General features: G+C 66.8%; 32 protein-coding genes and 2 pseudogenes (2 of these 34 cut by a window edge). 15 read left to right on the top strand and 19 right to left on the bottom strand.

Going from position 1 to position 57,671, the window contains the following annotated elements; all coding sequences use genetic code 11:
• From rsmD to coaD, 3 genes and pseudogenes are all read left to right on the top strand, one after another.
• Window positions 1-443: the 3' portion of a 16S rRNA (guanine(966)-N(2))-methyltransferase RsmD gene (gene rsmD / locus G6N24_RS14165; RefSeq protein WP_085157773.1), read on the top strand. The gene continues 124 nt to the left of window position 1, outside the view; the window shows 443 of its 567 coding nt (coding positions 125-567); its start codon lies off the left edge, out of view; the stop codon is at window positions 441-443.
• A gap of 17 nt (window positions 444-460) precedes the next feature.
• Window positions 461-532 (top strand): annotated as a pseudogene (locus G6N24_RS14160) (16S rRNA (guanine(966)-N(2))-methyltransferase RsmD); the annotation flags it as partial.
• A complete protein-coding gene (gene coaD, locus G6N24_RS14155) occupies window positions 529-1,011 on the top strand; it encodes a pantetheine-phosphate adenylyltransferase (protein WP_085157715.1) in 483 nt (160 codons plus the stop codon). The pseudogene G6N24_RS14160 and the gene coaD, both read left to right, overlap by 4 nt.
• Before the next feature lie 52 nt (window positions 1,012-1,063).
• Here coaD and G6N24_RS14150 read toward each other — a convergent pair whose 3' ends face one another.
• Both G6N24_RS14150 and purU read right to left on the bottom strand, forming a co-directional pair.
• The gene (locus tag G6N24_RS14150) at window positions 1,064-1,249 is read right to left on the bottom strand and encodes a hypothetical protein (RefSeq protein ID WP_085157775.1); all 186 of its coding nucleotides are present in this window, start codon (window positions 1,247-1,249) and stop codon (window positions 1,064-1,066) included.
• Window positions 1,250-2,019: 770 nt separating this feature from the next.
• Window positions 2,020-2,916 (bottom strand): formyltetrahydrofolate deformylase, encoded by an 897-nt coding sequence (gene purU / locus G6N24_RS14145; protein ID WP_085157777.1) that lies wholly within the window; start codon window positions 2,914-2,916, stop codon window positions 2,020-2,022.
• 380 nt (window positions 2,917-3,296) lie between these two features.
• On the opposite strand from purU, the gene G6N24_RS14140 reads away from it, so the two are divergent.
• Together G6N24_RS14140 and G6N24_RS14135 are read left to right on the top strand one after the other, a co-directional pair.
• On the top strand, window positions 3,297-4,562 hold the full coding sequence (locus G6N24_RS14140; protein WP_085157717.1) for a glycosyltransferase: 1,266 nt from the start codon (window positions 3,297-3,299) through the stop codon (window positions 4,560-4,562).
• A gap of 32 nt (window positions 4,563-4,594) precedes the next feature.
• Window positions 4,595-5,395 (top strand): class I SAM-dependent methyltransferase, encoded by an 801-nt coding sequence (locus G6N24_RS14135; RefSeq protein WP_085157719.1) that lies wholly within the window; start codon window positions 4,595-4,597, stop codon window positions 5,393-5,395.
• Between the two features lie 27 nt (window positions 5,396-5,422).
• On the opposite strand, the pseudogene G6N24_RS14130 reads toward G6N24_RS14135, so the two are convergent.
• From G6N24_RS14130 to G6N24_RS14115, 4 genes and pseudogenes are all read right to left on the bottom strand, one after another.
• Window positions 5,423-5,809 (bottom strand): annotated as a pseudogene (locus G6N24_RS14130) (permease); the annotation flags it as partial.
• Window positions 5,761-5,931, bottom strand: a complete 171-nt coding sequence (locus G6N24_RS14125) for a hypothetical protein (protein WP_179963431.1) — start codon at window positions 5,929-5,931, stop codon at window positions 5,761-5,763. The pseudogene G6N24_RS14130 and the gene G6N24_RS14125, both read right to left, overlap by 49 nt.
• Before the next feature lie 150 nt (window positions 5,932-6,081).
• On the bottom strand, window positions 6,082-7,338 hold the full coding sequence (locus G6N24_RS14120; protein WP_085157721.1) for a saccharopine dehydrogenase family protein: 1,257 nt from the start codon (window positions 7,336-7,338) through the stop codon (window positions 6,082-6,084).
• Between the two features lie 12 nt (window positions 7,339-7,350).
• A complete protein-coding gene (locus G6N24_RS14115; RefSeq protein WP_085157723.1) occupies window positions 7,351-8,163 on the bottom strand; it encodes a phthiotriol/phenolphthiotriol dimycocerosates methyltransferase in 813 nt (270 codons plus the stop codon).
• Window positions 8,164-8,298: 135 nt separating this feature from the next.
• Here G6N24_RS14115 and G6N24_RS14110 point away from each other — a divergent pair, with 135 nt between their 5' ends.
• The 5 genes from G6N24_RS14110 (at window position 8,299) to G6N24_RS14090 (ending at window position 20,937) form a co-directional block, all read left to right on the top strand.
• The gene (locus G6N24_RS14110) at window positions 8,299-9,447 is read left to right on the top strand and encodes an LLM class flavin-dependent oxidoreductase (protein ID WP_085157725.1); all 1,149 of its coding nucleotides are present in this window, start codon (window positions 8,299-8,301) and stop codon (window positions 9,445-9,447) included.
• Window positions 9,448-9,869: 422 nt separating this feature from the next.
• Window positions 9,870-11,621 (top strand): AMP-binding protein, encoded by a 1,752-nt coding sequence (locus G6N24_RS14105; RefSeq protein WP_232070567.1) that lies wholly within the window; start codon window positions 9,870-9,872, stop codon window positions 11,619-11,621.
• Between the two features lie 142 nt (window positions 11,622-11,763).
• Window positions 11,764-12,399, top strand: coding sequence for a chorismate--pyruvate lyase family protein (locus G6N24_RS14100; RefSeq protein WP_085157729.1), 636 nt, complete (start codon window positions 11,764-11,766; stop codon window positions 12,397-12,399).
• A 58-nt stretch (window positions 12,400-12,457) separates the two neighbouring features.
• On the top strand, window positions 12,458-14,575 hold the full coding sequence (locus tag G6N24_RS14095) for a p-hydroxybenzoic acid--AMP ligase FadD22 (RefSeq protein WP_085157731.1): 2,118 nt from the start codon (window positions 12,458-12,460) through the stop codon (window positions 14,573-14,575).
• A 29-nt stretch (window positions 14,576-14,604) separates the two neighbouring features.
• Complete coding sequence (locus G6N24_RS14090) at window positions 14,605-20,937, top strand: type I polyketide synthase (protein ID WP_085157733.1); 6,333 nt, start codon at window positions 14,605-14,607, stop codon at window positions 20,935-20,937.
• A gap of 55 nt (window positions 20,938-20,992) precedes the next feature.
• Here G6N24_RS14090 and G6N24_RS24705 read toward each other — a convergent pair whose 3' ends face one another.
• Genes G6N24_RS24705 through tnpA form a run of 3 tightly spaced genes read right to left on the bottom strand, consistent with a single transcriptional unit; the run spans window position 20,993 to window position 22,581 of the window.
• The gene (locus G6N24_RS24705) at window positions 20,993-21,685 is read right to left on the bottom strand and encodes an RNA-guided endonuclease InsQ/TnpB family protein (RefSeq protein WP_232070566.1); all 693 of its coding nucleotides are present in this window, start codon (window positions 21,683-21,685) and stop codon (window positions 20,993-20,995) included.
• Between the two features lie 18 nt (window positions 21,686-21,703).
• Window positions 21,704-22,174 (bottom strand): RNA-guided endonuclease InsQ/TnpB family protein, encoded by a 471-nt coding sequence (locus tag G6N24_RS24700; protein WP_232070565.1) that lies wholly within the window; start codon window positions 22,172-22,174, stop codon window positions 21,704-21,706.
• Window positions 22,171-22,581 carry an IS200/IS605 family transposase gene (gene tnpA, locus G6N24_RS14080; protein ID WP_085157735.1) on the bottom strand — a complete coding sequence of 137 codons (411 nt, stop codon included), beginning with the start codon at window positions 22,579-22,581 and terminating at the stop codon, window positions 22,171-22,173. Before tnpA ends, G6N24_RS24700 begins: the two co-directional genes overlap by 4 nt.
• A 197-nt stretch (window positions 22,582-22,778) precedes the next feature.
• On the opposite strand from tnpA, the gene G6N24_RS14075 reads away from it, so the two are divergent.
• Together G6N24_RS14075 and G6N24_RS14070 are read left to right on the top strand one after the other, a co-directional pair.
• Window positions 22,779-22,970 carry a hypothetical protein gene (locus tag G6N24_RS14075; RefSeq protein WP_139822229.1) on the top strand — a complete coding sequence of 64 codons (192 nt, stop codon included), beginning with the start codon at window positions 22,779-22,781 and terminating at the stop codon, window positions 22,968-22,970.
• Window positions 22,971-22,973: 3 nt separating this feature from the next.
• Window positions 22,974-23,669 carry an LppX_LprAFG lipoprotein gene (locus G6N24_RS14070; RefSeq protein ID WP_085157739.1) on the top strand — a complete coding sequence of 232 codons (696 nt, stop codon included), beginning with the start codon at window positions 22,974-22,976 and terminating at the stop codon, window positions 23,667-23,669.
• Here G6N24_RS14070 and G6N24_RS14065 read toward each other — a convergent pair.
• Both G6N24_RS14065 and fadD28 read right to left on the bottom strand, forming a co-directional pair.
• Window positions 23,629-26,397 carry an MMPL family transporter gene (locus tag G6N24_RS14065; protein WP_269151257.1) on the bottom strand — a complete coding sequence of 923 codons (2,769 nt, stop codon included), beginning with the start codon at window positions 26,395-26,397 and terminating at the stop codon, window positions 23,629-23,631. The two genes, G6N24_RS14070 and G6N24_RS14065, sit on opposite strands and share 41 nt — an antisense overlap.
• Entirely contained in the window at window positions 26,354-28,108 is a 1,755-nt protein-coding gene (fadD28, locus tag G6N24_RS14060; protein ID WP_085157779.1) for a fatty-acid--AMP ligase FAAL28/FadD28, read from the bottom strand. Before fadD28 ends, G6N24_RS14065 begins: the two co-directional genes overlap by 44 nt.
• Window positions 28,109-28,588: 480 nt before the next feature.
• Between fadD28 and pks2 the strand changes: the two genes are divergently transcribed.
• The 3 genes from pks2 (at window position 28,589) to G6N24_RS14045 (ending at window position 37,155) form a co-directional block, all read left to right on the top strand.
• Window positions 28,589-34,903, top strand: coding sequence for a sulfolipid-1 biosynthesis phthioceranic/hydroxyphthioceranic acid synthase (gene pks2, locus G6N24_RS14055; protein WP_085157743.1), 6,315 nt, complete (start codon window positions 28,589-28,591; stop codon window positions 34,901-34,903).
• A gap of 64 nt (window positions 34,904-34,967) precedes the next feature.
• Window positions 34,968-35,690, top strand: a complete 723-nt coding sequence (locus G6N24_RS14050) for a rhamnosyl O-methyltransferase (RefSeq protein WP_085157781.1) — start codon at window positions 34,968-34,970, stop codon at window positions 35,688-35,690.
• Between the two features lie 25 nt (window positions 35,691-35,715).
• Entirely contained in the window at window positions 35,716-37,155 is a 1,440-nt protein-coding gene (locus G6N24_RS14045; protein WP_085157745.1) for a WS/DGAT/MGAT family O-acyltransferase, read from the top strand.
• Here G6N24_RS14045 and G6N24_RS14040 read toward each other — a convergent pair.
• The 8 genes in view from G6N24_RS14040 to G6N24_RS14005 are tightly spaced (at most 33 nt apart) and all read right to left on the bottom strand, a layout consistent with a single transcriptional unit that may run on beyond the window.
• On the bottom strand, window positions 37,145-38,404 hold the full coding sequence (locus tag G6N24_RS14040) for a phthiocerol/phthiodiolone dimycocerosyl transferase (RefSeq protein WP_085157747.1): 1,260 nt from the start codon (window positions 38,402-38,404) through the stop codon (window positions 37,145-37,147). The genes G6N24_RS14045 and G6N24_RS14040 overlap by 11 nt on opposite strands.
• Window positions 38,405-38,437: 33 nt before the next feature.
• A complete protein-coding gene (locus tag G6N24_RS14035) occupies window positions 38,438-39,268 on the bottom strand; it encodes an ABC transporter permease (RefSeq protein WP_085157749.1) in 831 nt (276 codons plus the stop codon).
• The gene (locus G6N24_RS14030) at window positions 39,265-40,107 is read right to left on the bottom strand and encodes an ABC transporter permease (RefSeq protein WP_085157751.1); all 843 of its coding nucleotides are present in this window, start codon (window positions 40,105-40,107) and stop codon (window positions 39,265-39,267) included. Before G6N24_RS14030 ends, G6N24_RS14035 begins: the two co-directional genes overlap by 4 nt.
• On the bottom strand, window positions 40,104-41,099 hold the full coding sequence (locus G6N24_RS14025; protein WP_085157753.1) for an ATP-binding cassette domain-containing protein: 996 nt from the start codon (window positions 41,097-41,099) through the stop codon (window positions 40,104-40,106). Before G6N24_RS14025 ends, G6N24_RS14030 begins: the two co-directional genes overlap by 4 nt.
• 10 nt (window positions 41,100-41,109) lie before the next feature.
• A complete protein-coding gene (locus tag G6N24_RS14020) occupies window positions 41,110-45,549 on the bottom strand; it encodes a type I polyketide synthase (RefSeq protein ID WP_085157756.1) in 4,440 nt (1,479 codons plus the stop codon).
• Window positions 45,546-50,981: a type I polyketide synthase gene (locus tag G6N24_RS14015; protein ID WP_085157758.1), complete on the bottom strand. Its 5,436-nt coding sequence runs from the start codon at window positions 50,979-50,981 to the stop codon at window positions 45,546-45,548. Before G6N24_RS14015 ends, G6N24_RS14020 begins: the two co-directional genes overlap by 4 nt.
• On the bottom strand, window positions 50,978-57,556 hold the full coding sequence (locus tag G6N24_RS14010; protein ID WP_163745516.1) for a type I polyketide synthase: 6,579 nt from the start codon (window positions 57,554-57,556) through the stop codon (window positions 50,978-50,980). Before G6N24_RS14010 ends, G6N24_RS14015 begins: the two co-directional genes overlap by 4 nt.
• Window positions 57,553-57,671 carry the 3' portion of a type I polyketide synthase gene (locus G6N24_RS14005; RefSeq protein WP_163745515.1) on the bottom strand. 4,498 nt of this gene lie beyond the right edge of the window, so the window shows 119 of its 4,617 coding nt (coding positions 4,499-4,617); its start codon lies off the right edge, out of view; the stop codon is at window positions 57,553-57,555. Before G6N24_RS14005 ends, G6N24_RS14010 begins: the two co-directional genes overlap by 4 nt.

Genomic DNA, 57,671 nt, shown 5'->3' with positions numbered 1-57,671 from the left:
TGACCGGCCTGGCGGTGCTGGATCTCTATGCCGGTTCTGGCGCGCTCGGGCTCGAGGCGCTGTCCCGCGGGGCCGCGTCGGTGCTGTTCGTGGAGTCCGATCGGCGCAGCGCGGCCGTCGTTGCGCGGAATATCGCGGCGCTGGGCCTGCGGGGTGCGACGCTGCGGCGCGGCGCGGTGGCAGCCGTCCTGGCGGCCGGGACGGCGTCACCGGTGGACCTGGTGCTGGCCGACCCGCCCTACGACATCGACACCAGCGAGGTTGACGCCGTCCTGGCGGCGCTCACCACGCACGGATGGGTGCGCGAGGAAACGATTGCGGTAGTCGAGCGTGCGGCCGCGGGGCCGGAGCTGACCTGGCCGGCCGCCTGGGAACCGTGGCCGGCTCGCGTGTACGGCGACACCCGTTTGGAGCTGGCCGAACGCCGCGCAGCCACCGTGTAGCGTCATCGCACATGACCGCCGGCGACGATGCGGTGGGGGTACCACCCGCTTGCGGGGGACGGAGCGATGAGGAGGAGCGGCGCATATGACGGGCGCGGTATGTCCGGGGTCGTTTGACCCAGTGACGCTGGGCCACATCGACGTCTTTGAACGCGCAGCGGCTCAGTTCGACGAGGTGGTGGTCGCGATCCTGGTCAACCCCGGGAAAAAGGGCATGTTCGACCTCGATGAGCGGATCGCGATGATCAAGGAGTCGACGACGCACCTGCCCAATTTGCGGGTGGAGGCCGGCGAAGGGCTGGTGGTCGACTTCGTGAGGGCCCGCGGGATGACGGCCATCATCAAGGGTTTGCGCACCGGCACCGACTTCGAATACGAGCTGCAGATGGCGCAGATGAATAAGCACATCGCCGGCGTGGACACCTTTTTCGTCGCGACCGCACCGAGGTATTCCTTCGTGTCGTCGTCGCTGGCTAAAGAGGTCGCGATGCTCGGCGGTGATGTGTCGGACCTGCTGCCCGAGCCGGTGAACCGGCGGCTGCGGGTAAGGCTTTCTCGCGGGACATGAACGGACCTGGCCCCGGGACGGGACCAGGTCCGTTCGCTTGGTCCTGCGGCGATCAGCTCGGGTCGAAGCACTCGTAGAATGTCTGCGTTGCGTAGTCGTAGCAGGTGTAGGCGCCGTATGCGTTCTGGTGGGGCGGTGTCGCGATGGTGTGGCCGACGTTGGATCCGAAGACCGCCGCGCCGATCGCCGCGGCCAGCAGGGACAGGCCCGCGAGGGCGCGGATACTGGCAGTGAACATTGATACTCCCTTCGCGTCGTTGACGTTTCGGTTTGGCGGCCGTTGCCGCTGAACAAACATTGACGGCGGGCACTTGGCGAATCCTTGGAGCGTTCTGGAACGGCGCTGAGGGCCCTCGGCGGGGCGGGTTGCCGATGTGGTTGGCGTGCCGGAAGCGGCGTGCGGTCGACGGCAATATTGCTCGAGGTGTCGGTACTGGCTGACGGTCGGGTCCGGGTCAGGCGATGGCCCAGCCGGTGGGTCGGCGAGATGCTTATCGCGGAACAGCGCAGCGCCGTGCTCGATAGATGCTGCCATCGGGCCGCTGATCACGTCATCGAATTCACCCGGCCGATTCTCACGTCCCAGAGCCCGCACACCGATCCTCGCGGGCACATCGCTCGGCCACGCCGAAACCGGGCTACTGAGCTTGATCGGCGCTGTCGGTCACATCAGTCATGTGAGTCTGCGCGGGTTGGGATGTTCGTCGCGCCCATCTCCGAGCGACAAATCCCTTGCGTGCCTTAGGTTGTCGCTGCGAGGCGGGCAAACGGTGTGCCGGGCCGACCCAGGGATTCGTGGGGCAGATGTGACTACCGCGGCCCCGGGCACCACCGATCTCGTGTGAAGTGTTGGATGGCTCAGCGATGCATCAAGATTCGTCGCCTACGAACCGGGCGGCGTGCCACACAGCGGCGAATGTCGGTTCGCCACGGACTGATTGTGGAGCTGGACGTGTGCGACAAGACCCATCGGCGGTCGCGGCGCTGTCGGCGGGTAGGTGCAACTCTTTAGAAGACGATGGTCTGGTTGTCGTGCACGATGACTCGGTCCTGACAGTGCCAGAGCACGGCGCGGGACAGCACGGCGCGTTCGACGTCGGCGCCCATGCGCACTAGATCGTCGACGGTGTGATTGTGGTCGACACGAACGACGTCTTGTTCGATGATGGGCCCCTCGTCGAGAACTTCGGTCACGTAGTGAGCGGTCGCACCGATCAGCTTGACCCCGCGTTCTCGTGCGCGCTTGTACGGGGCCGCGCCGGTGAACGCGGGAAGGAACGAATGATGGATGTTGATCAGCGGACAGCCGATTGCGTCGAGGAACGCCGGCGTGAGTATCTGCATGTAGCGTGCGAGAATCACCAGATCCACGTTGCCGCTCAGCAACTGAAGCTGCCGTTGTTCGGCTTCGGCGCGAGTGTCGCGGGTGGCGGGGATGTGGATGAACGGCACACCGAAGGGCCGTACGTGCTCGGCCAGCTCGGGATGGTTGGCAATCACCATGACAACCGACATCTCAAGCTCGCCACGACGGTTGCGCCACAACAAATCTAACAAGCAGTGGTCCTCTTTGGATGCCATGATGGCGACCCGTTTGGGCTTGGCGGCCTCGGTAAACCGGTAATCGATGCCGAACTTGTCGGCCACGGTGCTGCCGAAGTCGCGTCGCAGCTCGTCGACGGCGGCGGTCAGGCCGGGCAGGTGAAAGATCGCGCGCTGCAGGAATGTCCCGCCCTCCGGCGCGGTGGAGTGCTGGTCCAGGGAAATGATGTTGGCACCGGCCCGGGCCAGGAAGGTGCTCACCGCGGCGATGATTCCGGGGCGGTCGTGGCAACGAAGCAATAGCCGACCGATATCGGCCGGCGGCGGTGGACCGCTCGGCGGCGGCGGATAGCTGTCAGACATCGCCGCAGGCCAGGATACCGCCGGCCGTCCGCCGCCAGTGAAGAATCGGGTCACCGGCGGCGCGGCAACACCGGGAAGGACGATGTGGAGCCGGGGTGGTGTCGTTCCCTGACGCGTCGGCGTGCGTGACCGGCCGTTGCATTGGCTCGGAATGAGATTTGTTGCGCCAAAGCGTAGTTCGATGTCGACGTGTTGGTCGAGCGGGGTCAGTCGACCAATATCGCCGACAAGTTCCAGCGTGGCCCGGCGGTGGTCGATGACGTCAAGCGCGCCCGCATTTGGCCAGATCTTCCCGAGCGCGCGCGCCGCGCGTGTACGCTACGGCCTCGGGAAGGGGCGTAACGATCAACGGTCGCCCGCAACTGAGAAGGGACGCGGGCATGAGTGCCGTACCGAACCCACTCGGGCTTCCCCCTCGCAGGCTGCGGATTCTGTTTGTCGCGGAAGCGGTGACCCTGGCCCACGTGGTCCGGCCGTTCGTCGTGGCGCGGTCGCTCGACCCGAGCCATTATGAGGTCCACTTCGCCTGCGACCCGCGGTTCAACGAGCTCCTGGGCCCGCTGCCGTTCCCTCACCACCCGATCCGCACCATCCCCAGCGAGCGGTTTCTCGGCAACCTGGTCCAGGGCCGTTTCTACACCACGCGGACGTTGCGGGCGTACGTCGAGGAGGACAGGAAAATGCTGGCCGCGATCGCACCGGACCTGGTCGTCGGTGACCTTCGCATTTCGCTGTCGGTCAGCGCCCGGCTGGCCGGCATCCCCTACATCGCCATCGCGAACGCCTACTGGAGTCCCTATGCCCGCCGCCGCTTTCCGCTGCCGGACGTGCTGTGGACCCGCTTGCTCGGCGTCGGGCTGGTCAAGTTCCTGTACCGCCTGGAACGCCCTTTGTACTTCGCTATCCAGTGCATGCCGCTCAACTGGGTCCGCCGCAGACATGGGTTGCCGAGCCTGGGCTGGAACCTTTGCCGCATTTTCACCGACGCCGACTACACGCTCTATGCCGACGCGCCGGAGCTGATCCCGACGTACGAGCTGCCGGCCAACCACCAGTACCTCGGCCCGATCCTCTGGTCGCCCGCCGGGAAGCCGCCGCCGTGGTGGGACTCGCTGCCGACGGACCGGCCGATCGTCTACGCGACCCTCGGCACTTCCGGCGGGAGGAATCTGTTGCAGGTGGTGTTGGACGCCCTGGCTGACTTGCCGGTGACGGTGATCGCGGCCACCGCGGGTCGCAGCGACCTGAAGAACGTGCCCGCCAACGCCTTCGTGGCGGACTACCTGCCGGGCGAGGCGGCGGCGGCCCGCTCGGCGGTGGTGGTCTGCAACGGCGGGAGCCTGACGACGCAACAGGCCCTGGTGGCCGGGGTGCCGGTCGTCGGGATCGCCAGCAACCTGGACCAGCACCTGAACATGGAGGCCATCGAGAGGGCCGGTGCGGGCATGCTGCTGCGCACCGAGCGGCTCAACGGTCGGCGGGTGGCCGCAGCCGTCGAGCAGGCGCTTGGTCGGTCCGCCTATCGGCAAGCCGCCCGGCGACTGGCCCAAGCCTTTGGACGAGACTTTCCTCGATTCGCCCAGCACGTAGAGAGGGGGCTGCGCCTCGTGTCCGACAACGTGCCCGCGACATCGCCGATCGGCTAGCCGGCCCCGACCCCCTGCGAAAGGAACCCGTCATGCGAGCAACCGAAGCTTCGAAGGCGCTCGTGTGGCGCGTCACCGAAGAGGCATGGAACACCGGCAGTTTCCACCTCGGGAAAGATCGTCATACCAACCGGATCAGGGCCGTGCGGCAGGCGCTCGATGGGCGGGTGGCGCCCGTCTACCTCGAGATCGGCGTTTCGCACGGGTTCGCATTCCGGCATATCACCGCCGACCGCAAGATCGCCGTCGATCCGGATTTCAAGCTCACGGCGCGCTCGCGCAGGCTCGCCGCCGCAACGGCGCGCGCTACCCACTACTTCGAGACGACCAGCGACGGCTTCTTCGCGAACGAGACGGCCTTCCTCGAGCAGCACGGCATCGACGTCGCCCTGATCGACGGGCTGCACACCTACAAACAGGTCGTGCGTGATGTCGAAAACACCGTGCGCTACCTGCGGGACGACGGCGTCATCGTCCTGCACGACTGCAACCCCGCGCGCGCCTCGATCGCCCGACCCGCGGCGTCCTACGCCGACTTTCGTGCGCAGAACCCATGGTGGAATTTGTTCTGGAGCGGCGATGTTTGGAAGGCGATCGTCCACCTGCGCAGCACCCGGCACGACCTGCGAATCGCGGTGCTGGACTGTGATTTTGGCGTCGGGATCGTACGAAAGGGATTAGCAGAATCGCGATTGCCCTATTCGGTGGCGCAGATCGAGGCGCTCGATTATGCGGACCTCGCCGCCGACCGGGGGCGCTTGCTCAACCTCAAGCCACCCGCGTACCTAGACGAATTTCTCGCGTCAGAGTGCCGAATCCCCCCGAAGCTCTGACAAATTCCCCGCAGCATCCCGCGGCCGCTAGTGGCCGTGATGGCTGTGATCGTGGTGGTCGTGCGCCTCTGGGTCGGGAGAGCCACCCATCATGCGCAGCATCGGGAGTCCCCCCGACCTAGGGAACCGGACGACCAGCATTGCCGCAACGACCAGAAAGACGATGTTGAGCCAGGTGGTGTAGTTCCACGAGATTTCCGCTTGCATGATCATCGCGCCGCGCTGAGTTGGGATGAGATCCGCTGTGCCGAAGATCAATTCGGTAAGGATTCCGGCGGCGACCATCGCGGCGTAGAAGGTGCCGAGCAGGGTCAGCATCATCTTCGTACCGCAGTACTTCCGGTAGATATTCAAGATCGGCAGGATCAACAGGTCCGCATAGAGCACGATGACGATGCCGCTCCTAGTCCGGCCGTGATCGCCGGGGTGCGCGGCCGGTCGTCGCCCATCAGCGCCACGATCGTCGAGTGGTGCACCACGGCCTGCACCACCGCCGACAGCGCGAAGCCCAGGTCATCGACGCCCGCCAATGCCACGTGTGCTCGATCGCCCCTAGCGCCGTGCCTGCCACACTCGGTCCTCCGCTTCGGTTGCATGTCTTGGCGATCATTGCTCAGCGGTCCCCGGCGTGCAGACTAAGAACATATACCTAAGGGGGTATATGGTCTAACCCTGGAAGGCCGGTGTCAGTTCAGCCGAGCCGTCCCCATGGACACCCCGGCGCCCGGCAGACGCGCCAGCAGCGCATCGCCCATCGCCGCGGCGGGAGTGAGCACACCGCGCAGGCCGGAGAGCCGATCGCGATCGAGCGCCAGCGCCAGGCCACTCTCGGCGAGCAGCGCGGCCGTCGAACTGTAGGCGTCGACGTGGTGTGCGAACGTCGCCAGGTAGCGAGCACCGGTCGTCGTCGTGGTGTACGTCTCGAACGTGTAGTGGCCGCGTTCCCGGGTCTTGCGGCTTGGACCGGTGCCCGGCTTCGGCGTCATGCGCTCCACCAACCGGCGGGGTAGTCGACTGAAGTATCGATTCCCCAAGCCAATGGCACCCGCGACAGCGCCGGTGACGGCCGCGGAGGCGACCGGCGCCGCCACTGACTTTCCCAGACTCATCGTCTCCGAGTAACGGAATCGCCGGCCATAGGCCCAGTCCTGTAATGCGTTGCTACGCCGGACAATTCGAGTGTTGAACGGGCCCTGCACAAATCCGCCGGTCCAGAAGCCCGCGAGCTCGGGTGCCAGGTCGAGTCCTCGGCGCCGGGGAAAATCCGGCTGCGGGCCGAGTTCTGGCTCGGCGCCTCGGTCGGTGGTCAGCGTGTACGGGTCGTTGATGAGCCGACGGGCCTCGGGGTCGCTGGATGCGGTGCGCATCGCTTCGGAATACGTGGCAACCGAGCCGCCGGAGACCCAGCGCTGGGAGAACGAGCGGAGCACGAGGTTGGTGTCGCAGAGTTCACCGGTGCCGTCGTCGATCGCCCGGCGGTAGAGCTGATAGACGTTGAGATCCGAAGGAATCGAATCGAATCCGCACGCGAGCACTATCCGGGCGCCGGTGTCGGTGGCTTGTTTGTGGTACAGGTCGATGCTGTTTCGGCAGAACATCAACTCGCCGGTCAGGTCGGCATAGTCCGTCCCGGCCTTCGCGCAGGCCGCCACCAGCGGCAGGCCGTAGCGCGTGTAGGGGCCAACGGTCGTCAGCACGACCTGGGCCCGGGTGGCCATCGCCTCGAGCGTCGACGGTTGCGACGCATCGGCGACGATCAGCGGCCAGTTCCGGGCGGTCGGGCCCATCGCGTCCCGCACGGTGCGCAGCCGCCCGCTCGACCGACCCGCCAGCGCGATCCGTGCCGTTGACCCCCTGCGTGCGAGGTGGTCGGCGGTCAACCTGCCGGAGTAGCCGGTGGCGCCGTACAAGACGATGTCGAATTCGCGATCAGCTGGGCTCATCCGGAAATCGTCTCAGTCTTTGGTGAAGCAGTACATTCGGTACGAGATATCCCCGCTTTCCAGGTAGCGGGACAACTGCGTGCCCTCTACGCCGATGTACTCGCGGCCCGCGAAGCGCAGGAAGGCCGGCATGTGGCGGTCCACCAGGTCGCGTGACTGCCGCGACTTTTTCTCGATGCCGCGCAGGACCTCGGCATTGATTTCCCGCTGTGAAAGTTGCCGCAGCCCTGCGCTGGCCAGGTCGGCCTCCCAGTCGGCGATCTCGTTGCTGGGGCGCAGATCGGCGTAGGGGAAATACCCTCCCGGGCGCAGCACCCGCACCACCTCGGCGAGGAAACGAGCGAAATGGGGGTAGCAGTGCGAGGCTTCGACATTGAGCACGACGTCGAAGGATTCGTCGTCGAAGGGCATGTTCTCGGCGTTGCCTCGCACGAAAGACAGGCCGGGCACATGGTGTCGTCTTTGGCACAACCTGATGCCGGCTTGGTTCAAGTCCAACCCCGTGTAGGAGGCCGGGTGCAAGGTGCGTGTGAGGTACGAGGCTCCGCCGCCGTGGCCGCAGCTGACCTCCAGCACTCGTTTGCCGCTCAGATCCGCCTGGGTCGCCGCGCGGTGGTACAGGTTGATGTGGACCCGGTCTGGCTCGTCGGACGCCTCCAGTGGCAGGTCCATCGGCGGATCCTCTTCGTAGGCCCAGTTGATGAACACAATTTCGTCGGCGCCGAGCCCGCGGGTCATCAGCGGGTACCAGTACCGCCAAACCCTCTTGTAGGTCGAGGTGCTTCCGACGCGGGCGAGGAGGCGGTGGGTGGGACTGAAGGCCATGGGCACGGAGTATGGCAGACACCAAACGTGCGCGATCCCGATTTGCGGCAAAGAATGGTCGCCCGACCGCGGGAGCGCGTGAGGTAACGTGCCCGCCATGACGGTCACCAACGGCGCGGCACGCGGGCACTGAGCATGGGTGGATTTCGGTACGGCTTTGTCGATGCGCTGGTGCACACCCGCCTTCCGCCGACCATGGTGCCGCGGTCGAGCATGGTGGCCGCGACGGTGATGGGGGCCGATTCGTATTGGGTCGGCGACCATCTGAACGCGCTGGTGCCGCGCTCGGTCGCGACGCGCGAATATCTCGGAGTAGCGGCGAGGCTGGTGCCCAAGATCGACGCCAACTACGAGCCGTGGACGATGCTGGGAAACCTCGCCTCCGGGAACCGGGTCAACCGCCTGCGCCTCGGCGTGTGCGTGACCGACGCGGGTCGCCGCAATCCGGCGGTCACGGCGCAGGCCGCCGCGACCCTGCATCTGCTTACCCGGGGACGAGCCATCCTCGGGATCGGTGTCGGGGAACGCGAGGGGAACGAGCCCTACGGGGTGGAGTGGAGCAAACCGGTCGCGCGCTTCGAGGAAGCCCTGGCCACAATCCGCGCGTTGTGGGATTCGAACGGCGAGCTTGTCTCGCGTGAATCGCCCTTCTTTCCGCTGCGTAACGCCCTGTTCGACCTACCGCCGTACCGCGGGAAGTGGCCCGAAATCTGGGTCGCGGCCCACGGGCCGCGGATGCTGCGGGCCACCGGACGCTACGCCGACGCCTGGATTCCCATTGTCCTGGTTCGTCCCACCGACTACGCTCGCGCGCTCGAAGCCGTGCGCGCCGCGGCCTCGGACGCCGGTCGCGACCCAATGTCGATTACCCCTTCGGCGGTGCGCGGCGTAATCACCGGCCGCAATCGCGACGACGTGGAGGAGGCGCTGGACTCGGTCATCGTGAAAATGACCGCGCTCGGAGTGCCTGGCGAGGCCTGGGCACGCCATGGCGTCGAGCATCCGATGGGGGCCGACTTCTCCGGCGTGCAAGATATTATTCCGCAAACCATGGACAAGCAGACGGTCTTGTCATATGCGGCGAAAGTTCCGGCCGCACTCATGAGAGAAGTCGTTTTCAGCGGAACGCCCGACGAAGTCATCGATCAAGTAGCGGAATGGCGCGATCACGGCCTGAAGTACCTGCTGGTGATCAACGGCAGCCTGGTTAACGCGAAACTGCGCAAGACTGTTGCGGCGAGCCTGCCGCATGCCAAGGTCCTGCGTGGACTCAGGAAGCTGTGACCACCGAGGATCGCGCCGCCGGCATTGCGAGACTCATTTAAAGCGATTGGATACCAACGGGTTTAGAGTTCGAGCCTGATCTCCTCCGGCCCGTGTCCATCAAATGGGGGTGAAGGCCACATCATCGAGACCGAGCCAGGTGTCGCGAGCCGATGGGCAGCGCTGACATCGGGAATGACGATCAGGTCAATTTCGCCCACGGGCGGCTGCGCTGGGAATCTGCTGTGGCGGTGGGCACTTATCGACCGATACGTGTGACAGGGCAGCGAAACGCCCGTACTCTACTTGCGTCAAGGGGCAAAAGGGTGGAAATGAACACGAACGCTGTGTCGTCTCGAGCTGGCGACGAGGTAGCGACGCGGCCGGCACCAGGGACGGATGGGCAAGCGGCACAACCGCAGAACACGACCACAACGCGATTCGTGACGCGCGAGTCGTCGCTTACCGATCTGCTGAGGCGGGCAGCCAGCCAGTATCCCAACCGCGCTGCGTACAAGTTCATCGACTATGAGGGCGATCCGGCGGGATTTACCGAAACCCTGACCTGGTGGCAGGTCTACCGGCGTGCGGTGATCGTCGCGGAGGAACTCGGGATCTGCGCGTCGAGCGGCGATCGGGTCGCGATCGTGGCCCCTCAAGGGCTTGAGTACATCGTTGCCTTTCTGGGTGCATTACAGGCCGGTCTCATCGCGGTGCCTCTTCCAGTGCCTCAGTTCGGCATTCACGACGAACGAATTTCGGCGGCGTTGCGGGATTCCCTGCCGACCGTCATCCTTACGACCTCGTCGGTCGTTGACGAGGTCGCAACATATGCGCCCCATGCGTGCGCCGCGCAGGGCCGTGCACCGCTCGTCATGGCGGTGGACTCGCTGGACCTGGACTCCCCGCGAGAGCTCGATGCGATCTCACATGTGCATCCGAGCACGGCATATCTGCAGTACACATCGGGGTCGACCCGTTCGCCCGCCGGTGTTGTCATCTCGCACAAGAACGTCATCACCAACTGCGCACAGCTAATGTCCGATTACTTCGGGGATTCCGAAAAGCTGCCGTCGACTGCGGTGTCGTGGTTGCCGTTCTATCACGACATGGGGTTGGTCCTGGGCATATTCCTCCCGATGATCAATCAGGACACCGCCGTGTTGCTCGACCCAATGGCATTTTTGCAACGGCCAGCCCGCTGGATGCAATTGTTGGGCAAATATCGTGGACAGGTTTCCAGCGCGCCGAATTTCGGCTTCGAATTGGCGGTGCGCAGAACATCGGATGACGATATGGCCGGACTTGATCTCGGCCACGTGCGCGCGATCGTCACGGGTGCCGAACGCGTAAACCCCGCGACGGTCGAGCGTTTCATCAACCGGTTCGCCAAGTTCAACCTCAGCGAGAGGGCAATCCGACCGTCATACGGCCTCGCCGAGGCGACGGTGTACGTGGCTACCGCCGGACCGGGACGCCCTCCGAAAGCGGTCTGCTTTGACTACCAGCACCTGTCGGCCGGTCGGGCGAAGCGCAGCGAGGGCGGCGCGAGCGACGGCGCCAAGCTGGTCAGTTACGGCGCGCCGCGGGCCTCGACAGTGCGGATCGTCGACCCCGAGACCCGGGTGGAGAGCCCGGAGGGGACGGTCGGTGAAATCTGGGTGCAGGGCGATAACGTCGCCATGGGCTATTGGCGGAACCCCCAGCTCACCGAGCGGACGTTCGGTGCGCAGCTGGTCAGTCCCGCGCCCGGGACGTTGGCGGGTCCGTGGCTGCGGACCGGAGACCTCGGCGTCATTTTCGAAGGCGAACTGTTCATCACAGGCCGCATCAAAGATCTGTTGGTCGTGGATGGGTCCAATCACTATCCGGACGACATCGAGGCGACGATCCAGGAAATCACCGACGGCCGGGTCGTCGCGATAGCCGTGCCGGACGATAGCGGCGAGCAGCTTGTCGTCATCATCGAGCTCACCCAGCGGGGCTACACGGATGCCGAGGCAACGGATGGGCTCCGCGCCGTCAAACGCGAAGTCACCTCCGCGATATCCAGGTCACACCGGGTGCGGGTCGCCGATGTCGTGATGGTGGCCCCGGGCTCGATCCCGGTCACCACCAGCGGCAAGGTTCGACGTTCGGCATGTGTGGAGCGCTACCGAAACCATGAGTTCACCCGCTTGGACGTTCCGGCATGACGACCGACGGCCGCCACGAAGCGATCGTGCACCCTCGGGCCAGGCAACGAAGCGCGTCTTGCGAACACGGCTTGCGGCGACCAGAATTGCGGAACCTCGCCTGCGTCCAACGGGGTCGCTGCTCTTACCCAAGAAATAAAATATGACCGAGCGCATCCTGTCTGATGAAAACATCCGAGGCCTCAATCGCGACCTTCGGATACTAATAGCAACCAATGGCACTCTTACCCGGATTCTCAACGTGGTCGCCAACGATGAGATCGTCGTACAAATTATCAACCAGCAGATTCACGATGTCGCGCCGAAAACACTCGAATTGGAGCAGTTACCGAGCGGCCGGGTTCTGCAGCGCGATATCTTGCTCAAGGGACGGGCCTCAGGAGACGCGCTCGTAGCCGCGGAGTCGTTGGTTGCCATTGACCTGTTACCCCCCGCAATCACGGAAAGCTTGACGCAGACGGATCGTCCTATCGGCGAGGTCATGGCGGCCAGTTGCATTGAGACCTTTAAGGAAGAGGCCACAGTCTGGGTAGGAGAATCGCCGGGTTGGCTCAAGCTCGAAGGCTATCGGAATTCGCGCGCGAAAACCGTTGCCCGGAGGTATCGCATCATTGCCGGCGGACAACCGGTCATTATTATTACCGAGTATTTTCTTCGAAGTGTATTCCAGGATGCTCTGCGTGAAGAACTGGATTATTGCCAACATTCACACATCGAAACAAGGAGTGGCGATCGATTTGTATTTAATGATCGGATCCCCAGAGGTTCCTGGCGCTGACAATGTCGGGTGGCGGACCTCGTACGTCACGGCGGAGTGCTAGGGCGGTCATCCGACAATGCGGAATGGGAATCTCGCGGGCCTGCTCGCTCAGCGGGCATCGGAAGCGGCATGGTACGACAGCCCGGCCTACTATGCGCCGGGCGTCGTCACCCATCGCCAAATCCATGACGGCGGAGCGCGTCTCGGGCAAGTGCTGAGAAACCGCGGCCTTTGCAGAGGAGATCGCGTCCTGTTGTGTCTCCCGGATTCGCCGGACCTCGTGCAGCTGTTGCTGGCGTGCCTGGCTCGTGGAGTCATAGCGTTTCTGGCGAATCCGGAGCTCCATCGCGAAGACCACGCGTTTGCCGAGCGCGACACGGAGCCGGCGCTTGTCGTCACGTCTGGCCCGCTGCGCGGTCGTTTTCAGCCGTCGGCCGTGGTGGAAGCCGCAGAGCTGCTGTCCGAGGCGACCCGAGTCGAGCCGGGAGATTACGAGCCGGTCGGTGGTGACGCCCATGCCTACGCGACTTACACCTCTGGCACTACGGGGCCGCCGAAGGCGGCGATCCATCGACACGCCGACGCGCTCATGTTTGTCGAAGCGATGTGCCGTAAAGCGTTGCGCCTCACCGCCCACGATATCGGGCTAAGCAGCGCACGCATGTATTTTGCCTACGGTCTGGGTAATTCCGTCTGGTTTCCACTTGCGACAGGTGGTTCCGCCGTCATCAATCCCTCGCCGTTAGGTGCGGAAGCGGCGGCCAAGTTGAGCGCGCGGTTTGGGCCATCGGTGCTGTACGGTGTCCCAACTTTCTTCGCGAGAGTTGTCGACGAGTGCTCTCCTGACTCTTTCCGAACGCTGCGTTGTGTGGTATCAGCGGGAGAGCCCCTTGAGGTCGCCCTCGCCGAGCGAATCACGGAATTCTTCGGCGGTATCCCCATTCTTGACGGGATCGGATCCACTGAGGTGGGGCAGACATTCGTATCGAATACTGTCGACGAATGGCGCCTGGGGACTCTGGGAAAGGTCCTTCCGCCCTATGAGATTCGCGTTGTGGCGCCGGATGGCACCACCGTCGAACCCGGGGTTGAGGGCGACCTATGGGTCCGAGGGGCATCGATCGCGCCGGGCTATTGGAATTGGCCCGATTTGCCGCTGCGAGAGGGTTGGCTCAACACGCGGGATAGGGTGCGTGTCGACGACGACGGATGGGTTACGTTCCGTTGCCGCGCGGACGATACAGAAATCGTCGGAGGGGTTAACGTCAATCCGCGAGAGGTCGAGCGACTCATTATTGAAGACGACGCGGTGGCCGAGGCCGCGGTTGTCGCAGTAAAGGAATCCACGGGAGCGTCGGTGCTGCAGGCGTTTCTGGTCCCGGCGAGCGGTGCAATCGTCGACGAGTCGATTACGCGAGGCATCCACCGGCGATTGCTCACCCGACTGTCCGCATTCAAGGTTCCGCATAGGTTTGCCACCCTCGATCGACTTCCGCGGACCCCGAACGGGAAATTGATGCGCGGCGCGCTTCGCGCGGAGGCTCCAACGAAACCGATCTGGGAAGTCCCGTTGATTGAGCCTGAGGCCGACGCGCACGCGGTGGTTGAGAACCGACCGGTGCCGAACGTGCCGATTGTTGGAGGAGACATCGGCGGGGTGACCCTCAATGAGCGGTTGGCCGTGTTGCAGCAGGAACGTCACCGGCTGGTGGTGGAGGCGGTATCCGAAGAGGCCGCGAAGATGTTGGGCGAGCCCGATCATCGGTCGGTCAATCGCGATCTCGCGTTCGCGGAGCTGGGCTTCGACTCGCAGATGACGGTCCAACTGTGCAAACGATTGGCCGCCGTTACCGGCCTGCGGTTGCCTGACGCGGTCGGGTGGGATTGCGGCTCGATATCGGGATTGGCTCGCTATGTGGACGCCGCCCTGTCCGGGTGGGACCGGGGGCTGGGCCCGGCCCCGACAACGCATACGCGCGCGAACGGCCACTCACCCATCGAAGAGGAGCTGACCAAGCTCGAAGCGATGGTGGTGTCCATCGGGGACAGCGAGAAGCAACGTGTCGCCGATCGTTTGCGTGCCCTCCTCGGCGCCATCACCGGCGGTGAGGGCGACCTGGGCAAGCGGATCCATGCGGCCTCGACCGCCGACGAGGTTTTCCAGCTGATCGATTCCGAGTTCGGCGAGTCATAAAACGAGTCATAAAAGAGGAGCAACTGATTGTGACTGTCAGCGTTGAGGGGGCCGACCCGCAGAGCGACAAGCTCCTGCGTTATCTGAAAAAGGTTGCTGTCGAGCTCGACGAGGCGCGCGCGCGGCTGCGGGAATATGAACAACGCGCGACGGAGCCGATCGCGGTGGTGGGGATGGGGTGCCGCTTCCCGGGTGGCGCGGACGGTCCGGAGCGGTTGTGGGAGGTGGTCTCGGAAGGCCGCGATGTGGTGTCGGAGTTTCCGACGGATCGCGGTTGGGACGTAGAGGGGTTGTATGACCCGGACCCCGACGCGGAGGGCAAGACCTACACGCGGTGGGGTGCGTTTTTGGAGGACGCGACGGGTTTTGATGCCGGGTTTTTCGGGATCGCCCCCGGCGAGGTGTTGGCGATGGATCCTCAGCAGCGATTGATGCTCGAGGTTTCCTGGGAGGCGCTCGAGCACGCGGGGATCGATCCGTTGTCGTTGCGGGGGTCGGCGACCGGGGTGTTCACCGGGATCTTCGCCGCAAGTTATGGCAACAGAGACACCGGGGGTTTGCAGGGGTACGGGTTGACCGGCACGTCGATCAGCGTGGCCTCGGGGCGGGTGGCGTATGTGCTGGGGCTGCAGGGCCCGGCGGTGTCGGTGGACACGGCGTGTTCGTCGTCGTTGGTGGCGATCCATTGGGCGATGGCGTCGTTGCGCACGGGGGAGTGCGACTTGGCGCTGGCCGGTGGCGTGACGGTGATGGGGTTGCCATCGATTTTCGTGGGGTTCAGTCGGCAGCGGGGGCTGGCCGCCGATGGGCGTTGCAAGGCGTTTGCGGCAGCGGCCGATGGGACGGGGTGGGGAGAGGGCGCCGGGGTGGTGGTGCTCGAGCGGCTGTCGGATGCGCGGCGGTTGGGGCATTCGGTCTTGGCGGTGGTGCGTGGGAGCGCCGTCAACCAGGACGGCGCATCCAACGGCTTGACCGCGCCCAACGGGCTTGCCCAGCAACGGGTGATCCGGGCGGCGTTGGCCAACGCACGGTTGACCGCGGCCGAGGTGGATGTGGTGGAGGCACACGGGACCGCCACCACGTTGGGCGATCCCATCGAAGCGCAGGCATTGTTGGCCACCTATGGGCAGGGCCGGTCGTCGGAGCGGCCGTTGTGGGTGGGTTCGATCAAATCGAACATGGGTCATACCCAGGCCGCGGCGGGCGTGGCGGGTGTGATCAAGGTGATTCAGGCGATGCGGCATGGCGTGATGCCGGCGACGTTGCATGTCGATGCGCCCACCCCGCGGGTGGATTGGTCGAGCGGCGCGGTATCGGTGTTAACCGAGGCTCGAGAATGGCCGGTGGTTGACGGGCGCCCGCGCCGGGCGGGGGTGTCCTCGTTTGGGATCAGCGGCACCAACGCGCACGTGATCTTGGAACAGGCTCCGGTTGAGGTGAGCGAAACCACCGGGGGCGGGTCAGGGTTGACGGTGCTGCCGTGGGTGGTTTCGGCGAGATCTCCCGAGGCGTTGACGGCGCAGGCGGGTCGATTGTTGGCCCATGTGCAGGCCGACCCGGGGCTGGATCCGGTCGATGTGGGGAGCTCGTTGGCGGGCCGGTCGGTGTTCGAGCACCGGGCAGTGGTGGTCGGCGCCGATCGGCAGGCGTTGATGAGGGGACTGGCGGGGGTGGCCGCCGGTGACCCGGGCGCGGGCGCGGTGATCGGTCAGGCGGGGCCGGTGGGGAAGACGGTGGTGGTGTTTCCCGGACAGGGCTCGCAGCGCATCGGGATGGGCCGCGAGTTGCACCACTGCCTGCCGGTGTTTGCTGAGGCGTTCGATGCGGTGGCCGATGAGTTGGATCGGCATCTGCGGTTGCCGCTGCGCGAGGTCGTTTGGGGTGCCGATGCGGCTCTGCTGGATAGCACCGAGTTTGCTCAGCCGGCGTTGTTCGCGGTCGAGGTGGCGTTGTTCGCGGTGTTGCGGCGCTGGGGTGTGCAGCCCGACTTTGTGATGGGCCACTCGGTGGGGGAGTTGTCGGCGGCGTGCGTGGCCGGGGTGTTGACGTTGGCGGACGCCGCGATGCTGGTGGTCGCGCGGGGCCGGTTGATGCAGGCCCTACCCGCGGGTGGGGCGATGGTGGCGGTCGCCGCATCTGAAGAAGAGGTGCTGCCGTCGCTGGTTGAGGGGGTAGGGATCGCTGCGATCAATGCGCCCCAATCGGTGGTGATCTCCGGCGCCCAGGCCGCGGTGACCGCGATCGCGGACCGGTTTGCGCAGCAAGGTCGGCGGGTGCACCGGTTGGCGGTCTCGCATGCGTTTCATTCGCCCTTGATGGAGCCGATGCTCGAGGAGTTCGCGCGGGTCGCGGCCCGGGTTGAGGCACGCGAGCCGCAGATCGGGCTGGTGTCCAACGTGACGGGCGAATTGGCCGGCGCCGGTGGTGGTCTCGGGTCGTCCCAATACGGCTCGTCCCACTATTGGGTGGAGCATGTACGTCGGCCGGTGCGGTTTGCCGACAGCGTGCGTCATTTGCAGACGCTTGGGGCGACGCATCTCATCGAGGTCGGTCCCGGCAGTGGTTTGACCGGCTCCATCGAGCAGTCCTTGGCCCCGGCTGAGGCGATAGTGGTGTCGATGCTGGGCAAAGACCGCCCGGAGGTCGCCTCGGTGCTGGGTGCGTCGGGTCAGTTGTTCACCACCGGTGTCCCGGTGGATTGGGCGGCGGTGTTCGCCGGATCGGGTGGGCGGCGGGTGGGGTTGCCCACCTATGCGTTCCAGCGGCGGCGGTTTTGGGAGACGCCGGGCGGGGATGGGCCCGCCGATGCGGCCGGGTTGGGTCTGGGCGGGACCGAGCATCCGCTGTTGGGCGCGGTGGTCGAGCGGCCGGATTCTGGCGGGGTGGTGTTGACCGGCCGGTTGTCGCTGGCGGATCAGCCGTGGCTGGCCGATCACGTGGTTGGCGGGGTCGTGCTGTTCCCCGGGGCGGGTTTCGTGGAGTTGGTCATCCGCGCCGGTGACGAGGCCGGGTGCGCGGTCATCGAGGAGTTGGTCCTGGCGGCACCGCTGGTGCTGCACCCGGGTGTGGCGGTGCAGGTGCAGGTGGTGGTGGGGGCCGCCGTGGACTCGGGGCTCCGGGCCGTATCGGTGTATTCCCGGGCCGGTCAGTCCCAGGATTGGCTGCTGAACGCCGAGGGCACGCTTGGCGTGGAGGCCCCCGAGGCCCGGGCGGCCGCGGCGGACCTATCCGTGTGGCCGCCGGAGGGTGCGGTGAGTGTCGACATCTCCGATGGCTATGCGCAGCTGGCCGAGCGCGGTTATGCCTACGGTCCGGCGTTTCAGGGGTTGGTGGCGATCTGGCGGCGCGAGTCCGAGCTTTTCGCCGAGGTGGCCGCTCCCGCCGGGGCCGGCGTGGCGGTCGACGGGATGGGGATGCACCCGGCCGTGTTGGACGCGGTGCTGCATGCCCTGGGGCTGGCAATCGAGACCACCGAGACGAGGCTGCCGTTTTGCTGGCGGGGGGTGTCGCTGCATGCCGGGGGTGCCGCGCGGGTGCGGGCCCGCTTCGTGTCCGCGGGGGCGGATGCGATCTCGGTTGAGCTGGCCGATGCCACGGGATTGCCGGTGCTGACGGTGGGCTCGCTGGTCACCCGACCGATGAGCGCCGAGCAGCTACGCGCCGCGGTGGCAGCGGCCGGCGGTGCACCCGATCAGGGACCGCTGGAAGTGATGTGGTCACCAATACCGTTGGGCCACAACAGTGTTGACCGGGACGGTGAGCCCACGGTGCTGTCCTGGGCGGACTTTGCCGCCGCCGGTGATGGTGATGTCGGCGTGGTGGTGTGGGAATGCGGGTCTACCGGTGCCCAAGAACCCTCGGCGGTGGGCTCCGTTTATGCCGGCACCCATGCAGCCCTGGAGGTGCTGCAGTCCTGGCTCGGCACGGACCGGGCGGGCACGTTGGTGGTGTTGACCCATGGTGGGGTGGGGTTGCCGCGTGAAGATGTCAGCGATCTGGCCGCCGCTGCGGTGTGGGGCCTGGTGCGTTCGGCGCAGGCCGAAAACCCGGGCCGGATCGTGTTGATCGACACCGACACGGCGGTTGATGCGGCGGTGCTGGCCGAACTGGCCACAGTTGGGGAGCCTCAACTGCTGGTGCGTGGCGGCGATGTGCATGCCGCGCGGCTGGCCCCGGCCCCGCCGTTGCTGGCGCCGCCGGCCGGGGAGCCGGCGTGGCGGTTGGCCGCCGGCGGCGGTGGGACGTTGGAAGACCTGGTGATCCAGCCCTGCCCGGAGGCGCAAGCACCCCTGCAGGCGGGACAGGTGCGGGTGGCCGTGGCGGCGGTCGGGGTCAATTTCCGCGACGTGGTGGCCGCGTTGGGGATGTATCCGGGCCAGGCTCCGCCGCTGGGTGCGGAGGGCGCCGGGGTGGCGACCGAGATCGGCCCCGGGGTGACCACGGTGGCCGTCGGCGACGCGGTGATGGGCTTCCTCGGCGGGGCGGGTCCGCTGGCGGTGGTGGACCAGCAACTGATCGTCGAGATGCCGCGGGGCTGGTCGTTCCCCCAGGCCGCCGCCGTGCCGGTGGTGTTCTTGACGGCCTTGTACGGGTTGGCGGACCTGGCCGGAATCCGTGCGGGGGAATCGGTGCTGATCCATGCCGGCACCGGCGGGGTGGGCATGGCGGCGGTGCAGCTGGCCCGCCACTGGGGGGTCGAAATTTTCGTCACCGCCAGCCGCGGTAAGTGGGACACGTTGCGCGCCATGGGATTTGACGACGACCACATCGGTGATTCCCGCACATGTGAGTTCGAGGAGAAGTTCCTGGCGGTCACCGAGGGCCGCGGGGTCGACGTGGTGCTCGACTCGCTGGCCGGTGAGTTCGTGGATGCGTCGCTGCGCTTGCTGGTACGTGGCGGGCGTTTCCTCGAGATGGGCAAGACCGATATCCGCGACGCCCAAAAGATCGCCGCCAACTATCCCGGCGTGCAGTACCGTGCGTTCGACCTGTCGGAGGCCGGTCCGGTGCGCATGCACGAGATGCTGGGCGAGGTGAGGGAGCTCTTCGACGCCGGGGTGCTGCATCGGCTGCCGGTCACCACCTGGGATGTGCGCTGCGCTCCGGCGGCCTTCCGGTTCATGAGTCAGGCCCGCCACATCGGCAAGGTGGTGCTGACCATGCCCTCGGCCCTGGCCGATGGGCTTGCCGATGGCACGGTGTTGATCACCGGTGCCACCGGGGCGGTCGGTGCCGTGCTGGCGCGCCACATGGTCGATGCCTTTGGCGTGCGTCATCTGGTGCTGGCCAGCCGGCGGGGCGATCGCGCCGAGGGAGCCGCCGAGCTGGCCGCGGAGTTGACCGAGGCCGGCGCCCGGGTGCAGGTGGTGGCCTGTGACGTGGCCGATCGCGACGCGGTGGACGGGTTGTTTGCCCGGCTGGCGCGGGAGTTTCCGCCGGTGCGTGGGGTGATTCACGCCGCCGGGGTGCTCGATGACACGGTGATCACCTCGTTGACGCCGGATCGGATGGATGCGGTGTTGCGGGCCAAGGTGGACGCGGCCTGGAACCTGCACGAGGCCACCCGCGATCTGGATCTGTCGATGTTCGCGCTGTGTTCCTCGATCGCGGCCACGGTCGGCTCACCGGGGCAGGGTAACTACGCGGCGGCGAACGCATTTCTGGACGGGCTGGCCGCTCACCGGCAGGCGGCCGGGTTGGCCGGGATATCACTGGCGTGGGGGATGTGGGAACAACCCGGCGGCATGACCGCTCATTTGAGCGCCCGCGATCTGGCCCGGATGAGCCGTAGCGGGCTGGCCCCGATGAATCCCGGGCAGGCGCTGGAGCTGCTTGACGCCGCGCTGGCGATCGATTCACCCGTCATGGTCGCCACCCGCCTGGACCGCGGCGCACTCGATGCCCTGGTCCGCAGCGGCGGGTTACCGCCGTTGTTCAGCGGGCTCGCACGCCGCCCACGGCGACGCCAAATCGAGGACACCGGTGATGCCGCCCAATCGAAATCGGCACTGGCCCAACGCCTGCACGGGCTGGCCTCCAGCGAACAACACGACCTGCTGGTAGGGCTGGTGTGCTTACAGGCCGCGGCGGTGCTGGGCCGGCCGTCCCCCGAGGACATCGACCCCACTGCCGAATTCCAGGACCTCGGCTTCGACTCGCTGACCGCCGTCGAACTCCGCAACCGCCTCAAAACCGCCACCGGGCTGACATTGCCACCCACCCTGATCTTCGACCACCCAACCCCCGCCGCGGTCGCCGACTATGTGGGACTGCAAATCCTTGGAAGCCGCAATCCCGAATCAAATGGCGAAGGGCCGCGGCTCCCCGAGTCCGACGACGAGAAAGTGCCGGTGCATGTTTAGTGTGAGACGAACTGCTCGAGTGACTTCTCCGACGGCTGGAAGCCGTCGGCTTCTTTTACGCTGCGGTTGCGGCGTGTAGGGCCAGTCCAGCCCTGAGTATGTTGCGTGCGGCGTGTTGGTCTGCCGGTGCGGCGTGACCGCAGCGTTGGCAGACAAATTCCGCTTGGCTGACGCGATTCTCGGGCGCTGCGTGACCGCAACACTCACACCCGTCGGAGGTGTGCCGGGGGTCTACCTCGATCCAGGTGCGCCCAGCGTCTTCCGCTTTGGCGCGCAGTATCGAGACGAACTGACCCCAGCCAGCGTCACTGATTGATCGGTTGACTCCAGACTTCGCTCGGGCCCCATTGGGGAGGAGCTGTTGCGGGTTGTCCGGGTCAGGTTTCGGCTTCGCTCGGCGCAGCATATTCGCAATCTTGAGGTCCTCCACCACCAGCAGGTCGTAGCGGGCCGCGAGTTCACTGGCCTGTTTGTGGTGAAAGTCCTTGCGCCGGTTGGCGATCTTACGGTGCCGCGCCGCCACCGTCTCCCGGCGAGCGACCCGGTTATTGGAGCCGCGTTGAGCGCGCTGTAGTCGCTGCTGGGCCACCTGCACCCGGCCGGCCTCCTGACGTGCCCACCGCGGATTGGCGACCTCGGTGCCATCGGAGAGCGTCGCATACGTCACCACCCCGACGTCGATACCGGCCTGGGCGCCGGTCGCCGGCAACGGCCTGGTCGGCACCTCATCACAGGACAACACCAGCATCCAGCGCCGGCCCTGGCGTTAGACCTGGATCGTCTTGACCCTGCCCTGGACCTGACGGTGCAGATGCACCTTCACCTGCCCGATGCCTTGCAGATACACCCGCCGTTGATCGGGTAGCCAGCGAGCACCGTCACCGTCTTTGGGCCACTGCACGCTGTCGAAGCGGGCCTTCCCTTTAAAGCGCGGATACCCCGGCGTCCGCCCAGCTTTGACGCGGCGGAAGAACCCGGCAAACGCCTTGTTCAACCGCCGCAACGCGGCCTGCTGCGAGGAAAACGACCATTGCGCCTGATCCGGTCGCATACTGCGGATCTCGGACAGCTGCGCAGACTGATCACCGTAGTTGATCCCCGTCTTGCTGTGCGCCCATGCGTCCCGGCGCTCCTGCAGGGCAGCGTTATACAACTCGCGGTGGGAATCCACACACGCGGCCAACGCCACATGCTGGCGCGCCGTCGGGCGCAGACGGAACACGTAAGCGCGTCTCATGCCGCCGCCGCGTCCGACTGGTGCTCGATGTAGCCGCGCACCGTCGTCTTCGACACGTAGCCGACCGACGCGGCGAAATACGACGGCGACCACAACACCGTCGCCAACCAACGTACGTACGGAAACTCAGCCCGCACCACCCGCGCCGTGCGCCCGTTGAACGCCCGTACCACCGCCGCTGGCGAGTCGCTAGGTCCGACCTGCACGAACAGGTGCATGTGATCGGGCATCACTTCGTGAGCCACGATCTGCCAACCGTGCTCGTCGGCGATCTGCACGATCCGCTCGTCCAGGCGGCGGGCGACCCACCCGCCCAACACCCGGCGCCGGTACTTCGGATACCACACCAGATGCAGCCTCAGCCAACACACGCCTCCCGGCGTGCAACGAAACCGCTGACCTGCCATGCGACGCACTTTACGAAACGGGACCGACAAAACCCGCCAACCGCCGCCGATCACCCGCCACGACTCCCCCGACGGCTAAACCCGCCGGTCCCCCGGGGCGCACTGATGGGAAGCGCTTGCCAATTCGCCGGGCTGGGTGTGGCCCGAACGAACGTTGGCCGGGTGTGCGACAGCCATGCCGGCTACACGATACGATCGTGAACGCCAGCAAGCTCGCGATGTTCGGGCCAACTGTGGACGCACCGAATCTTTTCTTGGCCGGGTTTGTCGATGACGCGTTGCGAATGGTGCTGGCGGGAGAATGCGTGGTGCAGGGCGCCCAACCGGGTGAACGTCGTACTGGTCGTCCCGCTCGCGACGGCATGGGCGAACATCATCGAGGTGGGTGAGCAATGAACGATCGAAAATCGGCGGTGAGGTCCGCGGTTCTGGTGGCGCTGGGCGTCTGCCTGGCGCTGTGGCTATCGGGCTGCTCCGCTGACAAACCCGCTGCCGAGACGCATCCGTCGGTCAGCACGACGGCCGACCCGGCTCTTGTTGCCGAGATCAGGCAGTCACTTGACGCGACAAAGGCTTTGACCAGCGCGCATCTGGCGATCCGCACAACGGGGAAAGTCGACAGCATGCTCGGCATCAGCACTGCCGACGTCGATGTGCGGGCCAACCCGCTCGCGGCAAAGGGCGTGTGCACCTATAACGACGAGGCGGGTGTTCCTTTCCGGGTAAAGGACGACAACATCTCGGTGAAACTGTTCGACGATTGGAGCAATCTCGGCTCCGTGTCCGAGCTGTCGGCCTCGCGCCTCATCGACCCCATCAACGGTGTGACGAAGTTGCTGGAGGGTGTCACCAACCTGCAATCGCAAGGCACCGAGGTTATCGGCGGAATTGCCACCACCAAAATCGCGGGAACTCTGCCAACGGACGCCGTCAAGATCCTGGATCCCGGTGCCAGAAACCCCAGGCCGGCGACCGTGTGGATTGCCCAGGACGGTTCGCACCGCCTCGTTAAGGCACGTGTGGACCTCGGCCCGGGCTCCGTCGAGGTCACGTTGTCCAAATGGAACGAACCCGTGAACGTAGATTGATGAGCGCTGCGGCCGACGCGGTGGCGGTGGGTCGCTGATTGCGGTCGTGGATCGCGCCCGGATTGCATACGTGCGCCACCGCGGTCAGCGCACCCACCCCGATCACGAGAACGGCACCGAGCTGACCGAGGGCGCTGAAGGAACCGCCCGACACCAGCACCAGCCCCAAGCCCAACGCGGCACCAAGCGCCACGAGCGGGGCGACGGCGCCGCGAACCGACACGGTGCCCGCAGATCCCGCGTCGGTGCGCGCGGCCCCAAGGGCCAGGAGATACGGCACGCCGCACGCGGCGAGGAGGGCGAACGCCACCAGCGGCACCGAGGCGTGCAGCTCGCGACCCAGGAGGTACTGCCACAGCGCGACCGCGATCCCCAGCGCGGCGAGGTAGGAGGCCAGCACCGCGAGACCGACCACCAGGCCACCGACCGCGCCGCGCCACATGCCGACCAGGACCGCCACCGCGAGCGTCATGACCGCCAGTAGCACGGCATCGTGGGTGAGGGCGCCGCGGACGGCCGTGGCCACGTGCGCGCCTCCGCTCACGGTCATCTCACTGTCCAGGAGGCTTCCGTACTTCGCCGCCTTGCCGACCGCGATTTCGAGCTGCCGCACGCGCGCCGCGGTATCCAGACCGAGTCTGTTGCCGTCGGAATAAACGAACAGGCGGGTCACCGTTCCGTCCGACGAAAACATCGTCTGCCGCACGTGCTGGTACGACGGATCCGCCAGCGCCTTCCTAGATAAATAGAAGCCGCCCTCGCCGGTATCGGCGAAATCGGTGCTGAGACTCTTGAGGAACGCCGACACCTGCACGAGCTGCGGGAGGGTGTCCTGGATGGTTGTTTCCAGGCTGGGCACAAAGGAGCGCAGCTGCGCCAGCACCGACTTCATTTCCGCCACGACGTGCGGTGCGGAGGCGAAGGCGCCCATTGTTCTGCGCGACACCTCGGCGATGCGGTCCGCGCCATCCGACAGCAACGCCACGTCGCCGACCACCCTGTCGACGGGACCAACGACCTTGCGCACCGCCGAGCACAGCTGGTCGGCGGGACAGTTCTCGACCCCGTCCATCCAGCCGCGCACCGGGTCCAGGTATCCCGACAACTCCACGGTCATGCCCTTGATGTTTCGCGTGCCGGAGAGCAGGACATCGACGTTCTGCTGGATTTGGGCCGCCCCGGCAAGACCGAGGTTCACGCTCTTTTCCAGCTCGTTGACCGCGCCGGTCATCTGATCGACCATCGACCGCATCGACTTGATCGCATTCACCTGCGGCATGAAATTCCCGGCCCCGCGATCCAGCTGATCGCTGAGCCGTCCGGCAGCGGAGGTCAGCGAGGCATCGGCCCACGGGATACCGGCCGGCCATGCCGCCGACTGCACCCTGCGCACGCCGGGAATTTCCATCAAACGGTGGCTGGCCTGGTCTATGGCGATGAGCCCGGCCGGGTCCCGAAGGTCGCGGACGGCCTCGATCACCACCACGTCGGGCGGCGAAGTCCCGGGGAACAACCGCGCGCTGCCGGTCCCGGCCGGATTCGTTGGGTTCTCGCTGATACCCCACCGCATCCCGACGACGGGCAGCGCGCAGATCGCCAACACGACGGCGGTGACGACGGCCGCGCGCGACATCGACAGCGCGGGTGTCTGGGCGGCACCGCCGGCTCCCGACGACGGCTGCGATGACGGCCCCGCGATCCCGAGCAGGGCGGGCAGCAGCGTCAACGAGGCGGCAAGTGCCACAACGACACCCAGTGCGGCCGTGCCGACGCTGTGCAGCGCCGGGGTTCGGGCCAGCAGCAGGGGAGCGGTCAGCATCGCGACGCACGCCCCGGGCAGGGCTAACGCGGGCAGCGCGTCACGGTAGCAGCCTGCGCCGGGCCGGAGCCGGACAACCAGCATCGCGGATGTGGTGATCGTGGCGATCGCCAGGACCGCGGCCACGGTCACCGCGAACACCGACATGCTGCCCCCGTGGTCGCCGCGCACCACCGCGGCGAGCGGCCACGCCACCGCGAGCGATAGCCCAGCGGTCAGCAGCGCGATCCCCATAACGATCCTGGGCTGCCGCGCTCGCAGCAGCAGCAGGACGGCGATCAGCGCCGCGGCGGTCACAATCGCGGCGCCCTGCCACGCGCTCATGTGCATAGGCATGCCGCTGGTGCTCGCCGGGACCACAATGCGGGCGCGCAGCCCCGGATGCAGCGGCACCTTACCCACGACCGATCGTGCGGCGTCGAGCGATTGGTGCGCTTGGGCGCTCCCCGCCTCGCCGACCAGCCACACCATCGCGATACCCGACCGGCCGTCGGGGCCGGTTCCCAGCGGGGCGGTGAGGGGATCCGACCACAGGTCGAGGACGGATCCCACGTGGCGGGTGTCGGCGCGCAGGGCGGCAACGACGGCGTCGTAGTACGGCTGGTCCGCAGGCCCAAGCGTGTCGTGGCCGTCCAGCAGCAGGTAGGCGATGGCGTTGGTGCCGGTGCCCGGGAAGGCCTTCGCGATGCGTCCGGTGACGGCGGCCGTCGTGGCATCCCGGGGCAGGAGCGCCGAGCCGGCATCGCTTGCTTTCCCCTGGGTCAGCGCGAGAATCACGTTCGCGATCACCGCCACCGAAATCCAGGCGGCGACGACGAGGAGGTTGGCGAGCCGGGATGACCTATGACTACCGTCGGCCGGCACGCTAAACGTCCAGGCGGGCGAACTGGTCTTGCCGATACTGCTCAACGCACGCCTGTCGTCGGACCTTGCCGCTGGTGGTGGTCGGGATCGAGCCGGGCGCTACTAGCACCAGATCCGCGACGCGCAGGCCGTGCGAATTGGACAACGCCGAGGTGACTTCCCGCTTGATGGCGCCCAGCCTGTCCTTGAAAGTGCCGGCATCCCGGTCCGATTCGCCGCCACGGTTCCGCAGTTCAATGATGGCGACCAGCTTCTCGGTGCTGCGATCACCGGGAACCGATATGGCCGCGCAGCGGCTTCGGGTGATCTCCTGGATCGTCGCCTCGATGTCGTCGGGAGAGTGGTTGCGGCCGTACACGATCAAGAGATCCTTGATCCGGCCGATGATGAACAATTGGCCGTCGTCGACGAAACCGGAATCCCCCGTCCGCAGCCAAGGGCCTTCGGGCGTGCCCTGCGAAGGGGTGACGATCCTTGCACCGAAAGTGCGCTCACTCTCCTCGGGCTTCCGCCAATAGCCCACGGCGACGTTGTCGCCGTGCACCCAGATCTCGCCGACCGTTCCGTCCGCACACTCCGTGCGGGCATCGGGATCGACGATCCGCACGATCGGCGATTGCGGCACAACGTAGCTGACCAGTGGCGTGGCGTCGCCGCTTGCGCTCCGCTGAGCCTGGCCGGCGGACAAACTCTGCGCCTCGAAGCCGACGAGTTCCGGCGGTAGACCCGGCCTGCTGGTCGCCACGTACACCGTTGCTTCGGCCAGGCCGTACGAGGGTCGGATCACCTGCTCACGCAGGTTGAAGCGGGCGAAGCGGTCGGCGAAGCGCTTGAGCGTCGCGGGCTGCACCCGCTCGCTACCGCTGAGGATGGTGAGTACATTGCCCAGATCAAGCCCGGCCATGTCGTCGTCGGCCACTTTCTTGGCCGCCAATTCGAAGGCGAAGTTCGGTGCGGCCGAGAAAGCGTGCGGGCTGCTGGCCATCATCTGCATCCAGCGGGCCGGGCGTTGCAGGAACGCCACCGGACTGGTGAGCACCGATTGATATCCGCCCAGAATCGGGGCGCAAATTCCCAGAACCAAACCCATGTCGTGGTAGAAGGGCAGCCACGAGACCAGCGTCGAGTCCGGCGGCGCGATCCCGTCGGTGTCCGCGAAGTACCCCGACATCAGCTGTTCGAAATTGGTCCGAAGATTCTGGTGGGAGAGGATCACGCCGGCCGGTTCGCGGGTCGATCCGGACGTGTATTGCAAGTACGCCGTCGTTGGGAAATTGTCCTGGACGGCGCCGGATCCATTCGGAGAGTCCAGATCCAGCCGGTCGACTTCGATGATCGACGGGGCGGTCGCGCCGGACCGCGCCTTAACATGCTGGGCCACGTCGTCGATGACCGACGAGGTCGTGAGGACGGCAACCGGCGCCGCATCCAGCAGGACCGAGTCGGCACGTTCATCGCTGGCGCCGCCCTGTGGAACCGAAAGCGGAACCGCGATCCGGCCAGCCTGCAATGCGCCGAGAAAGGCGACGATGTATTCGAGCCCTTGCGGCGCCAAGATCACCACGCGATCACCCGCCGAGCCGCAACGGCTCAGCTCCCGTGCCATGTTCAGCGTTCGCCGATACAGCTGCGACCACGTCAGGCTCTCCGCAACGCCGGCCCAGTCCTGTTCGTAATTCATGAACGTGAACGCTGGGTCATTGGGCTGCAGCCGGGCGCACGCACGCAGCGCAGCGGGAAGGGAACGCACACTCATGGCCATCACGGTACCGGCCTGGTTCGGGCGTCGTCGCAGGTCTTCGTCGAATCCGAGCTGAAGCGTCGACGGGGTCGTGGCGTGCAACGGATATGGACCCTAGCTGGGCAACTTTTGTTCAGCCGGATTGGGGGTCTTCAGCCCTCCTGCGACGGGCCAGACCGCCCGCCATGTGGGCCGCCGCGACCATCGTCCCGGCAACCGGGGAGCGCATCCCACCGTGCGGCACGGTCGCCGACGCCGTTTCCCCGGCTCAACCGCCTCGACCTGGCCCCAAGCTGGGAATTCACTGCTTTTGTCCTCCGCTGCCCATCGGGGCGTCTAAGCTTGGCTCTCCGAGACCTGCCTATGGTGTCGAGATCCGGGTGAGCCCGGATTGGGGGTTGTCAGAGCGGCGCTGCGCCATTCCGTTGCCCGCATCGAAAATTCGGTCACGTTGTCGGGTAACACCGGTTGAGCTGAGACGAGGAACAAAGAGCGATGGAATCACGTGTCACTCCCATTGCGGTCATCGGAATGGGATGTCGGCTCCCCGGGGGGATCGACTCGCCCGACAAGCTATGGGCGGCGTTGGTTCGCGGCGATGACCTGGTCACCGAGATCCCGGCGGACCGCTGGGACGCAGATGACTATTACGACCCCGAGCCCGGGGTTCCCGGTCGAACGGTGTCGCGGTGGGGCGGGTTCCTCGACGACGTCGCCGGATTCGATGCCGAGTTCTTTGGGATCAGCGAGCGGGAGGCGATCTCGATCGATCCGCAGCACCGGTTGTTGCTGGAGACCGCATGGGAGGCGATCGAGCACGCCGGTCTGGATCCGGCGTCGTTGGCCGGGTCTTCGACGGCCGTGTTCACCGGGCTGACCCACGAGGACTACCTGATCCTCACCCACGGCGCGAGCGGGTTGGCGAGCCCATACGTGGTGACCGGCCTCAACAACAGCGTCGCGTCCGGGCGGATCGCCCACGCGCTGGGCCTGCACGGTCCGGCGATGACATTTGACACCGCGTGCTCGTCGGGTCTGATGGCGGTGCACCTGGCCTGCCGCAGCTTGCACGACGGCGAAAGCGACCTCGCGTTGGCCGGCGGTTGCGCGGTGCTGCTGGAACCGCACGCAAGTGTGGCGGCGTCCGGACAGGGCATGCTTTCGGCGACCGGTCGCTGCCATTCGTTCGACGCCGAGGCGGACGGGTTTGTGCGGTCCGAGGGCTGCGCGATGGTGTTGCTCAAGCGCCTGCCGGATGCGTTGGCCGACGGCGACCAAATCCTCGCGGTGGTGCGCGGCACGGCCACGAATCAGGACGGTCGCACGGAGACGCTCACGATGCCGTCCGAGGACGCCCAGGTCGCCGTCTACCGTGCGGCGCTGGCGGCGGCGGGCGTTGAGCCCGAAACGGTCGGTGTGGTGGAGGCGCACGGCACCGGCACACCGATTGGTGACCCGATCGAATACCGGAGCCTGGCGCGGGTGTATGGCGTCGGCACCCGGTGTGCGCTGGGGTCGGCCAAGAGCAACATGGGCCACAACACGGCCGCGGCGGGGGCGGTCGGGCTGATCAAGGCGATTTTGTCGCTGCGCCACGGGGTGGTGCCCCCGCTGCTGCACTTCAACCGGCTGCCCGATGAGGTTGCCGGGATCGAGACGGGACTTTTTGTGCCGCAAGCGATTACCGAATGGTCGGGCGTCGGCGAACGCGCCCCGAGGCGGGCCGCGGTGTCCTCGTTCGGGATGTCGGGAACCAACGTCCACGCCATCCTGGAGCAAGCTCCTGCGGGGCCCCCGGCACATGTGGAACCGGCGGCGAAGGGCCCGCTCTTGTTCGCGTTGTCATCCACCTCCGCCGACGGGTTGCGGCAGACCGCACGCCGGCTGGCCGAATGGGTGGCAGACCGCGGGGACTCCCTGGCGCCAACGGATCTGGCCTACACGCTGGCGCGGCGGCGCGCGCACCGGCCGGTGCGCGCCATGGTGGCGGCCGGCAGCGCGGCCGAGCTGGCCGAGGGCTTGCGGCAGGTTGCCGACGGCGACGCCCGATACGAGGCCGCGGTGGGGCAGGGCGATCGGGGACCGGTGTGGGTGTTTTCCGGGCAGGGGTCGCAGTGGGCCGGGATGGGCGCGGACCTGCTTACAAGCGAGCCGGTGTTCGCCGCGACCGTCGCGGCGCTGGAGCCGGTGATCGCCGCCGAATCGGGTTTCTCGGTGACCGAGGCGATGACGGCGCCACAGACCGTGACCGGCATTGACCGGGTGCAGCCGACCCTGTTCGCCATGCAGGTCGCGCTGGCCGCCACCATGGAGACAACCTACGGGGTGCGGCCCGGCGCGGTTGTCGGCCACTCGCTGGGCGAAGCGGCCGCGGCCGTTGTCGCGGGTGCACTGTCGCTCGAAGACGGGGCCCGCGTCATCTGCCGTCGCTCCCGGCTGATGCTGCGCATCGCCGGTGGCGGGGCGATGGGATCGGTGGAATTGCCTGCCAAGCAAGTGAACTCGGAACTCATGGCCCGCGGCATCGACGACGTGGTGGTCTCGGTCGTGGCCTCACCACAGTCGACGGTCATCGGCGGCGCCACAGACACGGTGCGCGAACTCGTCGCGCGGTGGGAGCAGCGTGACGTGATGGCGCGCGAGGTGGCCGTCGACGTGGCATCGCACTCGCCTCAAGTCGACCCCATCCTCGACGAGTTGGCCGCCGCACTGGCGGACATAGCCCCGAGGCCACCCAAGGTTCCCTACTACTCGGCGACCCTGTTCGACCCGCGTGAACGACCGGTCTGCGATGGCCGTTACTGGGTGGAAAACCTGCGCAATACCGTGCAGTTCGCCGCGGCCGTGCAGGCCGCGTTGGAGGATGGCCACCGGGTCTTCGTGGAGCTGTCACCGCACCCGCTGCTGACCCACGCGGTCGAGCAGACCGCCCGCAGTCTGGACATGTCGGCGGTCGCTTTGGCCGCCATGCGGCGGGAGCAACCGTTGCTGCAGGGGCTTCACGGCCTCCTGTCGGACGTGCACAGCTCGGGTGCCGCGGTGGACTTTTCGGTGTTGTATCCCGCCGGACAGCTGGTGGATGCGCCGCTACCGGTGTGGACGCACCGTCGGTTGTTCATCGAAGGCGACGGGCACGAACAGAAGGCGCAAGGCGCCTGCACCATCACGGTGCATCCGCTGCTTGGCTCGCACGTGCGGCTGATCGAGGAGCCGGAGCGCCACGTCTGGCAGACCTACGTCGGTACCGCGACGTTGTCCTGGCTCGACGATCATCAGGTGCACAAGGTGGCCGCCCTCCCCGGGGCCGCCTACTGCGAGATGGCGCTGGCCGCGGCCGGGGAGGTCTTCGGCGAGGCGCCAACACAGTCTTGGGAGATCCGCGACATCGCCTTCGAGTCGATGCTGTTGCTCGACGAGCAGACTCCCATCGAGGCCGTCGCGTCGGCGGCTGCGCCAGGCGTCGTCAACTTCGCGGTGGCGACCAACCAGGACGGCGAAAACACCCGGCACGCCACCGCGGAACTGCACGCCGTGGAGGACGACTGTCCGCCACCCGCCTACGACGTCAACGCGCTGCTGACCACGCATCCGTGCTCGGTAAGCGGGGCACAGTTGCGGGAGTCGTTCGTCGAACGCGGCATTCAGCTTGGTCCCGCGTTCAGCGGTCTGGCCACCGCGCACACCGCGGAAACGGGCGGCGGCACCGTGCTGGCGGAGGTCGCGCTGCCCGCTTCGATCCGCTTCCAGCAGGGCGCCTACCGCGTGCACCCGGCGCTGCTGGATGCGTGCTTCCAGTCCGTCGCCGCCGGCGTTGAGGCCAACGGCAAGGGCGGACTGCTGTTGCCCCTGGGTGTACGCCGCCTGCGTGCCTACGGCTCCACCCGCAACGCCCACTACTGCTACGCACGCGTCACCACGGTCGACGCCACGGGTGGCGAGGCCGACCTCGACGTGCTGGACGAAAACGGCGCCGTCTTGCTGGCCGTGCGTGGGCTCCGCATGGGGACCGGGACGACCGAGAGCGGCGAGCGCGATCGGGTGCTCAGCGAGCGGCTGCTGACCCTGGCGTGGCAGCAGCGAGCGCTGCCCGACGCCACCCACGACGAGGCCGGGTCATGGCTGCTGATCGATGCGTCCGGCGCCGACGACATGCTGGCCACCGCGTTGACGGACGCGCTGAAATCCCAAGGACCCCAAGGCACCGAATGCGCCAACCTGCACTGGCCGGTGGAGGCCGACCCCGCGGCCGGCCTGGAAAGGTTGACCAGTCAGCTACGCGCCCGCCCCGTCGATGGTGTGGTGATCCTGTGCGGGCCGGGCGCCGGGGAGCCGGATGAGGCAAGCCTGCTGCAGGGCCGTGAGCAGGTGCGCCATCTGGTTCGGATCACCCGGGAGCTGGCCGAATTGGAGGGGGAGCTTCCCCGGCTGTTCGTGGTGACCAGGCAAGCCCAGGTGGTGCGGCCGAAAGACCAGGTCAACCTGGAGCAGGCCGGGCTGCGTGGCCTGCTGCGGGTGATCAGCAGCGAACATCCGCTGCTGCGTACCACCCTGGTCGACGTGGACGAGCACACCGATGCCGAACAGGTGGCCCGGCAACTGCTGGGAGGCTCCGACGAGGACGAAACGGCCTGGCGCAATGGCGAGTGGTACACGGCACGTTTGTGCCCCAGTCCGCTGAGCCATGACGAGCGGCACACCGCCATCGTGGACCACGAACGCGACAACATGCGGATGCAGATCCGCACGCCGGGTGACCTGCAAACGCTGGAACTGGCCGCGTGCGACCGTATCCCGCCCGGGCCCGGGCAGATCGAGGTCGCGGTCACCATGTCCACCATCAACTTCGCGGACGTTCTGATCGCGTTCGGCAAGTTCCCCATCATCGACGACCGCCAACCGCAGTTGGGTATGGATTTTGTCGGTGTGGTCACCGCGGTCGGGGAGAATGTCACGGACCACCAGGTCGGTGACCGTGTCGGTGGCTTCGCCGAGGGCGGCTGCTGGCGCAGCTTCCTCACCTGCGACGCCAACCTGGCGATCACCCTTCCGCCCACGCTGACCGATGAGCAGGCGGCCGCGAGTGCCACCGCCAACGCCACCGCCTGGTACGGGCTGCACGACCTGGCCGGGATCAAGGCCGGGGACCGGGTACTGATTCACTCCGCAACCGGCGGTGTGGGACAGGCGGCCATAGCGATTGCGCGCCACGCGGGAGCGCAGATCTTCGCAACGGCGGGCAGCCCGAAGAAGCGAGCGCTGCTGCACGACATGGGCATCGAGCACGTCTACGACTCGCGCAGCATCGAGTTCGCCGAGCAGATCCGGCGCGACACCGACGGTTACGGCGTGGATATCGTGCTGAACTCGCTGACCGGCGCGGCCCAGCGCGCCGGATTGGAACTGTTGTCCTTCGGTGGGCGGTTCGTCGAGATCGGCAAGGCCGACGTGTATGGCAACACCCGGCTGGGGCTGTATCCCTTCCGGCGCGGCCTGACGTTCTACTACGTGGACCTCGCGCTGATGTCTGTCGTCCAGCCCGACCGGGTGCGCGAGTTGCTCGGCACGGTGTTCAAGCTCACCGCCGACGGTGTTCTGGCCGCACCGCAGTGCACTCACTACCCGTTGGCCGATGCGGCGACCGCCGTGCGGGCGATGAGCAACGCCGAGCACACCGGCAAACTCCTGCTGGACGTGCCGCGCGGTGGGCGCAGCAGCGTGGTGGTGCCGCCGGACCAGGCTCCGGTCTTCCGCAGCGACGGCGCCTACATCATCACCGGCGGCTTGGGTGGTCTCGGCCTTTATTTCGCCTCGAAGCTGGCCGCCGCGAACGGGGGAGCGGGCTGTGGCCGCATCGTGCTGACCGCACGCAACCAGCCGAACCCCAAAGCCCGTCAGACCATCGAGCGCCTGTGCAGGAGCGGGGCCGACATCGTGGTCGAGTGCGGCAACATCGCCGAAGCCGACACCGCTGACCGCCTGGTGAGCGCGGCAACCGCCACCGGCCTTCCGCTGCGCGGCGTGCTGCACGCGGCGGCGGTGGTGGAGGACGCAACGCTGACCAACATCACCGACGAGTTGATCGACCGCGACTGGGCGCCGAAGGTTTACGGGTCGTGGAACCTGCACCGCGCCACGATCGGGCAGCCGCTGGACTGGTTCTGCTTGTTCTCCTCGGGAGCGGCCCTGCTGGGCTCGCCCGGTCAGGGTGCCTACGCGGCGGCCAACAGCTGGGTCGACGCCTTCGCCCAGTGGCGGCGCGCACAGGGCCTGCCGGCCAGCGCGATCGCCTGGGGTGCGTGGGGAGAGGTCGGCCGCGCCACGTTCCTGGCCGAGGGCGGCGAAATCATGATCGCCCCCGACGAAGGAGCGTTCGCCTTCGAGACGCTGCTGCGTTATGACCGCACCTACACGGGCTACATTCCGATCATCGGGGCGCCGTGGCTGCCCGACCTTGTCCGGCGTAGCCCGTGGGGCGAGATGTTCGCATCGACCGGGCAAAGCACAAGGGGCCCAAGCAAGTTCCGCACCGAGCTGAACGCGCTGCCGCAAGACGAATGGCCCGGCCGGCTTCGGCGTCTGATCGTCGAGCAGGCCAGCGTGATCCTGCGCCGCACCGTCGACGCGGACCGCCCGTTCATCGAGTACGGCTTGGACTCGCTGGGCATGCTCGAAATGCGCACCCACGTTGAAACCGAGACCGGGATCCGGCTGTCGCCCAAGGTCATTGCCACCCACAACACCGCGCGCGCCTTGGCCCAACACCTGGCGGACACGTTGGCCGAGGAGGAGGCCCAACCCGCGGCGTCATGAGAGCCGGCGCCAGAGGACAACGGCTACTCGTCGACGCGCTGCACCCATGGATGGCGGTGAGAAGATGAACGGGGTGGGAGTGACAAGGCGACTGACCGCGCTAGCGCGAATATTGGTGAGCGTGGTGGCCGGATTGGTTTACCGACCGACCGGCTCGGTCGCGGAAGAATACCACAAGTGGTATTACGGCAGCTTAGCCTGGAATACGACCACCTGGATTGGGATCAAATGCTGGAAGTCTGTCAGCGATATGTGGAATTACCAGGAGATCCTGACCGAGTTGAAACCATCCCTGGTCATAGAGTTCGGCACTCGCTACGGTGGCTCGGCGCTGTTTTTCGCCGATGTCATGAGGCACGGCGGCCAACCATTCAAGGTGCTTTCGGTGGACATCTCCCACAAGGCTCTCGATCCGGCGGCCCGGCGCGACCGCGATATCTTGTTCGTTGAATCGTCATCCACCGCGCCGGCCGTCGCCGAGCACATTCAGCGCCTCAAAGGCGAATATCCCGGCAGGATTTTCGCCATTCTGGACAGCGACCACTCGATGAATCATGTACTGGCCGAGATGACGCTACTGCGGCCGTTACTCGCCGCCGGCGACTACCTGGTGGTGGAAGATTCCAACATCAACGGCCACCCCGTCCTTCCTGGAGTCGGGGCCGGCCCGTATGAAGCCATCGAGGCATACGAGCATGAATTCCCCAACGATTACAAGCATGACGTGGCGCGAGAGAAAAAATTCGGCTGGACATTCGCCACCAACGGGTTCCTGATCCGCAAATAATGGCTCGTGTGAGCGCGGTGCGACGATGAAATGGCTTAACGGCACGGATGCCCTCATGCTCTCCAGCGAGACGCCGAACGTCCACCTGCACACGCTCAAAGTCGCGGTCATCGAGCTAGACCAGGACTGCCGGAACTTCGACATCGAGGCGTTCCGCGCGGCCATCGGCGCTCGGCTGCACAAGCTCGAGCCCTTCTGCTATCAGCTCGTCGAGGTCCCGTTCAAGTTCCACCACCCGATGTGGCGCGAGCACTGCGACGTGGAGCTCACCTACCACATCCGGCCTTGGCGGCTGCCCGCCCCGGGCGGTCGTCGCGAGCTGGACGAGGCGATCGGACAGATCGGCAGCGCCCCGCTTGACCGCAGCCGCCCGCTGTGGGAGCTGTACTTCGTCGAAGGCTTGTCCGGCGGCCGAATTGCAGTGGTGGGCAAGATCCACCACGCACTCGTCGACGGGGTGGGCGCCGCCAATCTGATGGCCCTCGGCATGGACCTGCGGCCCGGGCCGCAACGCGGCCCGCAGCCACCCGACCCCGTTCCGAGCACGCGGCGGCTGATCGGTTGGGCGTTGGCGGACCACGTCCGTCACGGCGGGCGGATCCCGCGGGCCATCGGCTACACCGCGCGGGGTCTGTCGCGGGTGCGGCGCAGCTCGCGCACGCTTTCAGAGGTGTTGCGCCGGCCGTTTACTCCACCACCGACCTTCATGAATCACCACTTGCGCAGCCCGAAGCGCAGATTCGCGAGCATCTCCTTGGCGTTGGCCGATGTCAAACAGACCGGTCAGCGCCTCGGGGTCACCGTCAACGATTTGGTGCTGGCCATGTCGACCGGCGCGCTGCGCACATTGCTCTTGCGTTATGACGGCAGGGCCGAACCGCTGTCGGCCGTCATCCCGGTGAGCCTCGATGGGTCAGCGGACCGGTTTTCCGGCAATTGCGCCGACGCGTTGTCGGTCGCGCTTCCCGTTGACCTCGAACACGCGCTGGAGCGGGTCCGTGGCTGCCGGCGGAGTGCCATGTCGAGCAAGGAACGTCAGCGGCTCAGGGGACCAGAGCTGGCAAGCCGCTGGTTGGACTGCGCCCCACCCGTGATTGCCGAACCCGTCATTCGGCTGGCGTCCAGCCGCAAAGCGGTGAGCACAATGCCCAACCTGATAATCTCGAACGTTCGCGGTCCGTTCGAACGACGTGGCCGGGTGGGCGGCGCTCTGGTCACCGAGATCTATTCGGTCGGGCATTTGGCCCCGTGGAGCGGGCTCAACATCACCGCCTGGAGCTATGTCGATCAGCTCAATGTCTCGGTGCTGACCGATGACGCGACTGTCGAGGACCCGCACGAGGTTACCGAGGCTATGCGGGCAGAGTTCGTCGAAATCCGCCGGAGCGCAGGGCTTTCCGAACAGTTGACGGTGGTGGAGTGTGCGATGGCGCCGATCGCGGTTGACCGCGATGTCACTCCATGATCCAGCCATATTCCGAGGGAACGGTGCAGAGCAGGGAGCGTATCGCCTCGAGGGTCTTTTCCGGTTCCGACATGTGGCCGTGACGCTCGAGGATCAGTTGCCCGTCGTAGAGGCCGCAGGAGTAGAGATCGAGTGGGACGGTGATGGCGCAGTAGAACTGGCCCCGAATGTCTTCCAGTATGATGCCCGGCGGTGTGCGCATCGTTGGAAACGCAGTGGCGTCAGTGCAGAAGACAAGTGGTGGCAGCCCGGGAGGAGTGCCTTCGAACGCCGTACCGAAGTGCAGCCCCGACTGCTGAATCACACCGTCGGCCAAGTCACCCCGAAGTGTGGCAACGATATCGCGTGCCAGATCGACGATGTCGGTGTCCGGACCGATTTCAGCGAGGTAAGAAGCCGCCCCGAGCAGGTTGGTACATTCGGTCGGGGCCACCGGGGGCACGAGAAGAAATCGCAAGTCGACGGGGTAAACGTAGGGAATCGGGACGTGCGGGGTCTCGCGCAGTCGCCACTCGGTGAGCAGGATGGCCGCCGCGACCACGGTGTTGAGGCTTAGCCGATGCTCACGGCCGAACGCCACCAGGTCCGCCGTCTCCTGTTTGGTGAGCCGCAGGCTGACGACCGGAACGGCTTGGGGCGATCCGGGATTCGCCAGGACCGTCGGCGTCGCCGTGGCAGGGAGCTCATAGGCGAACATCGCCGGCATGAACCGCTCAGCTCCCGACAGCCCTTGCTTCTTGATGCCCCGCTGTTCCAGCAGGACCTCCATCGGCAGCGGGGCGGGCTCCGGGTTTATTGGACCGGGGTCACCGGTGGACACCGTGTCGGTGTATCGGGAGAACAGCTCATCGACAAGAGCGGCCCCATGGTGGCCGTCGGCCATGCTGTGATGGAGAAAAAGCGTCAGCTCGGCTCCTCCGTCGTGGAGCGTCAGCCGCAAGTTCAATAGCGACACGCTCTGGTCGAGCCGCATTTGGGCGTTGCGCGGCGCCGCCCCGTTGGTGCCGTCGACGACGCAGATCCCAGAGTGGAGCAGGTCGTCGGCGACGAGGTTCCAACCGCCGTCGGGGCTTGGCTCAAGGTGACTGGCCAAGACCGGGTGGGCCGCCACGAGGGCATCGAAAGCCTCCGACAACGCGTCGACGTCGACGACACCGCGCAGCCGGATTGTCATGCTCGTGAAGACCTCGTACTGCGCGAAGACTTCCTCGCTGTGCGACAGCTTTCGGATCACGGATCCGGGAAACACCTCGAAACTCCCGTCTTTTCACTGCATGCTGACTCAGCGCGTGCTGGCCCGTCGATAGCCGATCGCCAAGGGTACGGCGCATGCGGCGCAGATACCCGCGGTCCACAGCAGCACTCCGGTCATCGGAGCCAGGACCGGACCGCCCATCGATAGTCCGCGCATCGCCGCGACGGCGTAGCTCACGGGCTGATGTGCCACGACCGGCTGAATCCAGTGTGGGTACTGGTCGAGCGGTACCAGGCCCGTGGAGAAGAAGATCGCGATCGCTTGCACCAACTCGACCCCCTCAACCACGACTGTTTGCGCTGTGTGGAGCGCCACGGTGGTGACGATGACGGCGAATGCGATGCCAAGGATCATCGGGACACCGAGCCACATCAGGCTCGCGATCATGCCCTCACGGAACCGGAAGCCCAACAGCATCCCGGTTCCCAGCATGACGAGGGTGGTGAACAGAATCCGGATCGCGTTCGCGAGGATTCGAGAGAGCAGGCCCGATGCCCGGTGCACCGGCAGCACCCACAATCGGGAAAGCAGGCCGCAGGAGCGCTCGCGTATCAGGTCGATCGCCACGAACGCCGACCCGGTGATCGTGGCGCCGAGCGCGATCAGCGGAACGATGCTGTACAGCGCGCCGTTGTGGGTGACGGCGTAAATCAGGTTACCGAGCACGATATTCAGCACCAGCATGAACAGAATCGGGAACACGATCGCGCCGATGATGGTGACAAAGTCGTGCGCCCACCGAGTGAGCAATCGCTGGGTCTGCAACAGGGTATGCGAAAGGAGCAGCCGGACAGAGTTTTCCGGGTCCTGCGCCCGCGCGGGCGCAAACCCGATTTCCCGAGTTGTCACGGCGGTCATCGCGGTCTCGACAAAACGAGGAAGGATGAGATCACCCCGACCGCCAGGAAACCGCACAGCCACGCCAACGTCGGCGCCATGACGGGCCATGTCACCGGGACGACCGTTTTGGTGGTATCCCCGGCCAGTGCGCGCAGCGCCACCACGAACTGGGAGATCGGCTGGTCGCGCACGAACCCGTGGACCCAACGAGGAAACAACTTGAGCGGCATGAGACCAACGGACAGCAGCCCGAAGATCAAAATGGGCAGCGTCAGCAGCGGCAGCATCGCGTCGGGGTTTTTGACAGCGGTGCCCAGCAGGTCGGCGCCGAAGGATAGCAAGGCCCCAATCGCGATCACCAAGACGCAAAACCCCACGATGCATAGCAGGCTGCGATGGAACCGGAATCCGAACGCATAGCCGCAGATCAGGGATACCCCCAAACCCCACGAGCATCGGTACACGGCCACCGTCACGCGGGCGAGCACCGGCGTCAACGGGGCGATCGGCATGGTGGCGAATCGTCGATTGACGCCCAGCAGAGAATCGGTGGCCGCCCGAAACGCCGACCCGATAGCGGCGAATGCGACCGCCTGCAGGGTGACCAAGGGCGTGATGTACTGCGCCAAGTTGCTGGCGACGCCCGAGCTGCCACCGCCCACAAAATGGTTCCACGGAATGGAGAACGGTATGTAGAAGCCCACCATGAAAGCCACGGGCGCGCCGATCGTGGTGATTTTCTCACCGTTGCGCAGGCCCGGCATGATGAACCGCACAAAGAGCACCCACCACTGCTGCAGCATCGACGGGCGTGGCTTGATCGGGATCGGAGTCGGATCGAGGGCCGGGGCGCTCATCGCATGGCCCCCGACGCCAGGTGCGTTAGGGCGTGGGTCTCGCTGGGATCCGCCGTCATGGACAGGAATACGTCATCGAGCGACGGCCGGCGTAGCGCGATGTCGGCCAGCTCGATATTCGCCTCATCGAGCCGGCGGGCGGCCTCGATGAGCGTTCTGGTGCCGTCCGGTGCCGGCATCGTGATCCGGTCTGATTCGGGTGTCACGATGGCCCGGCTGTGCTCGGGCAGCAGCGAACCGAGCGCTGCGACAACAGCGTCCAGATCCTTCAGATCCCGCGGCACTATTTCGCAGAACGTGTCGCCGGCACGGTGCTTGAGCTCGTTCGCGGTGCCCTCGGCGATGATCTTGCCGTGATCGATCAGGATGATCCGGTCACTGAGCGCGTCGGCCTCTTCGAGATACTGTGTGGTCAGCAGCGTGGCGATGCCGAGCTTCTTGAAGCTGGCCACCAGGTCCCAAATGGCTTGCCGGCTCCTCGGATCCAGCCCGGTGGTGGGCTCGTCCAGGAACGCAACCCGGGGTTGGACCACCAATCCGCACGCGATGTCTATCCGTCGGCGCATCCCGCCGGAATACGTGTTGACGGGCCGTTTCGCGGCATGCATGAGGCCGAACTGCTCGAGCAGCTCGTGCGCCCGCGTGCGTGCCGCCGACTTGCTCAGCCCGTACAGACGACCGAACAACACCAGGTTCTGCTCGCCGGAAAGCACGTAGTCGACGGCGACCTGCTGTCCGGTGACCATGATCGAGCGGCGCACACCGGCCGGCTCGGAAACGACGTCGTACCCGGAGACGCTGGCCGAGCCCCGATCCGGCCGGGTCAGCGTCGACAAGATGTCCACCATGGTCGTCTTGCCCGCGCCATTTGGGCCGAGCAGACCAATCACTTCACCGTGGCCCACCTCGAAACTGACGTCATCCAGGGCCACAACCTTGCCGAATGCCTTGCGAATCCCCCGAACCACCACAGCCATGTCGTCGTTGCGCATCAGATCCTCCTCAGCCGGCGTCCAGGCCCGACAGGTCCACCAGCGCGCCCGCTTCGGGTTCCCCGACCATTTCGCTGTCGTCGTGCTCGGCCGAGATGGCCTCCTGGATCAGCTCGCTGAGGGCGTTCGGGAAGGTCCGCGCCAGTGCTTCCGCCGTTGCCGCCGTGATCCGGCGGGTGTCGTACCACCAATCGAGATGCAGTTCGCCGCCGGACCGATACGCGCGGAGTTCGATGGCGTGGCCGAGCCCCGGGATCGGTTCTCGCACGGGCACCGTCATGTCGGAGTCGAATTGTACCGGCGCGTCGACGGGCGACAGCTCGGGGATCACGCCGGCGTAACGGAAGTGGATGTCGGGTGTGCGCTGCGCGCCCAGGACGCGGCCGGTGGGTGCGTAGAGATACCGCAGCAGCCCGTATCCAATTCCGTAGTGCGGAACGGACTTAAGGGTGTTGTGCACGGCGTCCAGCTGCGCGATCGCCGCCGCGCCTTGCCCGTTGGCGCATGCCAGCGGAACCGGGTAGTAGGACGTAAACCAGCCGACGGTTCTGCGGACGTCGACGTCCGGGCGCAGCACCGAGCGGCCCTCGCCCTCGAGTTCAACGGCGACCACACCGTCACCGACCGTCTGGGCGATTGTCCGGCCCAGTGCGGCCAGCACGATCTCCTGAATCGAGCGTCGGAACCTGCGCCGGGCGTCGTCCAGCTCAGATGTCTGCTCGACGTTTAGTGTGCACGACAACTTGGTCAGATCGTCGGCGCCGGGCGGTTGCGTCACACCGGGGTCGGCGAGCCACAACGTCACCTTGTCTGAATTCTCGATCCAGAAGGAGCGAGTGTCCAGGGCCGCCGGATGCGTTGCGAGGGCCCCGCAGCGCAGTGACCACTCGCGCCACCCGGTGGCGACCGGTTCCAGCGTGATCTCCTGGTCTGCCAGCCGTTGCCCGAACGCGGTGATGATGTCGGTTCCCAGGATCTGTCGCGACGCGTCGTCGATGACCGTCTCGTGCATGCCGAGGCCCAGGTAGTGCGGACCGCCGTGGGCGGCAGTGATGTGCACGGCCACCAGAGGCGCAGTCGAATCGCGTTGGTCCTTAAGGAATTCGGCCAGGATGTTCGACACCGCGGCCCGCTCCTCCGTGCTGCTGGCGGCGACATCCTCGGGAAGCGCCCGGGTCGAAAGCCGGGTGAATTCTTCAGCGGGTGCGATGCGCTGCTCCCACATTCCCGCGTTGTCCACAAGGTGCAGGCGCAGCGCATCGTGGTGGTTGGCCACCGCGGTCAGCACCGCTCGAATGTCCTCCGGACCTATCTTGGGGTCGAGCCGCAGGATCAGCGGGACGCGCCAGCGGCCGGTGTCGCGCAACCCCCGGTCCAGGAAGTACGCGATGTTCGGCGTCACCGCCGGATGCGCATCAGCCTCAGGGGGTTTCGCCAATCCGCTCGCCGCGAACGAGGCATCGACGGCGGCCGTCAACGCGGCCAGCGTCGGGTATTCGTACAGGTCTTGCGGCGTGATGGTCAGACCTTCGTTGGCGGCGCTCATCGCGATGCTGATGGCCATCAGGGAATCGCCGCCCATGTCGAAGAAGTTGGCGTCCCGATCCACTGAGTTCACACCCAGGCATTGCGCCCAGATGCGCGCCAAGGTGGCCTCGGTCTGCGACTCGCCGTTGCGTGCCACATCGACGGTGACGGAGCCGGCTCCGGAGCCAACCCCAGGGCCGACCGGTGAGCCGTTGCTCGTGGCGGGAACGTGCGCCCAGACCGCGTGCTTGGGTTCGACCCAATGCCGTTGGCGGGCAAACGGGTAACCGGGCAAGGACACGAGATGCGGCCGGGCCGGACGCCGCGGGGCCCAGTCGACTTCGATTCCCGCCGACCAGAGTTCGCCCAGGGCGCGCAGGAAAGTGTCGCGGTCGTCGGCGTTTTGGATCGGGTGGCGCATGAGCCGGACGGCGCGGTGCCCACTCGACCACTTCGGGTGCCGCATCGCCGAACCGGTCAGGCTGCCGCTGGGGCCGACCTCGACCAAAACTCGACCCGGCCCACCCGGACCTGTCAGCACCGCGTCCAACTCGTCGGCAAACCTGATCGTGGAACTGATTTGACGCGTCCAGCAGGCGGGATCGGTCGCCTGCTGCTCGGACATCCAGGTCCCGGTGAGATTGCTCAGCAACGGCGTGCGCGGAACGCGCAGCCGCTGTCGGGACAGGAATTCCTGAAATTCTGCCAGCATGGGATCCATTGAGCTGGTGTGGAACGCGTGGGTCGCGCGCACCCGCCGAACGGGTATCCCCTGCTCGTCGAGGCGTTGGCTGAACGCGCGAATCTGGTCCTTGGGGCCGGCGACCACGCAGTTGCCGGGATCGTTCACCGCGGAGAGTTCCACCCCAGGTGAGAGGTACTGCGCGACGTCATCGGGGCCCAGCGCCACCGCGACCATGGCGCCCGGCGGCGACTCATGCATCAGGCGGGCGCGCAACGACACCGTCTTGATCGCCGTCTCGAGGTCGAATACCCCTGCCAGGGTTGCCGCGATGTATTCGCCGGTGCTGTAACCGATGTATGCCCCGGCGCGCACACCGAAGGTGTCGACCAACCTCGCGAGCGCGTATTCCACCGTGAACAGCGCCGGTTGCGAACGGTCAATGCGCTCCAGATCCGTTGCGGTCCCACCGAAAATCTCGGCATGTAGGTCGATACCCATCTCGTCGCGGAATCCCGCGGCGCAGGCGTCGAAGTGTTCGGCGAAAACGGGCTCGGTGTCGTAGAGCCCCTTGGCCATTCCGACGTGTTGAGCGCCCTGGCCGGGAAACAGGAACACGATACGGTCGGTGGATGATTCCGCCGTTTCGGCGGCTTCGATGGATTCGCCGACGAACACGTTGTCGTGCTCGGCCGCCCGCAGGACCGTGACCGCATGCTCCCGGTCGTGAACGACGGCGGCCATCGTGACGTTGTGCTTGCGGCGCCGGGTGAGCGTATAGGCGACCTCGGCCAGGTTCGGGCCGTCCGAACTTCCCAAAGCCGTGGCCAGCGCGGTTCGCGCCTGGCCAAGCGCCGCGGCAGTTTTCGCCGACAGCAGGAGCACCTGCGGTCCGGCCGGCTCGGTGTGCGCTTCAACCGCCGGTGCTTCCTCTAACACGACGTGCGCGTTGGTGCCGCCTACCCCGAACGAGCTCACCCCGGCCCGCCGCACACCGTCGGACTCCCACGGGCCGTACTGGCTTTGCACGACGAACGGACTCTGATCCAGCCGCAGTTCCGGGTTCGGACTCGTGTAGTGCAGTGTCGCGGGGATCGCCTTGTTCTTTAGGCACAGAATCGTTTTGATCAGGCCGGCGATTCCGGCGGCAACTTCCAGGTGGCCGATGTTCGACTTGACCGACCCCAAGACACAGGGGGCCGCACGAGTCGTTGTGGACACCTCGAATGCCGTTTTCAGCCCTTGGATTTCGATGGGGTCACCCAGCGGTGTGCCGGTGCCGTGGCACTCGACATAGCCCACCGTCGACGAATCGATGCCGGCCACCGCATGGGCCTCCGCGATGACGTCGGCCTGGGCGGCCGGATTGGGTGCCGCGTACCCCATTTTCGCCGATCCGTCGTTGTTGATCGCCGATCCCCGGATGACGGCGTGAATGCGGTCCCCGGCGTCGATGGCGGCCTGCAATGTTTTGAGGACCACCATCCCGACGCCGCTGCCAAAGACCGTGCCGTCGGCTCGCACGTCGAAGGGCCGGCAGTGGCCGACCGCCGACACCATCGACCCCGGTGAGTTCCAGTAACCGACGCGGTGCGGGATGCACAGCGACGACCCGCCGGCCAGGGCCATGTCGCATTCGCCGGACAGCAGGCCGCCGCAGGCCAGGTGAACCGCGACCAGCGACGACGAGCACGCGGTTTGGACCGCGAGGCTCGGGCCCCGCAGGTTGAACGCATGGGATATCCGCGTGGCCAGGAAGTCCTTGTCGTTCTGCAGGAACAGGCTGAACTGGTCGAAGTTGAGGCCTTCGGCCAAAACGGCGTTGGGGTCGCGATGCGACAGCAGGTTGTGCAGGAGATAGCCGCTCGGAGAGCTGGTTCCGTACACGCCGATCGAGCCGTCGAATCGCGCGGGGTCAGCGCCCGCGTCCTCCAGCGCATGCCACGCGCACTGCAGGAAGAGTCGGTGTTGTGGATCGAGCACCTCGGCGGCCAACGGCGGAAACCCGAAGAAGTCGGCGTCGAACTCGTCGATCCCGTCGAGCAGCGGAGCGCGACGCACATACGCCGGATCATTCAGTGTCTTTTCGCTGACCCCCGCGTCGCGCAGTTCCTGTTCGGACAGGGTGACGATCGACTCCTTGCCGCGCCGAAGATTGCTCCAGAACGCCGAAACATCGTCGGCGCCCGGAAATTTGCCGGCCATGCCGACCACGGCGATCGCGTTGTCGGGGAAGCTCACAGGCTTTGTCCTCCCTGTCCTTGAGGTTTGGGGGGTGTGGTTCGCCGCCGCATCGCGGCTCCCTGTCGCGCCGCCGCGCGGTGGCGCGCCCGGTCGCGAACAGCGTCAGCTTTTTCGTGCTCCTCCGGGCCCGATAGCCCGAGTTGGCGCATCAGGTCGACCGTCAGGTCGTGCAGGGACGCGCCCTGCAGGATTAGTGCCACCGGCGGCTCCACGCCGAAGTCCGCCCGTGCGCCGTTGCGGATTCGCACGGCCATCAGCGAATCCAGTCCCAGGTCGGTCAACGCAATGGTGGGATCGACCGCTGATCGGTCAGCGTAGCCCATCACCGCCGCGACGCGCGTGCACATCCGCTCGGTCGCCACGCGCTGGGCCTCCGCCGGGTCGAGATCGGCGAGCGCGTCGGGCCCGCCCCAGTCGCCGAGGTCGCCCGTCGAGTCCAGCTCGTCGACCACGCGGGTGAAATAGCTGATGCCGCGGATCTCCGGGAATGCGACCAGCGCCCTGTCGGCGCGCAGCCGGGCGACGCCGGTGCGCGTCCGGTCGGCGGCCAGCAATGAGTCGAGCGCCTCGATGCCCTCCGCCGGCGTGATCGTATCGAGGACACTGCCTACCAAGGCCTGGGCGACGCCCACCTCCGACCACGGCCCCCAGTTGATCACTGCCGCCGGCAGACCCGATGCCCTGCGCCACGCGACCAGCGCGTCCAGCCACGCGCTGGCGCACGCGTACGCCGCTTGCCCGGGAGAGCCCAATAGTGAAGCCACGGAAGAGAATCCGAGCCACCAGTCGAGCTCACAGCCGGCGCTGGCGTGGTGCATCCGCAACGCCCCGGCGGCCTTGGGTGCCCACACCCGCTCAAGGTTTTCCCTGGTCATGGAGAACACCAGGCTGTCTTCGATGACCGCCGCGGCGTGCACGACGCCACGCACCTCACGCCCCGCAAGGCCGGCGGCCTCGATGAGGCGTTCGGCCACGCCCGGCGCCGCCACATCGCCGCGAACGACCACGATTTCGGCGCGGGCTTCCAATTCGGTCAGGACCTTGCGCTGGTCCTCGGTGGGATCGCTGCGACCACCCAGCACCACCCGGCCGGCTCCGCGGTCCACCAGCCATCGGGCGACGACCAGGCCGAGACCGCCGAGGCCGCCGGTGACCACGTACGACGCTCCTTGGCGCACAACCGGATTGCCTTTGGATGCATCGAGAGTGGCGCGCGAAAGCCGTTCGACGAACCTGCGGTCACCCCGCCGCGCGATGACGTCGTCGCCACCGGGGCTGTGCAGTTCCGCGGTCAGGGCGGCCAACGGATCGCCGGTGCTGTCCAAATCGATCAATGTGGCGCGCAGGTCCGGATGCTCGAAAGCGAGGACTCGCACGAGGCCCCTCAAGGCGGCCGTCGCCGGTGCTCCCGGCTCGTTGTCGCGCACGCAGAGCCCGCCCCCGGTGACCAACCACAGGCGTGGCGACCGGCCGTGCCACGTGCCGACGACGGCGCGCACGACGGTCGTGACCGACCACACCGCGTCTCTTGCCGCCGCCAGCCCGTCGTCCAGTCCGGTCGAGGCACCGCCGACGAACACGACCAGCCCGGCGGGCGGGTGGTCGGGATCGCCCGCTGTTTCCGCGAACGCGGCGAGCACCGCCGATTCGTCGTCCAGGTCGGCGGTGTGCACCCGCCGCATAGCAGAGCGCCACCGCCTCGCGAATTCGTCTGCCATGGATGTGGCCGGCGCGTCTAATGCCGGATCGGCGAGTACCAGCCAGCTTCCCGGCGTTTCGGAGGCCTGCGGCGACGCCTCTTCGGCCGCAAGCGGGCATTCGACCCACTCGGTGTCGAAGATCTTCTGCGCCAACGGCAGTGGCACCGCACGACGCTCGACGCGTCGCAGGTAGATGCCGTCCACCTCGGCCGCCACGTCGCCGGCGTCGTCGATCAAGACGATCCTGCCCAGCTTGCCGGCGCCGGCATCGAGGTCGCTCAGGTGCGCACGACACCTGGCGTGCCGACCGATGTCGCGGTAGACCCGGATCGTCTCGAACGACACCGGCAGGTAGCTGGCTTCGGCCGAGCCAGCCGGCTGGCCGTCGGGAAGCGCGGCGCCCAAACTTTGCAACGCCGCATCCAGCACCACGGGGTGCAGTCGATAACCGGGATGCCAGGGGGCCTCGTCGGGAACGGTGATGTCGGATTCCGCGGACCCGTCGGGTAGCCGCGCTATCCGGCTCAATGCCGCGAACGCGGGACCGTGGTGTTGACCGGTCTGACGTAGCACGGCATAGAAATCGGCCGGCGACACCGCGGTCCCGCCGGAAGAAGCGGGTGTTTTCCGATGGTCGCGCGGCAGATCGGGCGCTGACCGCTCGACCCTGGCCGTGGCGTGCCGGCGGAAATCGCCGCCGGGGGAGCGGGAGTAGATCTCGATTCGAATCTTGCTGTTCCCGTTGCGAATCAACTGGGTCGTCAGCTGGGTGTGGCCATCGAGGGGCAGCATCTGCTCCACCTCGAACTGGTTGATCATAACGGCGTCGGCGGCCACGCCGAGCGCTTCGCCGGCCGCCGCCAAAACGATCTCGGCAAACCCCGCGGCCGGCATGATGGGCTGGCCGAACACCTTGTGGTCGCCCAGCCAGGGGCATACGTCGGTTCCGACATCGGCCTGCCAGACATGGTTTCCGCCGCTGGGCATCTCGATGTGCGCGCCGAGGAGCGGATGGCTGGCGGCCAGCTCCGAGTACGCCGATCGGTCCGCGACCCAGAATCTGCTGTGGTGCCATGGTGTGGGTGGCAGATCCACGAGCCGACCATTGGTGGCCTCCGATGGCCTCGCACCGACCGCGGCGAGTTGGGTGTGAAAGAACAGGGTCTGGTCAAGGTCGCGGTTCATCGCCCCGGTGACGAGATGGCTGCCGGCCGGATCCAGGGTGTCGGTGATGGCGTGGGCGAGCACGGGGTGGGGGCTGATCTCAATGAAGGAGTGGTGAGTGGCGCCTGCGGTAGCAATGGCCTGGTGGAACCGCACAGGGTTGCGCAGGTTGGCCGCCCAGTAGTCGGCATCCATGACCGGCCGGGCGTCCTCGGTGGCGGTGCTGATGATTGGGATGTTCGGCGGCTGTGGGGCCAAATCCGCCAGCGCGCTTCGCAACTCGGGAAGTATCGGATCGATGATCGGATGATGCGAGGCCACATCGACGTCGACGCGGCGCGCCAACCGGTTCTGCGCCGCCACTGCGGAGATTATCGCGTCCACCGACTCGGGCGGCCCGGCGATCACCGACTGATGCGGCGACGCATGCACCGCCAGCGTCACCCGAGCGTAGTCGGCGATCAGTGCCTCGGTGGCGTCGGCGTCCAGCTCGAGCAGTGCCATCGCGCCCTGCCCCGACAGCCGTGCCATCAGCCGCGACCGGGTGGCGATCACCTTCAAGCCCTGCTCGGGGGTCAACGCGCCGGCCACCACCGCCGCGGACACCTCACCCATCGAATGCCCGATCACCGCATCGGGTGTGACGCCGTAGGACCCCCACAACTCAGTCAGCGCCAGCTGCATCCCGACCAGCACCGGCTGGATGCGGTCGATGCCCACCACGTCGTCGGCGTCGAGAAGCGTCTGCTGCAACGAAAAGCCGACCTGGGCAACGAATATCGGCTCCAGCTCCGCCACTGCCTTGGCGAACGCCGGCTCGTCCGCCAGCAATTGCCGGCCCATGCCGGCCCACTGCGAACCCTGGCCCGAATACACAAACACGCGGCCCGGCCCGCCGGCATGCTGATCGCAACCCACCACGCCGGCCCGCGGCTGTCCCGCTGCCAGCGCCCGCAACCCCGCGACCGCCTCCGAGCGGTCACGCGCGAGGACGGTGGCGGACTTGGCGTGCCGGGTCCGGCGCCGACTCAGCGTGTGGGCGACATCGCCCAGCGCCGCCCCCGCGCCCGGCCCCGACATCCAGTCGGCCAACGCGGCGGCCGCCGACGCCACCCTTGCGGTCGTCTTGCCCGATACCGTCAGGGCCGAAACCTGTTGCGTCCCAAGGGCGACCGGTACGGCCGTGTCGGGCGCCTGCTCGATCACCACGTGCGCGTTGGTGCCGCTGAGACCGAACGACGAAACCACTCCGCGGCGGGGGCCCGCGGCCGCGGGCCAGGGTGCGGTCTCGGTGGGCACGAATAGACGCGTCGCGGACGCGTCTATCGCCGGGTTCCACCGGGTGAAGTGCAGATTGCGCGGAACGTGCCCGCGCTCCACGGCCAGCACCGTCTTGATGAATCCAGCGACGCCGGCGGCCGCTTCCAGATGGCCGATATTCGTCTTGACCGACCCCAGCGCGCACCGGCCCTCGCCGCGACCATATGTGGCCGCCAGCGACTCGAACTCGATCGGATCTCCCAAAACAGTTCCGGTGCCGTGTGTTTCGACATAGTGCACGCTGTCGGGGGCGACATCCGCGAGCCGCAGGGCGGACGTGATCACGTCGCGTTGCGCCAGCGCGTTGGGTGCGGTCATGCCGTTGGACCGGCCGTCGGAGTTGGTCGCCGAACCGCGGACCACGGCCAGCACCCGATCCTGGTCGCGCAGCGCGTCGGCCAGCCGTTTGAGCACCACCACGCCGCAGCCCTCGCCCCGCACGAATCCGTCCGCGTTGGCGTCGAAGCTGTTGCATCGCCCGGTCGGCGACAGCGCCGACCACTTGGACAGCGCGATGGCGGTGAAGGGCGACAAGGTGAGCTGCACCCCGCCGGCCAACGCCACGTCGCTCTCCCGCAGCCGAAGGCTCTGACACGCCAAGTGGATTGCCACCAACGACGACGAACACGCGGTGTCCACGGCGACGGCCGGGCCACGCAACCCCAACAGGTACGAGATCCGACCCACCGCCGCGCAGTGCGGGGTTCCCGTGCTCAGGTACGCGTCGATGTCGGCCCTGCGCTCAATGTTGACGATCGTGTAGTCCCACGACGACAGCCCCGCCATCACAGCGGTTCGGGTGCCGCTCAGGGAATCCGGTGGGATGCCGGCGTGCTCGAGCGCCTCCCAGGCCACCTCGAGCAGCATCCGATGCTGCGGATCCATCGCCACGGCCTCGCGGGGTGTGATGCCAAAGAAGTCGGCGTCGAATGCGTCGACATCGGAAACGAAACCGCCCCACTTCGTCGTCATCCGCCCGGACGCCGACGGGTCGGGATCGTAGAACGCGTCCGCGTCCCACCGATCCGGGGGCACCTCGCCAATCGCATCCACGCCGTCGACCAGCAGCTGCCAAAAGCTGTCCGGCCCAGTCACATTCCCCGGGAAACGACAACCGATGCCCACCACCGCCACCGGCTCCGCGATGTCGGTCGGGAAGGCCGTCCCCGCGCGGACAAGCTCGCGTGCCAGGGCCGCTCGCGCGTTCGGCGACAGTTGCGCCGCGCGCTCTGCCAGACTCGTCATGATTCGCCCCTCGCTGCGGCTTCCAGCTCGCTGGCCTCGACCAGATCCGAGAGCAAGTCCAGCTCCTCATCGGACAATTCGGGTGCGGAGTCTGCGGAATCGGTGGTGGCCTGGGCGGTGTCCGGTGTCGCGTAGTCCATCCGCTCGCACAGCGCGGACGCCAGGTCGCTGATCGTCGGGTATGCCCATACCAACGCGACCGGCAGCGTGATGCCCAGGCTTGCTTCCAGCCGGTTTCGCAATTCGAGACCCATCAGGGAGTCCAGGCCCAACGTCTCCAGCGGCCGGTCGTGGTCGATGGGATCGCTCGAGCGCAGCACCCCCCGGATCTCGCCGGCGATCGCGGACGCGAGATGTCCCGGTCGTTCGGCCGGGTCGAGGGCGTCCAGTTGCGCCCGGATCTTGCCGCCGCCACGCCGGTCCCCGCTTGTCATGGCCGCCCTGTCGTGCAACGTCGCGAACAGCGACGACCCCGCCACCGCCGGGAAGGATTGGAACCACTGCCGCGCATCGAGGCTGAACACGCCGGTGCGCCCACGGTCGGCGGCGAGCACCGCCTGCATCGCGGCCAGCCCCTGCTCGGCGGTGATCAGCGAGACGCCAAGGTCGGCGAAGAACTGCGCACGCCCGACCTCGGCCCATGGACCCCAGTTGATCCCGACGGCGGGAAGCCCAAGCGCGCGGCGGTAGGCGACGAGGCCGTCGACCCACGAGTTCGCGGCGGCGTACGCGCCCTGCCCCGGCGTGCCGAGAAGTGCCGCGGCGGACGAGAAAGTCAGCCACCAGTCGACGTCGCGCGCGGCGGTGGCCTGATGAAGCCGCCAGCTGCCGGTGACCTTCGGGGCGAATACCCGCCTGGCGGCGGAATCCGTCATGTTCAGCACGATCTCGTCGTCGAGGACCATCGCACTGTGCAGGACCCCGGCCAGCCGGAAGCCGGCGTCTTCGACCGCTCGCACCAGCCGCTCGGCCGTGCCGGGCTCGGCGATGTCGCCGGTGATCACCTCGATCCGGTGACCCGCTGCGCCGAGGTCTTCGATGGCCGCCCGAACCTCGTCGCCGGGAGCCGAACGTCCGTTCAGCACAACCAATCCCGCGCCGTGGGTGGCCAGCCACCGCGCGGCCACGAAGCCGAGACCGCCCATGCCGCCGACGATGAGGTAGCCGCCGTCGGGGCTGACCAGCGGTTGCGGCGGTGGGGCCGCGATCGCCTCAATGCTGCCGCTTTGCGGTATGGAGATGACGATCTTGCCGGTGTGCCTGCCGGATGCCATGAGCCGGAATGCGTCGGCCGCGTCGGGCAGGCTGAATTCGGTGACGGGAAGCACCGCCAGCTTGCCGTCCGCCACGTGCGCCAGGATGTGCCGCAGGAGCTGGCGGTACTTCGCGGGCTGCAGCTTGAGATTCAGGTCGAGGTCTACCACGGCGAAGGACGCGCTCTTCGCCAGCGCCGCCAGTCCCAGGCTGGCGTCGGCGTAGACGTCCTTCTTGCCCAGCTCGATGAACCGGCCGCCGGGAGCGAGTATCTGCACGCCGCGCTGAATCGCTTCGCCTGCCAGCGAATTGAGAATGACGTCCATGCCGTGGCCGTCGGTGAGCTCGAGTATTTCGTCGGCGAAGTCCACGCTTCGGGAGTCGCCCACGTACTCGACGCCGAGCCCGGACAGCATTTCGCGTTTGGCGTCCGAGCCGGCTGTCGTGTAGATGCGGGCGCCGATCATCTTCGCGATCGAGACCGCCGCCATGCCGACCCCACCGGTCGCGGCGTGGATGAGCACGCGTTCGCCGGGGGACAGCCGCCCGACCTCGCACAGCGAGTGCCAGGCGGTGAGATACGCGACGCCGAACGTGGCCGCCTCGTGATCGGGCAGCGCGTCGGGGATCGGGACGACGAGATCGGCGATCGTCCCCAGGTGTGTTCCGAATGTGCCGGGGCCGAACGCGATGACGCGCTGTCCGATCTCGACGGAGTCGACGTCGTCGCCGATGGCCGTCACGTAGCCCACGCACTCGCCGCCGATCACCGGCGCGGCGCCGTCGAGCCCCGGATACACGCCCATGGCCTTGAGCACGTCGCTGAAGTTGAGCCCCGCGGCGACGACGCGAACCTCGACCTGATCGCCTCGCGGCTTGCCTCGTTTCACCTCGTGGACGTTGAGGGCGTCCAGTCGCCCGGGTTGGTCGATCCGCAGCCGGACGGCTTTGGTGGCATCCAGATTCACGACCGTGCGGCGAGTCTCGCCGACGAGGTCGCCTTTCGCCGTTGTGGGCGCGGGCACCAGCCGGTTGACATAGCGTTGCCCGTCGCGCAAGGCGATTTCGTCGGCGTCCGAACCGGCGAGCAACTCGTCGGCCAGGGCCGCGAGCGAGCCGGCGCCTTCGGGGTCGATGTCGAGGACCGTGGTCTTTAGCTCCGAATGCTCGAATGTGAGCACCCGCGCGATCCCGCGAAGCTCCGTCTGCGCCAACGTGACCGACTCGGCGGGATCGAGCTGCGCGGCGCCACGGGTGACGATCCACAGCCGTGGGCTCTTTCGGGCGCCCATGCGTGTCACCGTCTTGACAACCTCGGCGATCAGCAGCGTACGCGCGTGTGCCAGGTCTAGTTGCGCGTCATCAGGCAGCGATTCATCGCCCGCTCGGGGCGGACAGACGACGACGATGCCGTCCCACCCGATGTCGGATCGGGTGATCGCGGCGCGCAGCCTGGCTTCGTCGCCGGGAGAGACGAGCTCGACTTCGGCCTCGATCTCGCCCAAGCGGTCACGCAACGCCGACTGCAGCCCGGGTAGCACGGGGTCGCCCGCGGCGAGGTCACCGATCAACAACAGGCCACCCGAAACATCGGCCGCTGTGTGCGTCTTGTCCAGGGGTGCGGGCTCCCACTCCAACGTGAATAGGCGGTCATCGAGTTGCGTTGCGCCGCTGCCGGCCCCAAGCACCGCCATCTCGACCTCGTCGATGACCAGCAGCGGTTGACCATCCGGATCGGTCAGGACGACCTCTCCGACGAGCCTCTCATCGGTTGCGGTCAGTGAGGCAACCGCGCGGACGCCCTGGGTTATGTCGCCGTACACGTGCACGCCGGCGAAACGAACTGGCACCACTAGCGTTTTGCGCGCGGCCTGCCCGCCAGCCAGGTCGGTCGCGGTCCGCGTGGCGCCCAGCGTCTGCAACGCGATGTCCATCATCACCGGGTGCAGCAGGAAGTCGCGCGAACCCGCCCTGGCCGAAGAAGGTAGCCGCACCTGTGCGTGGGCCGCGCCGGATTGCTCGACGGCGAGCCCGACGATGCCCTGAAACGCCGGTCCGTGTTGTTGGCCGGCGCCGCGCAGGCGCTGATAGAGGTCGTCGGGGTCCAGTTCGTCCGCCAGGCCTGTCGGGGTTACCTCGGTTCGCGGTGGCTCGAGGTCCGAGGGCTCGGATGTGCCAGCGCGCGCAACGGTGGCGGTGGCATGGGTGGTCCATGCCGAAGTGCCGCTGCGGGTGCGTATTTCAACCCGGCACCGCTGTTCGTCGCCGGTGAGCGTGGTGACCAGAACCGTGCCTTCGGTGACGTGCAGCATCTGATGAAGGTCGAGCTCGCAGATCATCCAGGGCCGATCTTGCTCGGCTCGCTCGATTGGGAAGGTGTCCGCCGCCGCCGCCAGCGCCACCTCGGCGTAGGCCGCGCCCGGCAGCACTACGAGGTCGTCGATGACGTGATCGCCGAGCCACAGCAGATCCGGGGCGAGCTCGCTTTCCCATACCCGGGTGCCGTTGGTGGGGTCGGTGACACCCGCGCCGAGGAGCGGGTGGGCGCCGGTCCGGTGGTACGCGGCCCCGGAGTACGAAGTGGCGCTGATCCAGTGGTGGGTGTGCTGCCACGGGGTGGTGGGCAGCACGGGATGTGGTTCGGGCGGGTGGGGAGTTTGGGGCGGGCGGGTGGTGTGCGCCGTGTTGAGGTTCGTATGGAACTCGAGGGTGTCGTGAGAGTCGCGTTGCAGGGTGCCGATGCTCAGGTAGTTGCCGGTGTCGTAGGTGCTGGCCAGGGTGTCGGTGATGGAGTGGGTCAGCAGCGGGTGGGCGCTGATCTCGATGAAGGTGTGGTGGCTGCCACCAGCCGCAACGATGGCCTGCCGAAAACGCACCGGGTTACGCATGTTGGTGGCCCAGTGTTCGGCGTCGAAGACGGGGTTGTTGCCGAGGTCTTCGTAGGTGGTGGAGATGATCGGGATGGTCGGTGGCCGCGGGGTCAAATCCGCTAGTTCCGAACGCATCTGGGGTTGCAATGCATCCATCGCTGGGTTATGCGGGGCCACCTCGATGTTGACGCGGCTGGCGAAGCCGCCCTGTTGACGCACCCTGTCGATGAGCACGTCGATCGCTGCCGGCGGCCCGGAGATCACGGACTGGCGCGGAGAGGCGTAGATCCCCAGGCTCACCTGCGGGCAGTCGGCGATCAACGCCTCGGTGGCCGCGGCGTCGAGTTCGAGCAACGCCATCGTGCCCTGCCCGGACAAGGGCGCCATGAGCCGTGCGCGTGTCGCGGTCACCCGTAACCCCTGGGCAGGGGTCAGCGCCCCGGCCACCACCGCGGCGGCCACCTCACCCATCGAGTGACCGATCACCGCGTCGGGTGTCACACCGTAGGAGCGCCACAGCGCGGTCAGCGCCAGCTGCATCCCGATCAGCCCCAGCTGGATCTGTTCGATGCCGACGAGCTGCTTGCCGCCGACGATCACGTCGTGCAGCGAAAAGCCGGCTTGAGCAACGAATTCGGGCTCCAGCTCGGCGATGGCTTGCGCGAACGCCGGCTCGTCGGCCAGTAGTTGGCGCCCCATTCCGGCCCACTGCGATCCTCGTCCCGAGTACACGAACACCGTCCCCGGCCCGATGGAGCCTTCCCGGGGGGCGACCACGCCGGGGGCGGATCGGCCCGCGGCCAGGGCGCGCAATCCCGCCACCGCTTGGGACCGGTCAACGGCCGCCACCGTGGCGAACCTAGGTTGCCGGGCCCGGTGATGGTTGAGGGTGTGCGCGACATCGGCCAGCGGGATTTCGGCGCCGGGGCCTTCCATCCAATCCGCAAGCACCGATGCCGTCGCGGCCACCCGCTGCGCCGTCTTGCCGAACACCACCAAGGTTGACAACGCCGGCGCTGGGCCCCGCTCCGGCCCCTGTCCCGGAACGGCAACAGGATCGGGCGCCTGCTCGATCACCACATGCGCGTTCGTCCCACTGACGCCGAACGACGACACCCCCGCCCGGCGCGGCCGACCGGTGGTCGGCCATGCCATGCCCTCGGCGGCTATGGCCAGCCGAGATGCGGCCTCGCTCGCATGCTCGGTCAACCGGTGGAAGTTGAGGTGCGCCGGAATGTAGCCGTTGCGGACGGCGAGCACGGCCTTCATGAGCCCGGCGACGCCCGCCGCCGCTTCCAGATGACCGAGATTCGTCTTCACCGACCCGATCACCAACGGAGGGGAGCCCTTTCGATCGCTGAAAACCTTGCTCAGCGAATCGAGTTCGATCGGGTCGCCCAGTGGGGTACCGGTGCCGTGAGCCTCGACGTAGTCGATGTCGGCAGGCTCGAGCTTCGACGACGTTAATGCGTTGCGTAGCAACGCCTGTTGCGCCGGACCGTTGGGAACGGTCACTCCGCTGCTGGCACCGTCGGAGTTGACGGCCGAACCGCGCAGCACGGCCAGGATGCGATTGCCGTCGCGCAGCGCGTCATCCAACCGCTTGAGCACCACTATCCCGGCGCCCTCGCTACGCACATACCCGTCGGCGGACGCATCGAACGTCTTGCACTGTCCCTGCGGCGACAGCATCCCCCATCGCGAGCACGCGATGCTCGGACCCGGGCTCAGCAGCAGGTTTGTTCCACCGACCAACGCCGTGTCGCTTTCCCGCCGGCGCAGGCTCTGACATGCCAGGTGCGCCGCCACCAACGACGATGAGCAGGCCGTGTCGATGACTACCGCGGGGCCGCGAGCCCCGAGGATGTAGGCCAGCCGTCCGGCGGCGAAATTCGCCGAGTTTCCGGTCGGGATGTAGGCGTCGAGGTCTTCGGGGCGCAACCGGCCCGCCAGCGTGAGCATGTAGTCGTAGGCGGTGACGCCGACGAATACCGAGGTTTGCGTACCGCGAATGGTATGCGGCGCGACGCCCGCGTCTTCTAGCGCTTCCCAGGCAACTTCAATCAACAACCGCTGTTGCGGGTCCATTGCCGCGGCTTCGCGCGGAGATATCGAGAAGAACTCCGCGTCGAACTCATCGGGCTGCCAGCTGGTGAGGAAGCCGCCTTCGGTGCTGCAAATGGTCCCCGGCACGGTGTGATCGTCCGTGTAGTAGGCGTCGGCATCCCACCGGTCGGCGGGCACCCGAACGATGCCGTTTCGGCCGGCGCACAACAAATCCCAGAACTGTTCCGGGTTGTTGACCCCGCCCGGGAACCGGCACCCCATGCCGATCACCGCGATCGGTTCGGTGCCGGCCTTCTCGGCGATCTCGAGGCGCGCCGTGAGGTCGTCGATCTTGTGCAGCGCCTCGGTGATGATCGCCCGGCGATCAGGTGTCGCGGCGGTCATTGCGATCCTCTTAGTCTTTCCGAAAGTTGTTCCAACAACTCAGCTTCGGTGAGTTGGTCGTAGGCATCGGCGACCGGTTGGTCGTTCGTGGCCTCTGCCGTTTCGAGGAGCTCGG

Source organism: Mycobacterium lacus (assembly GCF_010731535.1).
In the GTDB taxonomy this organism is placed as follows: Bacteria; Actinomycetota; Actinomycetes; order Mycobacteriales; family Mycobacteriaceae; genus Mycobacterium; species Mycobacterium lacus.
Note: the sequence above shows the minus strand (reverse complement) of the source record. Positions and strands in the feature narration are given on the sequence as shown.

What these genes read in the sequence shown, in the direction of transcription:
- G6N24_RS14140 (WP_085157717.1), top strand. Translation starts at nt 3,297, where the DNA reads ATGAGTGCCGTACCGAACCCACTCGGGCTTCCCCCTCGCAGGCTGCGG.
- G6N24_RS14150 (WP_085157775.1), bottom strand. Translation starts at nt 1,249, where the DNA reads ATGTTCACTGCCAGTATCCGCGCCCTCGCGGGCCTGTCCCTGCTGGCC.
- tnpA (WP_085157735.1), bottom strand. Translation starts at nt 22,581, where the DNA reads ATGGCAGGTCAGCGGTTTCGTTGCACGCCGGGAGGCGTGTGTTGGCTG.
- coaD (WP_085157715.1), top strand. Translation starts at nt 529, where the DNA reads ATGACGGGCGCGGTATGTCCGGGGTCGTTTGACCCAGTGACGCTGGGC.
- G6N24_RS14025 (WP_085157753.1), bottom strand. Translation starts at nt 41,099, where the DNA reads ATGCGCAACGACGACATGGCTGTGGTGGTTCGGGGGATTCGCAAGGCA.
- G6N24_RS14095 (WP_085157731.1), top strand. Translation starts at nt 12,458, where the DNA reads ATGCGGAATGGGAATCTCGCGGGCCTGCTCGCTCAGCGGGCATCGGAA.
- pks2 (WP_085157743.1), top strand. Translation starts at nt 28,589, where the DNA reads ATGGAATCACGTGTCACTCCCATTGCGGTCATCGGAATGGGATGTCGG.
- G6N24_RS14015 (WP_085157758.1), bottom strand. Translation starts at nt 50,981, where the DNA reads ATGACGAGTCTGGCAGAGCGCGCGGCGCAACTGTCGCCGAACGCGCGA.
- G6N24_RS24700 (WP_232070565.1), bottom strand. Translation starts at nt 22,174, where the DNA reads ATGAGACGCGCTTACGTGTTCCGTCTGCGCCCGACGGCGCGCCAGCAT.
- G6N24_RS14010 (WP_163745516.1), bottom strand. Translation starts at nt 57,556, where the DNA reads ATGACCGCCGCGACACCTGATCGCCGGGCGATCATCACCGAGGCGCTG.
- G6N24_RS24705 (WP_232070566.1), bottom strand. Translation starts at nt 21,685, where the DNA reads ATGCTGGTGTTGTCCTGTGATGAGGTGCCGACCAGGCCGTTGCCGGCG.
- G6N24_RS14100 (WP_085157729.1), top strand. Translation starts at nt 11,764, where the DNA reads ATGACCGAGCGCATCCTGTCTGATGAAAACATCCGAGGCCTCAATCGC.
- G6N24_RS14110 (WP_085157725.1), top strand. Translation starts at nt 8,299, where the DNA reads ATGGGTGGATTTCGGTACGGCTTTGTCGATGCGCTGGTGCACACCCGC.
- G6N24_RS14120 (WP_085157721.1), bottom strand. Translation starts at nt 7,338, where the DNA reads ATGAGCCCAGCTGATCGCGAATTCGACATCGTCTTGTACGGCGCCACC.
- G6N24_RS14135 (WP_085157719.1), top strand. Translation starts at nt 4,595, where the DNA reads ATGCGAGCAACCGAAGCTTCGAAGGCGCTCGTGTGGCGCGTCACCGAA.
- G6N24_RS14115 (WP_085157723.1), bottom strand. Translation starts at nt 8,163, where the DNA reads ATGGCCTTCAGTCCCACCCACCGCCTCCTCGCCCGCGTCGGAAGCACC.
- G6N24_RS14030 (WP_085157751.1), bottom strand. Translation starts at nt 40,107, where the DNA reads ATGAGCGCCCCGGCCCTCGATCCGACTCCGATCCCGATCAAGCCACGC.
- G6N24_RS14050 (WP_085157781.1), top strand. Translation starts at nt 34,968, where the DNA reads ATGAACGGGGTGGGAGTGACAAGGCGACTGACCGCGCTAGCGCGAATA.
- G6N24_RS14035 (WP_085157749.1), bottom strand. Translation starts at nt 39,268, where the DNA reads ATGACCGCCGTGACAACTCGGGAAATCGGGTTTGCGCCCGCGCGGGCG.
- G6N24_RS14070 (WP_085157739.1), top strand. Translation starts at nt 22,974, where the DNA reads ATGAACGATCGAAAATCGGCGGTGAGGTCCGCGGTTCTGGTGGCGCTG.
- purU (WP_085157777.1), bottom strand. Translation starts at nt 2,916, where the DNA reads ATGTCTGACAGCTATCCGCCGCCGCCGAGCGGTCCACCGCCGCCGGCC.
- G6N24_RS14045 (WP_085157745.1), top strand. Translation starts at nt 35,716, where the DNA reads ATGAAATGGCTTAACGGCACGGATGCCCTCATGCTCTCCAGCGAGACG.
- fadD28 (WP_085157779.1), bottom strand. Translation starts at nt 28,108, where the DNA reads ATGAGTGTGCGTTCCCTTCCCGCTGCGCTGCGTGCGTGCGCCCGGCTG.